This window comes from Providencia sp. PROV_01 (assembly GCF_053098325.1).
The window spans coordinates 3,437,054-3,494,724 of sequence record NZ_JBRFKD010000002.1 but is presented as its reverse complement, the minus strand read 5'-3'; the positions used below and the strand labels follow the sequence as shown (position 1 = coordinate 3,494,724).

48 protein-coding genes and 1 pseudogene (1 of these 49 cut by a window edge) are annotated in these 57,671 nt (G+C 40.7%); 24 read left to right on the top strand and 25 right to left on the bottom strand.

Translation table 11 applies throughout. The features are described 5' to 3' along the window. On the bottom strand, nt 1–522 hold the 5' portion of the coding sequence (gene ybjG, locus ACU696_RS17030) for an undecaprenyl-diphosphate phosphatase (protein WP_109911010.1). Its footprint begins 87 nt before the window's first position; only the first 522 of its 609 coding nucleotides appear in the window; its start codon is at nt 520–522; the stop codon falls past the left edge of the window. A gap of 200 nt (nt 523–722) precedes the next feature. Between ybjG and ACU696_RS17025 the strand changes: the two genes are divergently transcribed. Next, the gene (locus tag ACU696_RS17025; RefSeq protein WP_004909357.1) at nt 723–1,151 is read left to right on the top strand and encodes a secondary thiamine-phosphate synthase enzyme YjbQ; all 429 of its coding nucleotides are present in this window, start codon (nt 723–725) and stop codon (nt 1,149–1,151) included. Nucleotides 1,152–1,398: 247 nt separating this feature from the next. On the opposite strand, the gene ACU696_RS17020 is transcribed toward ACU696_RS17025, so the two are convergent. Then, nucleotides 1,399–1,662 carry a GrxA family glutaredoxin gene (locus tag ACU696_RS17020; protein ID WP_004909359.1) on the bottom strand — a complete coding sequence of 88 codons (264 nt, stop codon included), beginning with the start codon at nt 1,660–1,662 and terminating at the stop codon, nt 1,399–1,401. 160 nt (nt 1,663–1,822) lie between these two features. Here ACU696_RS17020 and ACU696_RS17015 point away from each other — a divergent pair, with 160 nt between their 5' ends. From ACU696_RS17015 to rlmC, 3 genes are all read left to right on the top strand, one after another. Then, on the top strand, nt 1,823–2,149 hold the full coding sequence (locus ACU696_RS17015) for a YbjC family protein (protein WP_109911012.1): 327 nt from the start codon (nt 1,823–1,825) through the stop codon (nt 2,147–2,149). Nucleotides 2,150–2,288: 139 nt separating this feature from the next. Continuing rightward, a complete protein-coding gene (locus ACU696_RS17010) occupies nt 2,289–2,804 on the top strand; it encodes a YbjN domain-containing protein (protein ID WP_109911013.1) in 516 nt (171 codons plus the stop codon). A 9-nt stretch (nt 2,805–2,813) separates the two neighbouring features. Then, complete coding sequence (rlmC, locus tag ACU696_RS17005; RefSeq protein WP_196723748.1) at nt 2,814–3,947, top strand: 23S rRNA (uracil(747)-C(5))-methyltransferase RlmC; 1,134 nt, start codon at nt 2,814–2,816, stop codon at nt 3,945–3,947. Between the two features lie 70 nt (nt 3,948–4,017). Here the strand turns inward: rlmC and ACU696_RS17000 are convergent, their stop codons facing one another. From ACU696_RS17000 to ACU696_RS16970, 7 genes are all read right to left on the bottom strand, one after another. Beyond that, a complete protein-coding gene (locus tag ACU696_RS17000) occupies nt 4,018–5,175 on the bottom strand; it encodes a hypothetical protein (protein WP_196719745.1) in 1,158 nt (385 codons plus the stop codon). Between the two features lie 142 nt (nt 5,176–5,317). Then, nucleotides 5,318–5,986, bottom strand: a complete 669-nt coding sequence (gene artM / locus ACU696_RS16995; protein ID WP_004909376.1) for an arginine ABC transporter permease ArtM — start codon at nt 5,984–5,986, stop codon at nt 5,318–5,320. Then, nucleotides 5,983–6,723: an arginine ABC transporter permease ArtQ gene (gene artQ / locus ACU696_RS16990; RefSeq protein ID WP_004909379.1), complete on the bottom strand. Its 741-nt coding sequence runs from the start codon at nt 6,721–6,723 to the stop codon at nt 5,983–5,985. The genes artM and artQ overlap by 4 nt, the downstream gene beginning before the upstream one ends. A gap of 12 nt (nt 6,724–6,735) precedes the next feature. Then, nucleotides 6,736–7,479, bottom strand: a complete 744-nt coding sequence (artJ, locus tag ACU696_RS16985) for an arginine ABC transporter substrate-binding protein (RefSeq protein WP_004256405.1) — start codon at nt 7,477–7,479, stop codon at nt 6,736–6,738. Between the two features lie 18 nt (nt 7,480–7,497). Beyond that, on the bottom strand, nt 7,498–8,226 hold the full coding sequence (artP, locus tag ACU696_RS16980) for an arginine ABC transporter ATP-binding protein ArtP (RefSeq protein ID WP_004256404.1): 729 nt from the start codon (nt 8,224–8,226) through the stop codon (nt 7,498–7,500). 98 nt (nt 8,227–8,324) lie between these two features. Then, nucleotides 8,325–9,806: a DUF2867 domain-containing protein gene (locus tag ACU696_RS16975; RefSeq protein WP_004909389.1), complete on the bottom strand. Its 1,482-nt coding sequence runs from the start codon at nt 9,804–9,806 to the stop codon at nt 8,325–8,327. A gap of 51 nt (nt 9,807–9,857) precedes the next feature. Continuing rightward, nucleotides 9,858–10,757 carry a lysine exporter LysO family protein gene (locus ACU696_RS16970; RefSeq protein ID WP_209101209.1) on the bottom strand — a complete coding sequence of 300 codons (900 nt, stop codon included), beginning with the start codon at nt 10,755–10,757 and terminating at the stop codon, nt 9,858–9,860. Nucleotides 10,758–11,159: 402 nt separating this feature from the next. Here ACU696_RS16970 and ACU696_RS16965 point away from each other — a divergent pair, with 402 nt between their 5' ends. From ACU696_RS16965 to ACU696_RS16935, 7 genes are all read left to right on the top strand, one after another. After that, nucleotides 11,160–12,824, top strand: a complete 1,665-nt coding sequence (locus tag ACU696_RS16965) for an ATP-dependent nuclease (protein ID WP_198635351.1) — start codon at nt 11,160–11,162, stop codon at nt 12,822–12,824. A gap of 210 nt (nt 12,825–13,034) precedes the next feature. Beyond that, complete coding sequence (macA, locus tag ACU696_RS16960) at nt 13,035–14,141, top strand: macrolide transporter subunit MacA (RefSeq protein WP_209101212.1); 1,107 nt, start codon at nt 13,035–13,037, stop codon at nt 14,139–14,141. A 2-nt stretch (nt 14,142–14,143) separates the two neighbouring features. Next, a complete protein-coding gene (gene macB, locus ACU696_RS16955) occupies nt 14,144–16,087 on the top strand; it encodes a macrolide ABC transporter ATP-binding protein/permease MacB (protein WP_109911020.1) in 1,944 nt (647 codons plus the stop codon). 423 nt (nt 16,088–16,510) lie between these two features. After that, the gene (locus tag ACU696_RS16950; protein ID WP_004909397.1) at nt 16,511–17,857 is read left to right on the top strand and encodes a purine-cytosine permease family protein; all 1,347 of its coding nucleotides are present in this window, start codon (nt 16,511–16,513) and stop codon (nt 17,855–17,857) included. Nucleotides 17,858–17,867: 10 nt separating this feature from the next. Then, nucleotides 17,868–18,701 carry a nitrilase-related carbon-nitrogen hydrolase gene (locus tag ACU696_RS16945; protein WP_109911021.1) on the top strand — a complete coding sequence of 278 codons (834 nt, stop codon included), beginning with the start codon at nt 17,868–17,870 and terminating at the stop codon, nt 18,699–18,701. After that, the gene (locus ACU696_RS16940; RefSeq protein ID WP_109911022.1) at nt 18,698–19,450 is read left to right on the top strand and encodes an IclR family transcriptional regulator; all 753 of its coding nucleotides are present in this window, start codon (nt 18,698–18,700) and stop codon (nt 19,448–19,450) included. Before ACU696_RS16945 ends, ACU696_RS16940 begins: the two co-directional genes overlap by 4 nt. A 237-nt stretch (nt 19,451–19,687) precedes the next feature. Beyond that, the gene (locus ACU696_RS16935) at nt 19,688–20,635 is read left to right on the top strand and encodes a DUF1177 domain-containing protein (RefSeq protein ID WP_004909405.1); all 948 of its coding nucleotides are present in this window, start codon (nt 19,688–19,690) and stop codon (nt 20,633–20,635) included. A 77-nt stretch (nt 20,636–20,712) separates the two neighbouring features. Here the strand turns inward: ACU696_RS16935 and cspD are convergent, their stop codons facing one another. Next, on the bottom strand, nt 20,713–20,958 hold the full coding sequence (gene cspD / locus ACU696_RS16930) for a cold shock domain-containing protein CspD (protein WP_004909408.1): 246 nt from the start codon (nt 20,956–20,958) through the stop codon (nt 20,713–20,715). A gap of 390 nt (nt 20,959–21,348) precedes the next feature. Here cspD and clpS point away from each other — a divergent pair, with 390 nt between their 5' ends. Both clpS and clpA read left to right on the top strand, forming a co-directional pair. After that, nucleotides 21,349–21,669 (top strand): ATP-dependent Clp protease adapter ClpS, encoded by a 321-nt coding sequence (gene clpS / locus ACU696_RS16925; RefSeq protein WP_004256357.1) that lies wholly within the window; start codon nt 21,349–21,351, stop codon nt 21,667–21,669. 31 nt (nt 21,670–21,700) lie between these two features. Next, nucleotides 21,701–23,983 (top strand): ATP-dependent Clp protease ATP-binding subunit ClpA, encoded by a 2,283-nt coding sequence (clpA, locus tag ACU696_RS16920; protein WP_123382122.1) that lies wholly within the window; start codon nt 21,701–21,703, stop codon nt 23,981–23,983. Nucleotides 23,984–24,043: 60 nt separating this feature from the next. Here the strand turns inward: clpA and infA are convergent, their stop codons facing one another. From infA to trxB, 6 genes are all read right to left on the bottom strand, one after another. Further along, complete coding sequence (gene infA / locus ACU696_RS16915) at nt 24,044–24,262, bottom strand: translation initiation factor IF-1 (protein WP_004244560.1); 219 nt, start codon at nt 24,260–24,262, stop codon at nt 24,044–24,046. Between the two features lie 141 nt (nt 24,263–24,403). Further along, entirely contained in the window at nt 24,404–25,105 is a 702-nt protein-coding gene (gene aat, locus ACU696_RS16910; protein WP_198635352.1) for a leucyl/phenylalanyl-tRNA--protein transferase, read from the bottom strand. 7 nt (nt 25,106–25,112) lie between these two features. Further along, nucleotides 25,113–26,855 carry a heme ABC transporter ATP-binding protein/permease CydC gene (cydC, locus tag ACU696_RS16905; protein WP_447343204.1) on the bottom strand — a complete coding sequence of 581 codons (1,743 nt, stop codon included), beginning with the start codon at nt 26,853–26,855 and terminating at the stop codon, nt 25,113–25,115. Nucleotides 26,856–26,857: 2 nt separating this feature from the next. Further along, a complete protein-coding gene (gene cydD / locus ACU696_RS16900) occupies nt 26,858–28,624 on the bottom strand; it encodes a heme ABC transporter permease/ATP-binding protein CydD (protein WP_004909443.1) in 1,767 nt (588 codons plus the stop codon). Nucleotides 28,625–29,038: 414 nt separating this feature from the next. Continuing rightward, the gene (locus ACU696_RS16895; protein WP_209101215.1) at nt 29,039–30,718 is read right to left on the bottom strand and encodes a DUF7057 domain-containing protein; all 1,680 of its coding nucleotides are present in this window, start codon (nt 30,716–30,718) and stop codon (nt 29,039–29,041) included. A gap of 181 nt (nt 30,719–30,899) precedes the next feature. Next, nucleotides 30,900–31,859 carry a thioredoxin-disulfide reductase gene (trxB, locus tag ACU696_RS16890; RefSeq protein WP_109911028.1) on the bottom strand — a complete coding sequence of 320 codons (960 nt, stop codon included), beginning with the start codon at nt 31,857–31,859 and terminating at the stop codon, nt 30,900–30,902. 535 nt (nt 31,860–32,394) lie between these two features. Here trxB and lrp point away from each other — a divergent pair. The 6 genes from lrp (at nt 32,395) to ACU696_RS16860 (ending at nt 41,426) form a co-directional block, all read left to right on the top strand. Next, a complete protein-coding gene (gene lrp, locus ACU696_RS16885; RefSeq protein ID WP_004256338.1) occupies nt 32,395–32,889 on the top strand; it encodes a leucine-responsive transcriptional regulator Lrp in 495 nt (164 codons plus the stop codon). Nucleotides 32,890–33,313: 424 nt separating this feature from the next. Further along, the gene (locus tag ACU696_RS16880; RefSeq protein ID WP_447343203.1) at nt 33,314–36,976 is read left to right on the top strand and encodes a DNA translocase FtsK 4TM domain-containing protein; all 3,663 of its coding nucleotides are present in this window, start codon (nt 33,314–33,316) and stop codon (nt 36,974–36,976) included. Nucleotides 36,977–37,064: 88 nt separating this feature from the next. Then, on the top strand, nt 37,065–37,685 hold the full coding sequence (lolA, locus tag ACU696_RS16875) for an outer membrane lipoprotein chaperone LolA (protein ID WP_004909466.1): 621 nt from the start codon (nt 37,065–37,067) through the stop codon (nt 37,683–37,685). Between the two features lie 86 nt (nt 37,686–37,771). Next, nucleotides 37,772–39,115, top strand: a complete 1,344-nt coding sequence (locus tag ACU696_RS16870; RefSeq protein WP_004909469.1) for a replication-associated recombination protein A — start codon at nt 37,772–37,774, stop codon at nt 39,113–39,115. Nucleotides 39,116–39,223: 108 nt separating this feature from the next. After that, nucleotides 39,224–40,516, top strand: coding sequence for a serine--tRNA ligase (serS, locus tag ACU696_RS16865; protein WP_004909472.1), 1,293 nt, complete (start codon nt 39,224–39,226; stop codon nt 40,514–40,516). A 181-nt stretch (nt 40,517–40,697) separates the two neighbouring features. Then, complete coding sequence (locus ACU696_RS16860; protein WP_004909475.1) at nt 40,698–41,426, top strand: sulfite exporter TauE/SafE family protein; 729 nt, start codon at nt 40,698–40,700, stop codon at nt 41,424–41,426. Here the strand turns inward: ACU696_RS16860 and ACU696_RS16855 are convergent. The 3 genes from ACU696_RS16855 to ACU696_RS16845 form a co-directional block, all read right to left on the bottom strand. Continuing rightward, the gene (locus ACU696_RS16855; RefSeq protein ID WP_109911030.1) at nt 41,412–42,305 is read right to left on the bottom strand and encodes a LysR substrate-binding domain-containing protein; all 894 of its coding nucleotides are present in this window, start codon (nt 42,303–42,305) and stop codon (nt 41,412–41,414) included. The genes ACU696_RS16860 and ACU696_RS16855 overlap by 15 nt on opposite strands. 151 nt (nt 42,306–42,456) lie before the next feature. Then, nucleotides 42,457–43,263, bottom strand: coding sequence for a BPSS1780 family membrane protein (locus ACU696_RS16850; protein ID WP_004909482.1), 807 nt, complete (start codon nt 43,261–43,263; stop codon nt 42,457–42,459). A gap of 364 nt (nt 43,264–43,627) precedes the next feature. Next, nucleotides 43,628–44,095, bottom strand: coding sequence for an Lrp/AsnC family transcriptional regulator (locus tag ACU696_RS16845; RefSeq protein ID WP_004909485.1), 468 nt, complete (start codon nt 44,093–44,095; stop codon nt 43,628–43,630). Nucleotides 44,096–44,250: 155 nt separating this feature from the next. Between ACU696_RS16845 and ACU696_RS16840 the strand changes: the two genes are divergently transcribed. Next, nucleotides 44,251–44,673, top strand: a complete 423-nt coding sequence (locus tag ACU696_RS16840; RefSeq protein ID WP_164529054.1) for a DUF2000 domain-containing protein — start codon at nt 44,251–44,253, stop codon at nt 44,671–44,673. Nucleotides 44,674–44,704: 31 nt separating this feature from the next. Here ACU696_RS16840 and pflA read toward each other — a convergent pair whose 3' ends face one another. The 4 genes from pflA to ACU696_RS16820 form a co-directional block, all read right to left on the bottom strand. Beyond that, a complete protein-coding gene (gene pflA, locus ACU696_RS16835; RefSeq protein WP_209101639.1) occupies nt 44,705–45,457 on the bottom strand; it encodes a pyruvate formate lyase 1-activating protein in 753 nt (250 codons plus the stop codon). Between the two features lie 167 nt (nt 45,458–45,624). Continuing rightward, nucleotides 45,625–47,907 carry a formate C-acetyltransferase gene (pflB, locus tag ACU696_RS16830; protein ID WP_109911031.1) on the bottom strand — a complete coding sequence of 761 codons (2,283 nt, stop codon included), beginning with the start codon at nt 47,905–47,907 and terminating at the stop codon, nt 45,625–45,627. Between the two features lie 70 nt (nt 47,908–47,977). Further along, nucleotides 47,978–48,835: a formate transporter FocA gene (gene focA, locus ACU696_RS16825; protein WP_109911032.1), complete on the bottom strand. Its 858-nt coding sequence runs from the start codon at nt 48,833–48,835 to the stop codon at nt 47,978–47,980. 462 nt (nt 48,836–49,297) lie between these two features. Beyond that, on the bottom strand, nt 49,298–50,071 hold the full coding sequence (locus ACU696_RS16820) for an IclR family transcriptional regulator (protein ID WP_004909501.1): 774 nt from the start codon (nt 50,069–50,071) through the stop codon (nt 49,298–49,300). A gap of 345 nt (nt 50,072–50,416) precedes the next feature. Between ACU696_RS16820 and ACU696_RS16815 the strand changes: the two genes are divergently transcribed. Genes ACU696_RS16815 through ACU696_RS16805 form a run of 3 tightly spaced genes read left to right on the top strand, consistent with a single transcriptional unit; the run spans nt 50,417 to nt 54,295 of the window. After that, complete coding sequence (locus ACU696_RS16815; RefSeq protein WP_117162152.1) at nt 50,417–51,310, top strand: dihydrodipicolinate synthase family protein; 894 nt, start codon at nt 50,417–50,419, stop codon at nt 51,308–51,310. 51 nt (nt 51,311–51,361) lie between these two features. Beyond that, nucleotides 51,362–52,675, top strand: coding sequence for an MFS transporter (locus tag ACU696_RS16810; protein ID WP_117162151.1), 1,314 nt, complete (start codon nt 51,362–51,364; stop codon nt 52,673–52,675). 24 nt (nt 52,676–52,699) lie between these two features. After that, nucleotides 52,700–54,295 (top strand): UxaA family hydrolase, encoded by a 1,596-nt coding sequence (locus ACU696_RS16805; RefSeq protein ID WP_209101230.1) that lies wholly within the window; start codon nt 52,700–52,702, stop codon nt 54,293–54,295. A gap of 67 nt (nt 54,296–54,362) precedes the next feature. Here the strand turns inward: ACU696_RS16805 and ycaO are convergent, their stop codons facing one another. Beyond that, a complete protein-coding gene (ycaO, locus tag ACU696_RS16800; protein ID WP_198634885.1) occupies nt 54,363–56,117 on the bottom strand; it encodes a 30S ribosomal protein S12 methylthiotransferase accessory factor YcaO in 1,755 nt (584 codons plus the stop codon). Between the two features lie 194 nt (nt 56,118–56,311). Between ycaO and ansB the strand changes: the two genes are divergently transcribed. Further along, nucleotides 56,312–57,355, top strand: coding sequence for an L-asparaginase 2 (ansB, locus tag ACU696_RS16795; RefSeq protein WP_109911037.1), 1,044 nt, complete (start codon nt 56,312–56,314; stop codon nt 57,353–57,355). A gap of 159 nt (nt 57,356–57,514) precedes the next feature. Here ansB and ACU696_RS16790 read toward each other — a convergent pair. Then, nucleotides 57,515–57,661: pseudogene (locus ACU696_RS16790) on the bottom strand (oxidoreductase); the annotation flags it as partial. Nucleotides 57,662–57,671 lie beyond the last annotated feature (10 nt).

Here is a 57,671-nt window from a genome sequence, read left to right as displayed (position 1 = left end):
AAGAGACCAGAGAATTTGAGCTAAGCCGCATGCCACCATTGCAAGTATGAAAGCACCAGCCATATCTAAAGGCCAATGAACACCGAGGTAAATTCGTGACCAGGCAATAACAATGGCAGGGATCATCATTACAAGCCCTACCCAAGTTCTTAGCCAGAAAAGAAATGCGAAAGCGAATGTAAACACAATTGTGCCATGATTACTCGGGAAGGAAGGTGTGGCTTTATGCTCAGAAAAATTGGTGCCAATCCCCATGACAAATGGGCGGTCATGTGGAGCAAAATAACCAATTAACCATGAGATAGTTAAACCAATGACGATAGCAATAGCGGCTTTACAGGCAAAGGCACGTTGGCGAGTCATATTTGGCTGGGCGCCCCAAAACCAACAGGCAACCGTAAAAAGTGGAAATAAGAGGATTAAGCGCTTAGCAATCACGTTAGCTACAGCAATGGTTCCACTTGCGGTCTCGGGTGTGGCATTGATCAAATTGAAAAGATCAAGATTCAGTTGTTCCAGCACAGTTCAGTACCTCGGGCAAATAGTGAGTAAGACAGGGTAGATACATAAAGAGAGGAGGTTAAAGTGTCTTACCTCGCAGGTAAAGTCCCTTTGTCTTATTATTGAAAGCTTTGTGCGACAAATTTACTTGCGGTTTAACTATTACTCAATAATTATTTAGTGCAGTAACAGACATAGAAAAGTAAAAGGAAGAAAAAGTGATGTGGTGGCAAAAAGAGATACAACTTAGCGCAAAAGCAAGAGGATTTCATTTAGTGACAGAAGAAATTTTCAAGCAACTTCCCGAACTTAGCTTAATCAATGTTGGTTTAGCCAATATTTTTATTCAACATACATCGGCATCTTTAACGATAAATGAAAATGCGGATTACACTGTCAGAGAAGACTTCGAAAGTTTTTTTAATCAGGCCGTTCCTGAAAATGAGCCTTATTATAAACATGATTATGAAGGAAGTGATGATATGCCAGCTCACCTAAAAAGCAGTTTATTGGGTGCAAGTTTGACTATTCCGATTACTAAAGGGCGTTTAAACTTGGGGACGTGGCAGGGGATTTATTTATGTGAGCACCGAAATTATGGTGGAAAACGTAGGTTAATCATTACATTACAGGGTGAACTCAGCCGTTAAAAACAAAAAACCCGATAGCAGGAAAACAAAAAGTTGGCTATCGGGCTCCTCAATATGGGGACATCAAAGAAAAGCAGTGGCATTAATTAAGACTCCGTCTAAAAAAGAAAGTTCTCACTTAGATGAAAAAAAGTGCAATATTTTTATTAAATTTGGCTTAAATAGCACAAAAAGAACAAGCAAAGTGTCAGCACCGATAAATAAGTGAACAACTTTGCTTGTTGAGATGAAAAACAGGTATGGCTAACTATTTGTAAAGATTTAAATTTTCTTTTGCGTAAGCTTCAAAATCTGTGTACCCACCAATGTGTTGCTCATCAATGAAAATTTGTGGAACGGTTTCAACAGGTTTGCCGACAGTTTTAGATAAATCTTCTTTAGAAATACCTTCTGCTTGAATATCAACATAGCGGTAGTCAAAATCTTCACGTTCATTTTTCAGTTTTTCAGCGAGTTCTTTTGCACGAACGCAGTATGGGCAGCCAGGACGACCAAAAATAACAGTATACATAGTATCTCCTTTTTATCTTGAACTCAGATTCTAATTACAATGCTCAATACTATGCCTACATAAATTATGAAATAAAAGTCGAATTTTCCTGTTATACCTATAGGTATGGCATATAATCCTCAGTTTGAGGAAGAGACACAATAATGAGAGGAGAAGAAGAATGAGTAATAAACCTCAGTCTAAAGGGACGATGCGTTCATTGGCGGATATGCCAAAGCCCATTATCGTGTTAGAAGGTGTCGGGATCATTCTGCTTATAATTGTGTTGTTGGCATTAAATGACTATATCACTCTGCCGGAGCCTTTAATGCAGTCAGGAGCGATCGTCAGCATTATTATGGTCGGTATTGGTTGTTTGGTGCCTGCAATGATCAATATTGTCTGGCGGGCAATTCATGGCCTGAGTTTTTTGGGGATAGATAATAAACAACCAGAAAAGAAAGCCTCTAAAAAGTCGGACTCTACAGATAATAAACCTGATGAATAAATAGATTAAACGCGGTTTTACTGGTGTTTCGGCCTACAATATGTGAGAATTATTCGTTTTTTCGTTAGGGGGAAGATGTGCCGAAACCCTAACAAATCGATATTGCACGACTATTTTGAGTTGAAGAAGGTTACTGCCCATGGATTCTATTTGTTACCCTGACATCACTAAGTTACGTGAATGGCTAGACCAACTCAAAACCTCTTATTTCGAGTGTGATTCCTGCTCTGCATTACATTTACCCCATATGCAAAATATTGATGGTATTTTTGATGCGAAGCTCGATATTTTAAATAATGTTTTGGTGTTGTCTGCATTAGCTGAGCTCAAACCGACAGCGATTGTGACGTTAGTGGCGAATATCAGCCAAATTAATGCCAGCTCATTAACGGCAAAAGTTTTCCTGGAAATAAATAATGAAAACTTGCCTAAATTGATTGTTAGCCAATCATTTTCATTAGCAGCAGGGATGACGTATCGTCAATTCGGCCATTTTTTACAGCAAGCAGAGGAACAAATTTCTGCCATTGTATTTGAAATCTTTAGCAATAACTTGCTCTATGCGAATCAAGATGATTTCGGTGAAGACGATGACAATTCTGATGAAGACTCAGAGCATTCTCTTGACGACAAACCCTCGATAATACTCCACTAAGTCTTTGTTATGCATTGTGAAAAGTATGCCACTGGGCAATGCCATTCATGCCAATGGCTGACACTAACTCCTGAACAGCAAATTATTGAAAAGCAGAGCCAACTACAGGCTCTTTTACCTGCTATTGATACCTCCCTATTTCAGCCTCCAGTTACAGGGCCGCAAACGGCTTTTCGCAATAAAGCTAAAATGGTCGTTAGTGGTAGTGTTGAGAAGCCAATTTTAGGTATTGTTGGGCGAGATGGGCAAGGTGTAGATTTAACGGACTGCCCGTTGTATCCAGATGCCTTTTCTGATGTGTTTAGTGCCATTATTCCTTTTATTGCAAGGGCAGGGCTGACGCCTTATAACATTGAACGCAAACGTGGTGAGTTAAAATACCTATTATTGACTCAAAGTCATCATACTGGGAAATTTATGCTGCGGTTTGTGTTGCGCTCAGAGAAAAAAATTGAGCAGTTAAAAAAGGCACTGCCATGGCTACAAGAACAGTTGCCACTGCTTGCGGTGATCACCGCCAATATTCAACCAGTGCATATGGCAATACTTGAAGGTGAGGATGAGATTTTCTTAACGGAGCAGCGCACACTTCGTGAAGAGTTTAATCAAGTCCCTTTATTTATTCGGCCACAAGGTTTTTTCCAAACGAATCCTATAGTGGCTGCAAAATTATACCAAACCGCGAGGGAATGGGTTAAAGCGTTAGATATCGATAGCTTGTGGGATCTGTTTTGTGGGGTGGGCGGCTTTGGGTTGCACTGTGCTGAAAAAGACACTCGCTTAACAGGGATAGAAATTAGTGCGCCAGCGATTGCCAGCGCACAGCAATCCGCGGATGAACTTGGATTAAAGCATGTTGAGTTTAAAGCCCTTGATTCAACGCGTTTTGCCACGGCGAATCAGGATATCCCTCAGCTTATTTTAGTTAATCCGCCACGTCGAGGGATCGGTAAGGAATTATGCGATTACCTTACGTATATGCAGCCTGAATATATTTTGTATTCTAGCTGTAATGCACAAACCATGGCGCAAGATTTACAACTGTTGGCTGGCTATCAAGTCTGTAAAGTCCAGTTATTCGACTTATTTCCTCATACAGCACACTTTGAAGTGCTGACGTTGTTAAAGCGTATTGCACAGTAAAAGCTATGTGATGGGCTTTACTGTACAAAACCGACAATACAATATTCGTTATATCATTTGGGTAATTAATTTAATTTTTTAGCAGGAATGAATCCATAGATAATACTCTAAACTTAAATTCATCTATGTGATTCGGTATAGGTTTATCACTATGATAGGAGAGCAAATATTTTAAGTTTTCAAAAAAATCATTTTCGTTATCATATTTTTTTATACCTCTGTTAGGGTCAAAAAACTTATATATATGATTGTTTTTATCGAATTTAATTGAAATTGCCATGCAATGACCATCATAAGAAATCAATGAATAGTAATCATTGTTAGATTTTAATTTATTCTCTATTTCAGCTTTTAGATTTTCAATAGTTGATTGGTTTTTATTTATTTGTAAGTTTGTATAGTCACAAATAGGTAGGCTTATATCATTGATTAACCCAAAATTTATATTTTTAGCAGTATTTTTATACATTTCTAGCTTAGATATAAACCCGAAAGCATTAGCTAGAAAAATTTTAATTTCTTCATCATCTAATGGCAAGTCAGATATTATTTTATTTTTTATTGTCTCATTCAATATTTCATGGCAATAGTAAATTTCTATTGAATCCTCTTTGTTTTTTCTAACTAAATTATAGTAAAAGGTAATCAAATCTATAATTTCATATTTATTATCTAAGTAACTTACATTTTTATTGACATGAGATATGTTTTTCTTTAGTAGATGGGTTATATCGTATAGATTTCTTATATTACGCCCCTTTTCCTTGTTTTCTAACGATATTAAGTTTTTATCAATTTTAATATCTGTATTTTTATTGATGAATGATGATTTATTCTTTTTTTTATCAATGAGTAATGAGTCTATTTTGTGTGCGATTTTATTGAAATCATATGCGCGTTCATAGCTAATCTGAATATTCAGGCCATTGACTATTTGTTTATTTAATAAACTTATTTCAACATCATTTTGTTTTTTATTTCTTAAACGATCACTTTGGGATTTTATAGATTTTAAAGCAGCTCCCATCGATTCAATTAATTTATCCCCTTCATTTTTGTTTTCATTAAGAAGGTATAGGTTTGATAGACCATGGCAAATCCCATTGCTAGCGTTAGAGGTGTTTCTGACTTGGGTGAGTTTTTTTCTTAGGGAGTCATTTTCTTTTTTATTAAAGTATGTAAGTAGTTTTTCTTGCTCAAAAGGAATATCAAATTGAATTTTTTTCATAATAAACTCATTAATCATATCTATTTAATTAGTTTAATTATTACATATTACAAATAAAGTACTCTTTAAAAATCCGATTGAGCGAATAAAAAAAGCTTGGCATAATACCAAGCTTTTTTTACTTGTCGGCGAGAAAGAAGGACTAGCCTCTGTGCTCAAATTCCAGCGCTTTGCGTTCAATTAAACGCATTAGAACGGTCAAAATTGCATTGACCACTAAATAAATAATTCCCGCAGCAACAAACGCCATCACATTCCAGCTTTGACCAAAGATCAGTTGGCTGTAACCCATAACATCTAGCATTGTAATCGTACTGGCAAGTGAAGTACTTTTGAAAATCAGGACAACTTCATTGGAATAAGACGATAACGAACGCTTAAAGGCATAAGGCAAAATAATACGCATGGTTTGCATTTTGCTCATCCCGAGGGCTTGGCACGATTGCCATTGGCCTGACGGAATAGCTTTAACTGCACCGTGGAATAACAAAGTAGAATACGCTGCACTATTTAGTGCCAATGCTATCATGGCGCATACCCAAGGGGTTGAGATAAACTCCCATAGCATTGGGTAATTCTGCAGTGATTTAAACTGGCTTGGACCATTATAAATTAAGAAGAACTGCACCAATAAAGGCGTACCAGTGAAAAGCGTGATATAGACTTTAACTGCTTGAGAAACCACGGGGGTTTTAAGTGAAAGAATTAAAGTAAATAATATCGCTAAGATAAAAGCTACAATAAGAGCACTAAATGTCAGTGATAAGCTGGTTGGTAGCCCGGGAAGAATATCTAAAATTAAATCCATCATTTTGATTCACCTCGCTCAAAGCGAGTCGTACGCAATTCAATACGTTTTAAAATAACTTGGCTGACTAACGTAATGGCAAGGTAAATCAACCCTACAATGGCGTACCATGTGAAAGGTTCGTGAGTTCTATTGACGATTGTTTTTGTTTGTAGCATTAAATCATTAACACTGATGAGTGAAACTAACGCAGTATCTTTTAATAATACAAGCCATTGGTTACCTAAGCCAGGAAGCGCATGGCGCCACATTTGCGGCATAATGAACCGAAAGAAAATAGTGCGTTTGTTTAAACCTAATGCAAAACCAGCTTCCCACTGACCATAAGGTACTGCTTTTAAAGCCCCTCTTAATGTTTGTGATGCATAAGATGCATACAACAAGGCGAGGGCAATGACACCACAGACAAATGGGGTGTAATCAAATTCACCGCTATCAGCAAAGAAAATGCTGGGGTCAATTTGGATAGTGGTTTGCCAAAAACCGAGGTTTATATCGAACCCATCACCAAACAAATTGATCAGTTGTAATGTACCGAAATAAACAAACAACACGACCAATAATTCAGGCAGACCGCGGATCAAAGTAACCCAGCAAGTCCCTAAAAAGGCAATAGGTTTAAAACGGACGGACTCCCACGCAGTAAATAACATGGCGAGGATCAGCCCCAAAACCAGTGCAGAAACAGCAAGGCCGACGGTGATACCGGCGGCACTTGTTAAAAATAGAAAGTTGCTCATTAATTATATCAATTACTGTTGAAACCATTTTTTGTGGATAGCATCATAAGTGCCGTCTGCTTTAACTTCAGCTAAGGCTTTATTCATTTTATCCAACAGCTCTTTATTTCCTTTACGCACTGCAATGCCTAAACCAATACCGAAATATTGTGGATCAGTCACTTTTTCACCTACAGCGGCTAAGTTTTCGTTACCTTTAGCTTTTAACCACTCGTCAGCAACTGCGGTATCACCGAAGACGGCATCGATACGGCCATTTTGCAGGTCTAAAATAGCAGATTGGTAGTTATCATAAGGAACGGTTGTCATACCTTTATGTTGTTCCATGATATATTTTTGGTGAGTGGTTCCGTTTTGAACACCAATTTTTTTATCTTTTAATTGGTCTACTGAGCTGATTTTTTCTTTCACAGCAATAAACTCTGCTGAGTTAGGGTAGTAAGTCTCAGTGAAATCCACTTGCTGTTGGCGCTCAGGGGTAATATCGATACCTGCCATTAATGCTTCAAAGCGACGGAATTTTAAGCTAGGGATTAAGCTGTCGAAAGATTGGTGAGTAAATGTGCAAGTTGCATTCATTTTTTCACACATGGCATTGGCTAAATCAACGTCAAAGCCAACGATTTGGTTATTCTTATCGAACATTTCAAAAGGTGCGTAAGTCGCTTCTGTTGCAAAACGGATGGTTTCTTTTTCCGCAGCAGTTGCAGATAGGGTTACAGCGCCCAGTAGTGCAGCTAATATAATTTTTTTCATTGCTTAATCCTATATCTATTAATGTGACAGATAATTTGCAAATGCTTCTGTTTGAGGTGCAGTGAAATGGCTTGCATCCCCTTGTTCTACTATATGGCCATTTTCCATATACACTACACGGCTAGCGGTTTTGCGAGCAATTTCCACTTCGTGAGTAACGATGACTTGCGTAATTCCAGTTGCAGATAGTTCTCGAATAATATCAACAACTTGCGCAGTAATTTCTGGGTCAAGTGCAGCGGTTGGTTCATCAAATAATAAAACTTTTGGTTCCATCATCAATGCTCTAGCAATCGCAACACGCTGTTGCTGGCCACCCGATAAATGTAAGGGGTAGCGATCAGCAAATTGAGACAACCGTAAGCGCTCTAATAACTTAGAGGCTTTTGCTTGCGCTTCTTGCTTGGACAATTTTAACACGCGACACGGTGCTTCAATTAAGTTGTCCATAACGCTCAAATGAGGCCATAGGTTATATTGTTGAAATACCATTCCCACATTTTGACGCAGCTCACGAATCGCTTTCGCATCTGGAGCAGAAGAAAAGTCAAATTGCTGACCCACAATATTTAAGTGGCCTGAACGTGGCATTTCTAATAAATTGAGGACACGCAACAACGAGCTTTTACCTGCTCCGCTTGGCCCGAGTAATACCATAGTCTCACCAGCAGAACACTCTAGATTGATATCAAAGAGTGCCTGATGGGAACCATAGAAACAGTTGATGTTTTTTAATTGAATGCTCATGTGTACCAATAATATCTTATTTCACTACCTGCGATATTAATCCTACGAGCATATTTATGCAATAATTTCTGCATAAAAATTTGGTTTTTACGCTAAATTTATTCTGATTTAACGGTCAGTTGCTCTGCTTGCTGTTGTTTAGCGAGTTGTTTATCCCGCTCATAAGCTAGCTCACTGATGCGTTTTGCCATGCCTTTAAAAATAAATAAATGTGCAGGCATCATGGCAAACCAATAGAGTAGACCGCAAAAGCCAGCAGGGTGCCACCATGCTCGAACATCGATTGAACGGCGGTTTCCGCTATCATGAATAGTAAAAGTTAGGCGGCCAAGTCCTGGTGCTTTCATACCAAATAACAAGCTAAGTTGTTTATTAGGCTCAAGATTAATCACGCGCCAGCCGTCAATCTCATCACCGAGTTGGAGCTGTTCACGATCGGGGCGGCCATATTTCACTTTATTCAACATCATATCATCCATGATGGCGCGGGTTTTCCACAGACCATTGGCATAGAAGTAGCCGTTTTTTCCGCCAATCTGTTGCACTGTATACCAGAGCGATTCAGAACTGGCCGTTGTTCCAAGGGTTGCTCCCGCTTGTTTTGGGTAATAGCCATAACCAGGACGCCAACGTTTTCTGACTTCTGGGTCATAACCCCAATCTGCGTTATCAACGGCATCGGCTTCTTCAGCTAAAGTGGTTCTAACAGCATCATCAAAAGAAATTAAGGTTTGTGGGATCAGTTCTCGTAACGCTTTATCATCTGCCGGGAGGTCGTGCTGCAAGCCTTGGATTAGCTCCTTAGCAATTGACGGTGGCACAGAGGTGATCAAACTGATGAAATGCACAGAGATCATACTGATGGGGATCGGAATGGGAATAAGTAAACGCCGTTTACCACTGACTTTAATAAAGCGTTTAAATAGTTCTTGGTAGCTAATAAACTCAGGGCCACCCGCATCGAAAATTCGGTTCTCGGTTGTTGGTATTTTTGCCAGTTGCGTTAAATAATACAAAATATTCGACAGAGCGATAGGTGACGACTTAGAGCGAACCCAGCGTGGTGGCGTTAAAATCGCTAAGTTGTAGACCATATCGCGCATAATTTCGAATGCGGCAGAACCAGAGCCAACGATAATTGATGAACGAATTTCAGTAACCGGGACTTGGCTTTCACGTAAAATATCACCGGTTAAACGCCGTGCTATTAGGTGTGGTGAATAGGTATGCCCGTGTTGTAATGCGCTGAGATAGATAACATGTTTAACGCTTGAGCCTTCAAGGGCTTGTTGCACATTGCGAGCGGCTGCGCGCTCACGTTCGACTAAATTGGCTTGGTCAGCCATGCTATGAACGAGGAAATAAACAATATCGATGCCTTCCATGACACCTTTTAATGTTTCGGGGTCGTGAAGATCCACATAAATGCATTGGGTATCTTGCCAGCCTTGAGATAGCATCCAATCAACACGGCGAGCACCTGCTGTTACGTCATATCCTTGCTCAATGAGTTTAGGGATCAAATTCTGACCAATATAGCCACTAGCGCCCAACACTAAAACACGTTGTTTATCTGTCATGTTAATTTCCTGTTTCACGCAAATTAACGGCTATTGTGACTGAAATTTTACCTATGTAAAGAAGGCCATAAGAATTGGCGTAATTAGACTAAGTACGAAGCCGTGAACTATGGCGGCAGGGACAATTGAAACTCCACCGCTGCGTTGTAAAACAGGTAATGTAAAATCCATTGATGTTGAACCGCAAATGCCAAGAGCCGTTGAGCGGTAACGGTTGATAATAATAGGAATGAGCATGATGGCAGCAAGTTCCCTTGCTAAGTCATTGAAAAAAGCCGCACTTCCCATGACCGGGCCATATGCATCGGTAAGTACGATGCCTGTTAATGAGTACCAGCCAAAGCCAGAAGCCAGCGCTAGCCCCATTTTCACCGGAAGATCGAGTAAAAATGCAGCTAACGCGCCACCAGCTAACGCACTGATTGCCATGACAAACGCGATGGTGGTACCACGGCGGTTGATTAAAATTTGCTTGATGCTCATGCCACTATTGCGTAGCTGGATACCGACAAGTAATAACAATAGCATTAACGCCAGTTGGCTGCCTTTGTCGGCATAGTGTAGAAAGTCAAAATGCGTCAAGCCAACGGCAAATCCGAGCAGTAGCACACCGCATAGCTGTAAAGATTCGAGAACCATTTTGATTCGTGAAGGTGGCTTTTCTTGTTTATGTTGCGGAATTCTCCATGGATCAAATCTATCGAGCAATAACAGTGAGATTACATTCAATGAAAATATGCAACAAAAAAAGGTAACTGCATAAATTAAAATAGAAAATAAGTGAACGCTTAAGTTTTCAAGCAGTGCGAGGGTAATTCCCATTAAAAATAAAATAACATATACCATTGAATTCAGGGATTGATGAACTCGATGGAGAATACGTTTATTTTTAATAGGAATAAGATAACCGAGTGTTAACGGTAGAAGAATAATTAAGAGTCCTGAATACATGGCCGTTTCCTTAAAGGTTATCCCATCGACTAGGTTAATGTAAACAAAGGGTTATGCTTATCTTTTTTATTTAGGTTATCGAAGCATAAACCTGATTTAGCGCCCTGTGCTAAAAGAACTTATTGTTATAAAATTTTTTTATTGGCTAAAGAAAGAAAAATAGGTCAAAAACACTAAAAATGAAAGTTTTACTATTTTATAACACTGTAATTAGATGCTCAACACAGTTCGCTGTTTTGTTATAAGTATTTTTATTTTGCTTACATATTTATAGTAATAAAGGCGCTTAATCGGTAAGCTCTAAATAGTGTCTTTTAGTCTGTTTCATTGACGGAATCACCCGGTATGTAATGAAAACTAATAATATTGAGGGTGAATTAAAAATCTTCCAAGGAGAGTAATATGTACCTGGAACGTGTGGAAATATACGGATTTAGAGGAATTAACCGGCTTTCTTTAGAACTGAATAATAGTACGGTTTTAGTCGGTGAGAATTCTTGGGGAAAATCAAGTTTACTGGACGCACTTGACCTTCTTCTTTCCCCTGAGCATACAGATTACCAATTCAGCCTTCATGACTTTCATCACCCAGCAGGGAACGATGAATCGCGTTACCGCTCATTACAGATTGTTCTAAAATTTTGTGAACGCCGAAAAGGACGTCATCAATCATATCGTTTTCATAATCTTAACTCTGTTTGGGTCGATAACGGAGATGGCCTTAAACATATTTTCTATCGTGTTAGTGCAGAGCTGAGAGATGATGACACGATTGTTGTAGATAAAAACTTTTTGAACTCAGGTGGTAATAAACTTTCTTTGGATAATGTAGGTAAATACATTAAAGAAATTATTAGATTGTATCCGGTTATTCGCCTGCGAGATGCCCGCTTTTTGCATACACTTAACACTGAAACTATTGTTACAGGCCAAAAAGATTTACGTGATTTGCTCAACGTCCGCATTAAAGAATTAACCCATGCATTGGTTAATAATCCTGAATGTTTAAGTGATGAGGACCTTGGTGATGGTATTGATGCAATGCAACAGCTGCTCAGTCATTATTTTTCAGGGCAGAGCGCACATCTTATAAAACTGGATAACTCAATTGTCAATATAGAACCGCGCAAGCGCGGGTGGAAAGCACTTGATAATATTAGCCGTTTAATCGCAAAACCAAACCAACGCAATATTCGTTTAATCATCTTAGGAATGTTTTCTTCGTTATTACAATCAAAAGGTAATATTCAGTTAGATAAACATGCAAGGCCATTGATTATCGTTGAAGATCCAGAAACGCGCTTACACCCGATTATGCTCTCCATCGCATGGGGGTTATTTAGCCTATTTTCTCTACAGCGGATTACCACGACGAACTCAGGGGAGTTGCTTTCATTAGCACCTCTGGAAGATTTGTGTCGTTTGGTGCGCAATACCAATAAAGTTTCAGCTTATCGATTGAGTGAAAATGATTTAAGTGCTGAAGAATTACGTAAAATTTCTTTCCATATTCGCTTTAATCGTCCATCAGCGCTGTTTGCTCGCTGCTGGTTATTAGTGGAAGGGGAAACGGAAATTTGGTTGATGAATGAATTTTCGCGCCAGTGTAACTATTACTTTGAAACTGAAGGAATAAAAGTTATTGCATTTGCACAAAGTGGTTTGAAACCATTGCTGAAGTTTGCCAATAAAATGGGTATTGAATGGCATGTTTTAACCGATGGTGATGAGGCGGGGCGCAAGTATGCAGCAACAGCGACTCATTATGCCAACAAAATTAACTCTTCAGATAGAGATAGGTTAACGATGCTCCCCGCACCAGATATGGAACATTTCCTATATCGTGAAGGGTTTAGAAGCCTTTATCATGAAATTGCGGATATTCCAGATAATGCGAAGGTTTCAACCAGACGTGTAATTATTAAGGCGATTTCTCGTACATCGAAACCAGATTTAGCGCTAGCTACTGTAAATAGAGCCGCAGAATTAGGGCCAGACAGCATTCCGCTGCAATTGAAAAGTATGTTTTCTCGCGTGGCATGGTTGGCAAGGGGGAAAGCAAATTAATCGTGATATCGAGAAATATTACTTGTTGTTGATTGATTATTAAGAAATGGTTCTTTCAGGTTTATCACATGTTGAATCAATTGATAACTTAAGTGATATATAATTTGATCATTAGTTTTTAGCTGACAACTAATTGGAACCTCCTTTTTACACGTTGTCAGCGATCTTAGAGGGCAAAGCCCTCTTTTTGTTCATAGGAAGCAAGTAAACATGAAGGCAAAGCCTAAGAAAAAGTGGCCGATTTATTTGGCAATCATTATTGTTGCCCTAATCACCGCTGGGTTTCTTTTTAATCGAGAGGAAGCCGAGGTTTTTCAAACCGTAGATGTCACTCGAGGCAATTTAGATAAACAAGTACTGGCAACGGGGAAACTTGATGCCGTACGTAAAGTCGATGTGGGCGCTCAGGTGAGTGGGCAGCTGCAAACGCTGTATGTCAAAGAGGGTGATTATGTTAAAAAAGGTGACTTATTAGCGGTTATTGACCCGAAAAAAGCTCAAAATGATGTTATTGAGTCTGAGGCAACAACACGTGAGCTCGAAGCCAATTTATCATTAGCTCAAGCCGAGCTGCGTCTTGCCCAAGTGACTTATCAGCGTCATTTAAGCCTAGCAAAACAGCAAGCAGTTTCTCAACAAGAACTTGATAAAGCTAAAACCGATGTGGAAGTAAAAAAAGCGCAAGTCGCCACTTATCAAGCTCAAATTAAGCGTAACCAAGCCACTCTAGATTCGGCAAAAACAAATCTAAAATATACGCAAATTACGGCACCAATGGATGGTATTGTCACCTTTATTAAAACACTACAGGGACAGACGGTTATTGCTGCCCAAGAAGCACCAACAATTTTAACGCTTGCGGATTTGGACACGATGCTAGTGAAAGCCGAAGTTTCTGAAGCCGACGTAATTTATTTGGAACCCGGTCAAGATGCTTCTTTCACTGTTCTAGGGGCTCCAGATAAAAAATTTGCTGGGCAATTAAAGGATATTTTGCCAACTCCTGAAAAAATTAATGATGCCATTTTCTATTATGCGCGTTTTGAGGTGCCTAACCCGCAACATTTGTTGAAATTACAAATGACCGCTCAGGTTATGATTGAATTAGATTCACGTAAGAATGTGCTATTGCTACCACTATCTGCATTAGGTAATGAAATTTCACCACAAACCTATGAAGTGGATATTCTGCAAGGCAATAAAGTCGAGAAAAAACAAGTTGAAATTGGTGGTCGAAACGATGTGTATGTGGAAATTACCAAAGGCCTAAATGAAGGTGACAAAGTGGTCATTGGGCACAACGAGGCGGAATACTAACTATGGCTGCGTTAATTGATCTTCAAGGGATCACTCGCCGCTATGGGGAAGGTGAAAACCAAGTTACGGTCTTAAAAAATGTCTCACTGCAAATTAATGCAGGTGAGATGGTAGCGATTATAGGTGCTTCTGGTTCAGGTAAATCCACACTCATGAATATTATTGGGTGCTTAGATAAACCAACAGAAGGGAATTACTGTATTGATGGCCAAAGTGTTGCAACATTAGATAACGACCAATTGGCAGAATTGCGTCGAGAACATTTCGGTTTTATTTTTCAACGCTACCATTTATTAAGCCATTTAAGTGCGGAGCAAAATGTTGAGGTACCTGCGGTATATGCAGGAGCGGGTAAAAACCAACGTCGTGAACGAGCCGCCCAACTATTACAGCGTTTAGGGCTTGGAGAGCGAATTGAATATCGTCCAAGTCAGTTGTCTGGCGGGCAACAACAGCGCGTGAGTATTGCTCGCGCCCTAATGAATGGCGGGCAGATAATTCTTGCGGATGAGCCAACAGGAGCGCTGGATAGCCATTCGGGGGAAGAGGTCATGAGTATTTTAAAAGGCCTTTGTGCCCAAGGGCATACAGTGATTATTGTTACTCATGATCCCGAAATTGCTCAGCAAGCGGAACGTATCGTAGAAATTAAAGATGGCGAAATTTTGAAAGATTCGGGGAGTAAAGCCTCGATACGTGCAAATTCATTACCAAAAGCCCCCGCAAGGAAACTCACATTAAATCAAATGTATGGCCGATTTAGTGAGGCATTACTGATGGCTTGGCGTGCCATGGTTGTCAATAAAATGCGCACGCTGCTAACGATGCTTGGGATTATTATTGGTATTGCCTCTGTGGTTTCAATTATGGTGATTGGCGATGCGGCGCAGGGCATGGTACTCAATGATATTAAATCGATCGGAACCAATACCATTTCTATCTATCCCGGGAAAGATTTCGGGAGTGACGATGCAGAAAATAGGCAATCATTAAAATCTTTGGATATTGACGCGATTGCTAAGCAGCCTTATGTCCACGCTGTCTCTGGAGAGTTGAACAGCTCAACTCGGTTAAGGAAAGGCAATTTAGATGCATCAGCTCAACTTTCAGGTGTTGGGCGTGATTATTTTAATGTTTATGCTTGGAAGTTCTCAGAAGGAATGGGGTTTACTCAAGATATGGCGGACAGACGAGCTCAAGTGGTGGTCATTGATGCTAACACCAAGCGCCGCTTTTTTCCTAAGCAAGAGCATGTTATTGGCGAAACTTTACTTATTGGTAATATGCCAGCAACGGTCATCGGTGTACTTGAAGAAAAAAAATCGGCTTTTGGTTCGAATAAGTCATTATCCATTTGGTTACCAGACACCACGGTAAATAGTAAAGTGCTTAACCGGCCATACTACGACAGTATCACTGTGCGGGTTAAAGAGGGCTATGATGCTAAAACAGCGGAGCAGCAACTAATCCGCTTATTGACATTGCGTCATGGTAAGAAAGATATTTTTACCTATAACCTAGATACCTTTATTAAAACGGCTGAGAAAACAACCCAAACTATGCAGTTATTCCTCACACTAGTGGCTGTCATTTCATTAGTAGTCGGGGGTATTGGTGTGATGAATATTATGCTGGTTTCTGTGACAGAAAGGACACGAGAAATTGGTATTCGTATGGCGGTAGGGGCTAGAACCAGCGATGTGATGCAGCAATTTCTCATCGAAGCCGTACTGGTATGTTTAATGGGCGGCCTGATGGGAATCGGCTTATCGTATGGAATTAGTTTATTGGCTCAAATGGCGCTACCGGGCTGGACTTTTTCTTTTGATCCTGTGGCGTTAATCAGTGCCTTTGTTTGTTCAACAGCCATTGGTATTATTTTTGGCTTTTTACCTGCGCGAAATGCGGCTCGCTTAAACCCAATTGACGCATTAGCGAGGGAATAGTTTATAGCTTAATCATTTATAACCTAATCATTTATAACCTAAATAATTACTGTATATCTTCTGCATCACAGGGTTTGGTGCAGAAGATATATAGAAGGCATTAAATGCTAACGTGAAAGAGATATCTGCTCAAGAATAGTCTCATTTATTGGAACCGAGTTCCTCAAATAAATTCTGCTAATTAAATGCGTTATTTTTAACTCCTTCATTTCCTGATAATATTTTTTTCAATCTATATATTCCCTCGTTTCTCAAAATATTTCATAATAAAAAACTATCTGAAAAGATAAATTCTGCTTGCGAATTGGTATCGATCATGGCTATCATTTGCCTTGTAGAATAAATGAAACCTAGTTCCATATAATGGAACTTATAATAAAGCCAGTAAAAACTAAGCAAAGACAACCACACAGCAGGTGCGATATGGCGAATAAAGCAGGTGAAGATTATTCTTTGGCTCGAGTACCCCAAAGTGCTCGTAGACCGTTCTATGAAGTGTTAATTCTACGAATTGGTGCGCTAGCTTGTGTTTCACAAGTGATGTTAGGTGCAGCTCTTGGGTATGGGTTAACTTTTTGGCAGGCGTTTTGGGCAACAATGCTTGGCTCTGTAATTTTACAGGTTGTCAGCTGGGGGCTTGGAGCGGCTGCGTGCCGTGAAGGAATGTCGATCAGCCTACTGTCTCGGTGGGCGGGTTTTGGTAAGTTAGGCTCAGCTCTCATTGGTGGCGCGATTGCTATCTCCTTAATGGGCTGGTTTGGCGTCCAAAATGGTTTCTTTGCGGATGGAATGTATAAAGCGACTAATGTGCTAACACCAGGGACTTGGTCACTTATTACAGGTATTGCGGTGACGGTTATAACAGTATATGGGTATCGATTTTTATCTATTACTGCCAATATCTCAACGCCGCTATTTTTATTCGCGTTAGGCTGGGCGACATATAATTTATTATCAGGTCAAGATATTGGTACACTTATCAATGACACTGAACCCGCCGGGCCATTAATGACTATGCCTGCGGCCATCACAATGGTTGCTGGTGGTTTTATTATTGCAGCAGTAACAACACCCGATATCAGCCGCTTTATGAAAGGGCCTAAAGATGTGTTTTGGATGACTCTCATCGGCACATTTTTTGGTGAGCTACTGGTCAATATGATAGCGGTACTAATGGCATTATCATTACGTACAAGCCAAGTATTTGATTTAATGATGGCACTGACTGGCCTATTAGGTGCATCGATTGTTATCTTCTCGACAATAAAAATGAATGACATCAATCTGTATTCGTCATCTTTAGGTTTTTCAACACTGCTAAATGCCATCTTCAATAAGCGCTTTGACCGCCGCTATTTAACGTGGGTGATTGGTATCTTCGGCACAATTGCTTCAATGTTAGGGATCTTAGATAACTTTATTGGTTTCTTAATTTACTTAGGAATAGCCATCCCGCCTGTCGCAGGGATTATGGTTGTTGACTATTATTTATTGAAGCGTGATCGCAAAGAATTAGATATCACTCGAGAGCAAGGCATATTACCACCAAGCTGTGAAGCATATAACCCTGTTACCTTAGTTGTGTGGGTGATTGCCGTAGCTGTTGGATGGGGAACTTCGGAATTAGGTCCATTGCACGCTGACTATGGTATCCCTGCGCTTAACTCTTTGATTACTGGTGCAGTAGCCTATTGGATAGGCATGCGCTGGCAGGCGAAAGCGAAAGGTGTTGAAACGGTACACTTTCGCAAAGTCTCTCATTTAGATTAAGGATTAAACAATGTCAGGTACAAAAGTTAAAGTTGCTCTGGCTCAGTTTGATTCAGAACTAGGCAATAAAACCAATAACTTGCAACGAATGGCACAGTTGTGCCAACAAGCCGCGGATTCAGGAGCAAAATTGATCTGTTTTCCTGAACTGGCGACAACAGGTTACCGTGGCGACTTACTGACCACTAAGTTGTGGGATTTAAGTGATTCTATCGGAAGTGAAACTTATACGCTATTTAGCGAGCTTGCTACTCGTCTAAATATCACTATTGTGAGCGGTTTTGTTGAGCGCGGTGAATATTTAGGCGATATATATAACTCTGTCGGTGTTTGGAACCCTGGATGCGAGGGTATCAGTGGTGTTTTCCGTAAAGTTCATGCTTTTGGACTAGAAAAACAGTGGTTTGGACGCGGTGATAGTTTCCCTGTGTTTGAAACACCGATTGGTAAAATCGGTATCATGATTTGTTATGACATGGGCTTTCCCGAAGTCGCACGAATTTTAACATTACAAGGTGCCGAATTGTTATTAGCTCCTTCAGCTTGGTGTGTTCAAGACCGAGATGTTTGGGATATTAACAGTGCATGTCGTGCATTAGAAAATGGAACTCACTTACTTGCAGTGAACCGTTGGGGTCATGAAGAAGATTTGCATTTATTTGGTGGTAGTAAGGTTTTAGGTCCTCGCGGCCAAGTACTTTGTGAAGCCAGCTGTGAAGGTGAGGCGCTATTAATTGGTGAGGTTGATTTTTTAAACCAAGCCCATACCCGCTTAAAAGTGCCTTATCTGAGAGATAGAAAGCCACAAAGCTACAGTGTATTAACCCAAGGTTTAGGGTCATGAGTATTTTATCTAGCGTTGTTGACGTTTACCAACTGTTCCTGCGTTCTGGAAATGAGCTGACTGTGACAACGTTGGTTAATGAATTAGGTATGCCTAAAAGCTCGGCTTCCCGCCTTTTAAAGCAAATGGCAGAGCTTGGGTTGCTAGAAAAGAAAAACAATGCACCGATATATCGGCCAGGTTTGCTGATTATGGAATTAGCGCATCGAGCTAGGGGAATGAATCCGTTAATCGATATGATGCTTGAAGCGCTTGATGAACTTGCGAAAGATAGCGGTTTTACCAGTTATGTGTCAGCACTTGACGATGATATGGTTCGTGTCGTTCATGCACGCTTTGGCAATAGCATGTTGCAAGTGATTACTCAACCGGGGACACGTTTACCTATACTGGGAACGTCAACGGGGCGTGCATTATTAGCAAGGTTACCGCTAAATGAGCGGTCAAAAATTATTGACCGTGAACCCAAAGAAGAGCGCGGTAAATTAGTTGAGCGTTTGGATTTAGTGGCTGAGCGCGGCTGGGAATTTTCGATGGATGAATCCGTTGCTGGAGTCGCTTCCATATCTAGCACGGTGTTCGACCCAGCGCAAAATACGTTATATGCCTTGTGTTTAAGTTTGCCTGCGACGCAAATGAATGATGAGGTTATGGCGCTGTTATCCAAGAGTCTTTGCCATAAAGCCGCTTATCTTGGTTGTATGGTGGGTGACCCATATTGGTTGCAAAAAAGCATAAATAAGTCATGAACTTATTTCGTGTCATAAAAGCAATCAGTAGTAAGAAGTAGGTAGTAGAAGTAATCAGTAAATTATAAATATTTATATTGTTAGTATTTTAAGTGCGTGAATACGCCTTCATCAGGAAAAGTGGAACCTCAATTACGTGAGGCTCCATCTAGAGCGAAATGAGGTTAACTCGCTATTTTATGCAAGTTAACCTCAAAGTAGCTCTTCACTCCCATAAAAAAAATTAAAGGAAGTACAATGAGTCTAAAACAAACTCTTTGCCTATATGAGCTAATCGATTGCGCTAGTGTTAAAGGTGAAGACATTGTTGCATTGTTCCAAGATTTCCCACACATTGAAGTCATGTCTAAAACGGTTAAGGATAACAAAGGGCAAAGCGATTTTGTTCGTATTCTTATTCCAGGAACACAAGGTAAATCACACCATAAAGATGCGCCAACGCTGGGGATCATCGGGCGGTTAGGCGGAATTGGTGCTAGGCCTTCTCGAATTGGTGTTGTCTCTGATGCAGACGGTGCGATTGCCGCACTTGCAGCAGCGCTTAAACTGGCACAAATGCATGAAAAGGGCGATCGGCTACTCGGCGATGTCGTGATCACGACACATATTTGCCCCAATGCGCCAACACGTCCGCATACACCTGTTGATTTCATGGACTCCCCCCTTGAAGATGCCACGATGAATCAACATGAAGCTATCCCTGAAGCGGATGCTATTTTGTCTGTAGATACCACAAAGGGAAATCGTTTACTCAATCATAAAGGGTATGCGCTGTCTCCAACGGTAAAAAATGGCTATATTTTACCTGTATCAGAGGATTTAATCCGTTTGATGGAGTGGAGCAGTGGCCAAAAAGCGGTGACATTCCCGTTGTCAATTCAAGATATCACGCCATATGGTAATGGCCTGCATCATATCAACAGTATATTACAACCTGCAGTATCTACATCTGCGCCTGTGGTTGGCGTCGCTATCTGCTCAGAAACGGTGGTGCCTGGTTGTTCTACAGGGGCTAGCCATGAGGTTGACATTGCAGCGACAGTGAAATTTATGATAGAAGTGGCTAAAGCATTCACAGGAAAGCAATGTGCGTTTTATGATGTTGAACAGTATGATTTATTAACGTCACTATATGGTGATATGTCGCACCTGCAAACCGCGGGCAATGGTGCAGTAAAGAAGTGATTAATTGATAAATAGTCACAGTTAATTATTAGTGTTGTCAGTATTACTAAAATAATTAACTGTGCTCTATTGCTGAGCTATTGATTTAATTCGGTAATGTTGTCTGGGACATCCTCAGTGTTAATAGGAACAATGAGGTCTGCATGATTACCTTTTGGGCCAATAGTCACACTAAATTGAACTTTCTGGCCAGCTTTTAGTGTCCTGTAACCGTCCATTTGAATACAGGAATAATGAGCAAAAATATCTTCTCCGCCATCAGCCGGGCAAATAAAACCAAAGCCTTTTGCGTTATTGAACCACTTAACGATACCCGTCTCCATATTTCATCCTTCAGATTTACCAATATTTGCGTTTAAAGTAATGTATAAAAAACACACAAAATAAGTATAAGTACGATGTTATTTGTTCGTAAAATATACTGTAATAAATTGCCTTCTAAGGTCAAGAGGCGAGGTACAGGAATTAGTGGAAAGTGTTAAGAATTCGCTAATCAATAGCGCTCATTTTCTATAATATTTGATGTGGCTCACAGATTGCTAACCATGGAAGCAAAGGTGATTCCCATGGTACACTGTGACTTGAAGCAATATAAACAAAAACAGCATGGTTACGAAATGGTATAGTTTTGTGGTGTTATCAATATGATTGATAGAAATCGTTGATAATAAAGACTATGCTTAAATTGAAGTTAAACACTGAGCAAGAAAGTAATGAGTGATTTTCTGGGCACATTTAAAACTGATGTCATTTTTAAAGATGAAATAGAACAAACCTTACAGCCACCTTCGATGTATAAGGTGCTATTAAATAATGACGATTACACTCCGATGGATTTTGTTGTCGAAGTGTTACAAAAATACTTTTCTTTTGATGAAGAACGCGCTACACAGATAATGTTAGATGTCCATATTCAAGGAAAGGGAGTTTGTGGAATTTTTACTGCAGAGGTTGCTGAAACAAAAGCGGCACAAGTCAATACTTTTGCTCGTGAACATGAGTACCCTTTGCTTTGCACTATAGAGAAAGTCTAATTTGGCTTAATATCAATTTTGGGAGGTGCTTATGCTCAATCAAGAACTGGAGCTTAGTTTAAACGTAGCTTTTACGAAAGCGAAAGACAGCCGCCATGAGTTTATGACTGTAGAGCACCTATTGCTAGCGCTACTGAGTAATATCTCTGCTCGCGAAGCTTTAGATGCTTGTAAGGTTGATCTTGTTGCATTACGTCAAGAACTTGAACACTTCATCGCGCAAACGACACCTTTGTTACCCGAAAATGATAGCAGAGACACCCAGCCTACGTTGAGTTTTCAGCGTGTATTACAGCGCGCCGTTTTTCATGTGCAATCATCTGGGCGTAACGAAGTTAGCGGCGCAAATGTATTAGTCGCAATTTTTAGTGAGCAAGAATCCCAAGCTGCGTACTTATTACGTAAACATGATGTTAGCCGTTTAGATGTGGTTAATTATATATCCCATGGCACGATAAAAGGCGAAGAGTCGCCATCAGAACAAGATATCCCCTCTAGTAGCATGCAAAATGAAGAGCAGCCGGTCCCAGAAGACCATATGGACAACTTTACGACCAACTTGAACCAGCAGGCCAAGAAAGGGAATATCGACCCTCTAGTTGGACGTCAGGCTGAATTAGAGCGTACCATTCAAGTACTGTGTCGCCGTCGTAAAAATAACCCACTATTAGTTGGCGAGTCAGGTGTCGGTAAAACCGCGATTGCCGAAGGGCTAGCATGGCGTATTGAGCAAGATGATGTTCCTGACGTAATGAAAGGCTGCACAATTTATTCATTAGATATTGGCTCATTACTGGCGGGAACTAAATACCGTGGTGACTTTGAGAAACGCTTCAAAGCATTATTAAAAATGCTGGAAAAAGATCCGAAGAGTATTTTATTTATCGATGAAATACACACTATCATCGGTGCAGGGGCGGCCTCTGGTGGGCAAGTTGACGCGGCAAATTTAATTAAACCGTTGCTATCCAGTGGCCGAATTCGTGTTATTGGTTCTACAACATATCAAGAATTTGGCAGTATTTTTGAGAAAGACAGAGCATTGGCGCGTCGTTTCCAGAAAATTGATATTGTGGAACCAACTCCAGAAGAAACAATTCGCATCATCAATGGGTTAAAGCCTAAATATGAAGCGCATCATGATGTTCGGTATACCGCAAAGGCAATTCAAGCCGCGGTGGATTTATCTATTAAATATATCACTGATAGACATTTGCCTGATAAAGCCATTGATGTGATCGATGAAGCTGGTGCGCGAACGCGATTGGTTGCACCAAGTAAGCGTAAAAAAACCATTGGTGTACCCGAAATTGAAACTGTTGTGGCGCGTATCGCCCGCATTCCTGAAAAAACCGTTTCTTCAAGTGATAAAGACAAACTCAAGACACTCGACTCTCGTTTGAAAATGTTAGTGTTTGGGCAAGACAAAGCGATAGATTCGTTGTCTGAGGCAATTAAAATGAATCGGGCAGGTTTAGGGTTAGAAAATAAACCGGTGGGTTCTTTCTTGTTTGCAGGTCCGACGGGGGTGGGTAAAACGGAGGTCACTGTTCAGTTAGCCAAAGCGCTGGATATTAAATTATTACGTTTTGATATGTCCGAGTATATGGAGCGTCATACTGTTAGTCGTTTAATTGGGGCTCCTCCTGGCTATGTCGGCTTTGATCAAGGCGGTTTACTGACTGATGCAGTTATTAAACATCCTCACTCAGTGGTGCTGTTAGATGAAATCGAAAAAGCCCATCCTGATGTGTTTAATATCCTCTTACAGGTAATGGACCACGGTACTTTAACGGATAACAACGGCCGTAAAGCAGATTTTCGAAATGTTGTTGTGGTAATGACAACCAACGCAGGGGTACAAGAAACTCAGCGTCGTTCTATTGGTTTTGCTGAGCAAGATAATAGTACTGATGCGATGTCAGAAATCAAAAAGGCATTCTCACCAGAGTTTCGCAACCGCCTTGATGGTATCATTTGGTTTAACTCATTAACTCCGGAAATTATTACGCAAGTTGTTGATAAGTTCATTGTGGAATTACAAGTTCAACTTGATGAGAAAGGCGTATCAATTGAAGTTAGCGCGGCGGCTCGCCGTTGGTTATGTGAAAAAGGTTATGATAAAGCGATGGGTGCCCGACCTATGGCTCGCACCATTCAGGATAACCTGAAAAAACCATTAGCAAACGAGTTGCTATTTGGTTCACTAACGAATGGTGGCTCTGTAAGTATCGGGCTTGATGAAAAAAGTAACACACTGACATACAGCTTCAGTAGCGTGCACAAGGCCTCTCCGGAGGATGCGGTATTCTGACGAATAGACCACAGGTGTATCAATGCACCTGTGGTTGTCAGGCCTTGCCTGAAGCGAATATCAACGGCTACGGAAAATGATTCGGCCTTTGCTCAGGTCATAAGGTGTTAACTCTACAGTTACCTTGTCGCCTGTCAGGATGCGGATATAGTTTTTACGCATTTTTCCAGAAATATGAGCAGTCACCACGTGACCGTTTTCCAGTTCAACACGGAACATTGTGTTTGGCAGGGTATCTAAAACTGTGCCCTGCATTTCAATATTGTCTTCTTTGGCCATCTAATCCTCTAAGTTTAATAACCGTGATTTTTAACGGGCAAGATAATGCCCAAAAACCCGCACTAAGTAAAGAAGTGTCGCATTTTAACGCGATCTTTATTTTTAAGTGAAGGAATAAAATTAATGTAAAACCAAAATTCATTAATCGAAAATTGGCGGTATTTCAATCGATTGCGGTATCCAGCAGGCGGAGTCAATCGCTTTGTCACGCCACCGATAAAGAATATGTAAAAAATCCCTACGGGATATCTCTTTTGCGCCCATTGAGGCGGTATGGTGGTTAAGTACCTGACAATCAAAAAGTTGCCCATTATAGCGCAAAAAATGAAAATAGAACGTAATAAAAGCAAATTTGGATGCATCATTCATTCTACTGAACATAGATTCCCCACAAAATAGGTGCCCCATGTTCACACCATACAGGCCTCCAACGAGTTTATCGCCATACCAAGCTTCAATGGAATGAGCCATTCCTGCTTGGTGTAATGCCAAATACCCAGCTTGAACTTCGGGTAAAATCCATGTGCCTTCTTGGCGTACAGAACAAGCTTCAATAACTTGCTTGAATGCATGGTTAACGGTAATGCGATAAGTCTGCTTTTTTAATACTTTTTTCATTGACCGGCTAATATGAAGCTCACCAACCATGAGTACTGCTCTAGGGTCCGGAGACCACCATAAAGGCATCTCTCCAGGATTAAACCAAGGAAAGATACCATCATAATAAGCGGCTTGCAGCCTTTTTGATGAAAGATCTCCGCCAATCGCTAATAAACCATTGGGCTCCCGCATGGCTTCAGACACGGGAGGGAATAAATAGGAGTCGTCATCTAATTGATACATATACGCCTCAGAGCGGTTGCTGTGCCCAGTGGCGCTGGCGGAACTGATAATACTGGCCTTGCATGCCTAACAGCGCTTGATGAGTACCTTGTTCGATGATTTTACCATTATCCATCACACAAATGTTATCCATTTCCTCTAAGCCCTGCATGCGGTGAGTAATGACAATTAATGTTTTATCAGCGCATTTTTCTTTGAGTAGTGCTAAAATCTGTTGTTCTGTATGCGCATCAAGCCCTTCCGTTGGCTCATCCATTAGAATTAATGGGGTATTATGTAACAAAGCACGGGCAATGCCTAAGCGGCGCTGTTCCCCACCTGAAAGCTGTCGACCGCCTTCTCCCATCCATGCATTAAGCTTTAATTCGTTTTCTAATAAATTGCCCAAGCCAACTTGTTGCAATACTTCATTTAATTCGATATCAGTCGCTTGTTCATTGGCGAGTAATAGATTATTGCGTAATGTATCACTAAAGACATGAACCCGTTGTGGCACAACAGACATCATATTGCGTAACGATTTTTCGCTAAATTCGTTAATAGGCGTGCCATTTAAGTAGATGGTTCCGCTATCAACATCCCAAGCACGAGTTAATAATTGAAGGAGCGTTGATTTACCGCAGCCAGTTTTACCTAATAAAGCAAGGTGTTGGCCTTTATTTAACGTTAAAGATACATTGTGAAGAACGGCAAATGGCTGCTCTGGATAGGTAAATGAAATATTGTCGACAGTCAGGCTTTCCAATGTTGCGATTGAAGGGCTTTCACTTGGGAAAGTTACCTCCGGTTTCGCGGTCATTAATTGGGAAACGCGAGTAGCAGACGCAATCACCTGCCCCATATGTTGAAAAGCTACCGCAACTGGTCCTAGTGCTTCGAAAGCAGCCAGCGCACAGAAAACAAACAAAACAATGAGAGCCCCCGGTTTAGTATCCCCTCCCACATGGTCGGCAGCCATCCAAAGAAGTAGTGTCGCAGTCACACCAGAGGCAAATAAAATAATGGCTTGAGATAGCCCAGTAAGTGCCGCTTGCTGTTGTTGGCGTATTTGCCATTTGTTTTCAATATTAAGCAAGTTTTGACGAAAACGGTCAGTGGCGCCAAACAATGTTAGCTCAGCTTGCCCTTGCAGTGCAGAGGTTAAAATAGTGCGATAACTTCCACGTAATTCGGTTAGTTCACGGCCGATGGGTTTGCCAGCACGATAAAATATAAATGGCATGGTAAACAGTAAAAACAGCATGATGCCACCCAGTGTCCACGCAAGACGAGGGTCGAGATAACTTAAACCAAAAATAAGGACAAAGGTAACAAAAAATGCAGTAATGATCGGTGATAAAACGCGTAAATAGAGATGATCTAGGGTTTCTACGTCAGCGACGAGGCGATTGAGTAACTCCCCTTGACGGAAACGGCTGATACCTCCCGGTGAAAGGGGTAATACTTTACTAAAAGCAAAAACCCGTAAATGGGCAAGTACCTTAAAGGTGGCATCGTGGCTAACTAGGCGTTCTCCATAACGGCCAGCGGTACGAAAAATAGCGGCGCCACGGACACCTGCTGCGGGTAACATGTAATTAAAATAGTAAAGACCCGGAAAACCAGCAATTGCGGTTCCGGCTAAAAACCAACCGGAAAGGGTAAGTAAACCAATACTCGCCAGTAAGGTCACAATCGCTAAGATGATACCTAATGTAATTAAAAACCAATGGCGGCGGTAAAGGGCTAAGAAAGGTAATAAAATTTTCATTATCAAAGCTCCTCACTGCGATGGGCAAGTAACTGGGCAAAAGCGCCTTCTGATTGACTTAGTTGTGTGTAATTACCTTGCTGAATGATTTGACCATTAGCCATTACCCAAATTTGGTCATAATCAAGGGTTTCTTCCAGCAAATGGGTGACTAAAAGGGTTGTTTGCTGACTTGATAGCTGGTTAAGTGTTTGCATAACACGTTGCTCACTGTGGGAGTCTAAGCTCGCAGCGGGCTCATCTAGAAGTAGCATACGAGAAGGTTTCAACAGGGTTCGTGCAACGGCAACACGCTGAGCCTGCCCGACCGAAAGGCGGGCGGCATAGTCACCTAATTTGGTATTTAGACCGTCAGGCAAATGGGCTAAGAATTCGGAAACATATGCATTATCAATAGCCTGTTGAATTTCTGCCTCTGTAGCATTTGGCTTGCCTAAACAGATGTTTTCAACCAGTGTTTGCTCTGGAAGGTGAGGGTTTTGCCCAACCCAGCCAAGTAATTCACGCCATTTATCAGGACATAATTCACGAAGTTCAACACCATTTACGGTGATGGAGCCGCGATAAGGCAAAAAGCCTAACAATAAATTGAGTAATGAGCTTTTCCCTGCGCCACTTTGACCAACAATCGCAATACGTTGTTGTGGTTCAATATTGAAATCTAATGGCCCAGCAAGGCGCACTCCATCATGGGATAAAATTTCTAATTGTTTAGCCTGAATATAGATAGCATCATCGCTTAGTGTTTGGGTTCCTTGTTGAGTGTTTTGTTCCCCATCACTGTTTAACAATGTTTCGAGTGTTTCAGCGGCACCAACAGCTTGTGCTTTGGCGTGGTAGTATGTGCCAAGATCTCGTAGTGGTTGGAAAAACTCTGGAGACAGTATCAAGGCAAGAAAACCTGCAAATAGCGTGACAGGTAAACCGTAGCTACCAAAATTCATTTCACCTAGGTAAGAAAAACCAAAATAGACGGCAACAACAGCAATAGAAATCGATGCAAAAAACTCAAGTACACCGGAAGACAAAAATGCCATTCTTAGTACTTCCATCGTTCTGGAACGAAAATCCTCTGTTGATTCGCGAATTTGCTTAATTTCTGCCTTTTCACGAAAAAATAACCGTAAGGTATCAAGGCCTCGTAATCTATCGAGAAAACTACCGCTTAAACGACCTAATGCAATAAAATTACGGCGGTTAGCGTCCGCAGCACCTAAGCCGACTAATGCCATAAAAATAGGAATTAGCGGGGCAGTGACGAATAAAATAAGTGCAGCAGCCCAGTTAAATGGGAAAATAGCAATCAGGATCATAATGGGGATGATCCCCGCTAAATACATTTGTGGAAGATAGCGTGAATAGTAGTCTTGCATGTCTTCAATTTGTTCAAGAATAATCGTGGCCCAGCTACCCGCAGGCTTACCTTTAACCCATACAGGGCCGAGCTCTTGAAGTTTATCGAGTACCATGGTGCGTATTTCTTGGCGCACCACTTGGCCACAACGAAAGCCAACACGTTCTCGTATATAGGTGACAATTGCACGTAAGATGAAAACGCAAATCAGAAGAATAAAGGGAGTTAATAGCTGTTCTCGAGGAACGTTATCCATAATCAATGCTTGTAAGATAACAGCTAAGAACCAGGCTTGAGCAATAATCAGTAATCCGCTCAAAATACCTAGTAACATAGAGATCCGCAACCAGCGCTTGGCAGGGGCACTGTGTTGTTTTAACCAACGTACCAATTCAGTCTGTCTTGATTTATCCATAATGATTTAGTTAGCAGGTGTAGTTTTAATGTCATTGAGTATAGTTAGGAAATACCAACCTAACGTTGCTTTTACCATGCGCTATATTACAGTTGGACTATTTTATACCGCATGAGAACGATAATTTTTTGATCTGGTAACGCAATTGGTGGTTATAAGAAAATCTGCGTTTTTGATCTTACCCATAAATTCGGGTACTAGGGTACATCATAACAGCTTCACCACGATATGTTACATAATAAAAGTGGGTTATTTACGGTGAGTTGTATTTTGTTATTAAATTGTTTTATAAAGGTAAGTTTAATATTTCAGTAAAGTTTGGGATGTAATAATCTTGAGATGTTACTGTATTTTTACGTAATGAAAAGGTGGCTTAACAAAGAAATGTTAAGTCACCTGCATTTTTAATTAGTATTAAGAAGTGGGGTCTATCATTAACCATTCTTTGGGTTTTAATTTAAAATTTCCTTTTAATAAATTATCCCAAGCCTGAGCTTTTTCTTGCATGGTATTAAATGTGCGAGTTTGCGTATCCATTAACTCCCAGCTCTGTTCCGTTTGTTGCCATATATTGCAATCAATACTCGAACTACTTGGGTAGGAATAGCACATAACCACATCATTTTGGTTGTTTTGGTTTACATCGGCCATAAAGCCTACACATGGGTATGGGTCGTATTGTGAAGTGCAATACCACGCACTGCTAAGGTTTTCTCCGAGATCGAACCATTTGTCTGGTATTGTAGGGCTATTTTTAGCTTGAATTAATACTGATTTCAGCGGCTTACGCTGTTCTTCTTCATAAGGGCTAGTTTGGAATAGTTTTTGATATTCAGGGTTGTTATTGAGTTGCTCAAAAGCCTGTAGCCCTTTTTCACCTAATTGTTTTAAGTCATAAGCAAGCGAACTATTGACTTTAATTTTGCCATTTTCAACGCCAGCAAGAATACTGTTTAGTGTGATGCGTTTAAAATCAGCAATAGGGCTGTTAATGACCAATATAATGGCAATTAGAGACAAAATTCCCGCTTTATTGATAAACCCTAAATAGGACATCCAAGCTGATCTTTTATAAATAATGGCAATACTGTAAGCAAAAACCAATACAAATAGAAATAAGGCAATAGTAAATGCATACAGGCGTTCAACGCTCCAACTATACTGGTTTACTCGTACCAGAATGCCATAGAGGGAAAGCACTGAAAATGCATTGAGTAGAATAATGCTAACTAAGACAAAACCATTTAGACCTGTACGGTATTGATATTGGCTAGTGCCATCGCCATACACAAAATTGATGAAAATGAGGTTTAAAATTAAAAACCATAGCATCACCGCGGAGCCTAAATTCGTGGAGCTTAAACCTGAAAAGTAGGAAACAACAAAACCACCTAAGAAAATAACGGCAACAATATTTAAGAGGGGTAAGAAAAAACGAGCAATAAAGCTAGCAAAATTACTGAGCTGTACATTTAGTGTTGCCCGTAAAAAAACTAAACTCACGTTGAAGCCAAGTGCAAAGCTCACCCAGTAGATAACGTCGTTATCAAGAGCTTCACTCAAAAAATTAAGGTTAACAATATCAAATAGGAAACTGGCTATTTTTATGATTAGAGTTAGCAACCCACCGATAGCAGCAGCTAGAACACCTAAAAAGGTATTTTTAATATATAGCCCCATTAAGCAACCGTAATCGATTTTCCATGTTCTTGTTACTTGCCACAGTTGCATCCAAGGAAGCATAAAAAAGAACAGGACGGTTAGGGTGATAAAGGAGAAGAATGGGTCTGTATCTGCAGGATTTTTAAAGTCTTGGGCATGCCAGTAATTGAGCCAGAAAATTAACCCAATAATAACGACGATGTTGAGATAAAAAATACCGGATCTTGCATTGGTAATTAGGAAACTTATTGCTGAAGGAACAAAAATAGCGAGCAAAATAGGCAGATATAGAGTGGTCGCGCTTAATTGGCTTTCTATACGGATGGCGTAATCAGTGGTGGCAGTGATGACGATGCCTTGCATCACGGCAAGTATGACAATAATAAAATAAGAATAACCGCGAATGGCATCACGTTCTAATTGTTGCCCCATACCTACACCTATATTCGTAAATGTTATGTAAAAACAGTATAGGGAGTATTCGAGAAGTACAATATAAACTTGCTCTTAAAAATATATGTAAAACCAATAGTTAAGATGGGTAATATCAGTAACAAAAAAGGCTTCAATTGAATAAACATTGAAGCCTATTTAAATCACAATAATTTATTGATTATTTAGATGCTAAGCCATCAAGATAACGCTCTGCATCTAAGGCGGCCATACAGCCTGTGCCCGCAGAGGTAATGGCTTGACGGTAGATGTGGTCCATGACATCACCGGCAGCGAACACACCTTCAACAGAGGTTTGGGTCGCATTACCTTGGGTGCCTGATTGCACTTTAATATAACCGTTGTCTAAATCGAGTTGACCTTCAAAAATGCCCGTATTTGGACTGTGGCCGATGGCAATAAATGCGCCCATAACAGGGATATCTTCTGTTGCGTGTGTTTTAGTACACTCTAAGCGCACACCTGTAACCCCCATGTCATCACCTAAGACTTCATTTAATGTACGGTCGGTATGCAGGATAATATTACCGTTTTCAACTTTATCCATTAAACGGTTAATAAGGATTTTTTCTGCACGGAAGCTATCACGGCGATGAATTAAATGGACTTCTGATGCAATATTAGAAAGGTACAGCGCTTCTTCTACCGCGGTGTTTCCACCACCAACGACAGCCACTTTTTGATTACGATAGAAGAAACCATCACAGGTTGCACAAGCTGAAACGCCACGGCCTTTGAACGCTTCTTCTGAAGGCAGACCGATATAACGTGCGGAAGCGCCTGTCGCAATAATTAAAGCGTCACAGGTATATTCATTTTCATCGCCAATTAAACGGAAAGGACGTTGTTTTAAGTCCACTTTTTGGATATGGTCAGAAATGATTTCAGTATCAAATTTTGACGCGTGCTCATGCATGCGTTCCATAAGCCCTGGGCCAGTTAAACCTTCTGGGTCACCAGGCCAGTTTTCAACTTCAGTTGTGGTGGTCAATTGACCGCCTTTTTCCACCCCAGTAATCAATGCTGGGTTTAAGTTTGCACGTGCAGCATAGACAGCCGCAGTATAGCCAGCTGGGCCAGAACCAAGAATGATTAACTTGCGATGTGTTGTTGTGCTCATGAATTCCTCTTTAATCTAAAAAGCATTTATCAGATTGTAGGAGAAATAAGAGGCTAACAAAAGTGGTTTAAGTGCGACTTAGTTTCATTTGGCTTATTTCATTAATAGGTAAAACCGACAAAATGTAAAAAAGTGTGACAAAAAGTTGCTTGTGTCACGCATCACAATTTTTAGGAATTATCTTGAATTAAGGCTGCGAAACGTTTTACTGGAAAAAAAAGCGAAATCTTGTACTGATTTTTATTCATTTGCTTTGACAATCGGCTGCGCATTTGCGAAAACATCAGTGTAAGAGTTAATTATCTAGCGGATCAATGGAAATGGCGCATTTTTGTTCTCACTGGAAAATTAACTTTACACTACTTACAAATTTAAAATACAAGTAAAAATTGTGGGTGATAATTACATTCACACTAACTTCAGCATTACGAACAAAATTTGCTCCTGAACACGAATTCCTAAATAAAAAAGGTGGTGGCTAAGGTGCTTATTTTTAGATGTAGAAAATAACAATTAGAGAAAGAGAGATAAAGAGATGATTGACAATAAAAAGCGTCCAGGCAAAGACCTTGACCGTATCGACAGGAATATATTAAACGAGCTACAAAAAGACGGGCGAATTTCTAACGTAGAATTATCTAAACGAGTTGGTTTATCCCCAACACCTTGTTTAGAGCGTGTGCGTCGTCTTGAGAGACAAGGATTTATCTCTGGCTATACGGCGTTATTAAACCCACACTACTTAGATGCATCTTTACTCGTGTTTGTTGAAATTACACTCAACCGCGGTGCAGCTGATGTGTTTGAGCAATTCAATACTGCAGTTCAAAAATTGGAAGAAATTCAGGAATGTCACTTGGTTTCTGGTGACTTTGACTACCTGTTGAAAACGCGTGTGCCAGATATGTCCGCATATCGTAAACTGTTAGGTGAAACTCTGTTACGTTTACCAGGTGTAAACGACACTCGCACCTATGTAGTTATGGAAGAAGTTAAACAAAGCAATCGCTTAGTGATCAAAACTCGCTAATCATAGCTTTTTAACCTCGCTTCAGCACAGCATTTCAGCTTTGTTGCCGCACTGCAGTTTCAACGCTGAGTTTACTCAGCGTTGTTCCGTTTTTCTCACCTCATTTGCTGCTAGATAAAAACGTAATGTCTCGTCTTTAAAAGGCATTGTCTGACCGCAATCCCAGTCTTTCTGTGTTATCTTGCAAAAATTACTTAGCAATTGATAAATTTTATTTTCAATTTATTGATTCTAAAGCTATAAATATTTAGGACTTTTGATGAGAAATAGAAATTGAATCGTCATACATTAGATGGAATACTGCACCTTAGCGTTTTCATAATGCCCTGATTTACCTTAGATGTTGTAAAGCAGGCAGAGTCAGTCGTTTAATGGTAGAATAAACCTAGGTTAGTCAAGAACATCAGTTAGCAAAGAAACAATAATGAGCCAAGAATATACAGAAGATAAACACATCAAATTTAAAAAACTAAGTAGCGGAAGGCGGCTATTAGAGGTTATTTTGCTCGCAATATGCTTGAGCGCACTCTTCTTAATGGTGGCTTTATTGAGCTTCAGCCCTTCAGATCCAAGCTGGTCACAGACAACTTGGAATGCCCCAGTGAAGAATTTAGGGGGAAGTGTTGGTTCATGGAGCGCTGACATCCTTTTCTCGGCTTTTGGTATTCTTGCATTTGCTATTCCCCCCTTATTACTTCTAGGGTGCTGGGCGATTTTTCAATACGAAAGTCAGCGCCGATATATTGACTTTTTCTCTTTATCATTAAGATTAATCGGTGGTTTAGCACTTATTTTATCCTCTTGTGGACTCGCGGCTCTCAATTTTGACGACTTACCTAACTTCGCCTCTGGTGGAGTGATTGGCAGTGTATTTAGCAGTGCCATTATGCCGTGGTTCAATTCATTAGGCGCTACGTTAGCATTGCTATTTTTATGGGCAATAAGCTTTACCCTGTTTACTGGGTGGTCATGGCTTACAATCGCAGAAAAAATTGGTGCGGCTGTGCTTCTCCCAATTACGTTGCTGACAAATCGAGCAAGGGGAGATGATTTAGATAACTATGATTATGACGTTGAAGAGACTGAAGGGGCTTTACAGCGTGCGCAAGAAGCTGAGCACAGGGCCAATGACGATCTAGAAAATATTGATGCGGATGATATTTTATTTTCTGCTCCCACAGTGGCTGAATTAGTCACTGAAATCGCTCCAACAACGGAAAAAACGACGAATGAAGCGATGACAGCGACAGAAAACGCAATCCCATTGGTGAATCAAAGCGTGTCTGAGCAAGTTCCAGTAACGGCCTTCTCTGCAGTGGATGAGCCGAGCACATATCATTTTGAAGTACCTGAAGATTACCAGCCTAAGCTTGGTGCTGGTTTTGATACAACTTCAGATACCGTTAATGAGCCGTTAGCTCAAGCGTCGCCATATGTTGCACCAGAAGAACAGTTGTTTAGTGTTCAGCATAATCAACAATCAGAATCACAAAAACAAGGTAATACCGCTTACCAAGAGTATTCGGATAAACAAGAAACGCCCGTTCAGCAAGCGGCTTTTGAATCACAAACTCACTCAGTTCCATCATTTGACACTACCAATATAACGCAAAGTGTTATTCCTTCATCAGTCACTGAAAGGGTCTCTAACCCTGCGGCATTAGCAGCTGCGGGTATTTCAGTGGCTGCGCTGGAACGTCATGCTCAGGTTAAACAAAATATGGAACCAGAGCTTCCGCGGCCAAACCCTGTTCGCTTACCGACTCGTCGTGAGTTATATGGTATTCGCATTCCATCGTTACGTGATGCAGAACTACAGCGGCGTGAAGAAGAAGCTTCTAAACGTGAGCAGATATATCAGCAGTGGTCTGCGAGTGAGTCTGAGCAACTTGAAACTGATGATGAAGCACAACAAGGTGAATTACTACGAGCGCAGTTTTTAGAGCAGCAACGCGAACGTTATGGTGAAGTTGATGAAACGGATTATGAAGCGCCATTAAATAGCGTACATTCAGATGAAGAACCATTACAAAATGAGCCAATGACAGAAAATAAAATCAGCTCATTTACGCAGCCAGAAATTGAACACCGTTGGGCGTCGGCTTCACAACAGTCCAATAATACGCATACAATTCCAGAGCCTGAGGAAGTTGCGCCAGTCGTTGATAATGGCTATCAACCTCAGTTCACGCAAGAGTATTCTTCGCAAGTACAAGAGGACTTTGAGCCTAGAATTGATTTAAGAAAAGAGTTCTCTGTACTGGATAGTTTTACCCCTGTTGATGATTTGGTTGACAACGAGCCTGCTGACCCATTATTTATGCCGTCATTTAGTACGTCTTCTGTTCTACCTACGGCTCCGCAAAATAATATTGATAATATTGCTGAAGGGCTTGGCAACTCACCATCAGTAACACAAACTTTTGCGCAGCCACAGCAGCCACAGCAGCCACAGCAGCCACAGCAGCCACAGCAGCCACAGCAGCCACAGCAGCCACAGCAGCCACAGCAGCCACAGCAGCCACAGCAGCCACAGCAGCCACAGCAAGATAGCTTATTCCACCCGTTCTTAGTGCGTAATGACCAACCATTACCGAAACCAACAACGCCAATGCCATCTCTTGATTTGCTGGCAAGCCCGCCAGCGCAAGAAGAGCCAGTGGACATGTTCAAACTAGAACAAACAGCGAGGTTGATTGAAGCGAGGCTCAATGATTATCGTGTTAAAGCCGAAGTAGTTGGGTTCTCTCCAGGCCCTGTCATTACTCGGTTTGAGCTTGATCTAGCGCCGGGAGTAAAAGCAGCAAGGATATCTACATTGTCACGTGACCTTGCTCGTTCGTTGTCAACCGTAGCCGTACGTGTTGTAGAAGTGATACCGGGCAAACCTTATGTAGGCCTAGAGCTCCCTAATGAGAAACGGCAAACTGTTTACTTGAGTGAGGTATTAGATTGCGATGACTTCCGCAAAAATCCATCTCCTCTCACTATTGTCTTAGGGAAAGATATTGAAGGCGATCCTGTCGTTGCTGATTTAGCAAAAATGCCACATTTACTCGTTGCGGGGACAACCGGCTCTGGTAAATCTGTAGGGGTCAATGCAATGATCCTCAGCATTTTGTATAAAGCGAAACCAGAAGATGTTCGCTTTATCATGATTGACCCGAAAATGCTCGAATTATCCATTTATGAAGGTATCCCGCATCTATTGACAGAAGTGGTTACTGACATGAAAGATGCGGCAAATGCCTTGCGCTGGTGCGTGAATGAAATGGAACGTCGTTATAAACTCATGTCTGCATTAGGGGTACGTAACCTAGCGGGTTATAACGACCGCATCAAAGCGGCAGAAGAAATGGGCCGGCCAATTCCTGATCCGCATTGGAAACCTGGTGATAGTATGGATACAGAGCATCCAATGCTGAAAAAAGAACCTTACATTGTTGTCATGGTTGATGAGTTTGCTGACTTAATGATGACGGCAGGTAAAAAAGTGGAAGAGCTAATTGCACGATTGGCGCAAAAGGCACGTGCAGCGGGTATCCATTTGGTATTGGCAACCCAACGACCATCGGTTGATATTATTACAGGGTTAATCAAAGCAAATATTCCAACGCGGATTGCATTTACGGTATCCAGTAAAATTGACTCGCGCACGATCCTTGACCAAGGCGGTGCGGAGTCTTTACTCGGTATGGGGGATATGCTGTATTTACCGCCAAACTCTTCAATTCCAGTGCGGGTGCACGGCGCCTTTGTCCGTGACCAAGAGGTTCATGCCGTTGTGAATGATTGGAAAGCTCGCGGTAAACCACAATATATTGATAGCATTACAACCTGTAGTGATGATAGCGAAGGCGGTGGTTATGATAGTGGTGGCGAAGAGCTCGATCCACTGTTTGACCAAGCTGTTGAGTTTGTTGTTGAGAAACAACGAGTTTCCATTTCTGGGGTTCAACGCCAATTCAGGATCGGTTATAACCGTGCTGCAAGGATTGTTGAGCAAATGGAGGTCCAAGGCATTGTCAGTGAGCAAGGGCACAATGGTAACCGTGAAGTTCTTGCTCCTCCGTCAATGGGACATTAATAATTTAGTGTGCTGATTGCTGGTTTAATTTAAGGGGTGTATAAAGACGGGACGCCTCTTAAGGTAATAATTTTAAGGTCTTTCATCGATGAAAAAAATGATGTTATTGGGTGCGTTAGCCCTGAGTTTACATATTGGCCAAGTATTGGCAGACGCAAGCGAAGACCTTCAAGAACGTTTGAATAAGGTCAATAGCTTCCAAGCTAGCTTCTCGCAAAAAGTGACAAGTCCTGAAGGGGATTTGATTCAAGAAGGTGTTGGAGATTTATGGCTTGAGCGCCCAAATTTATTTAATTGGAACATGACATCACCGGATGAAAGTGTACTGGTGTCAGATGGAAAAAATTTGTGGTTTTATAATCCGTTTGTAGAACAAGTGACCGTAACTAATTTAGCGGATGCTACGCAGGATACGCCATTTCTACTAATTACACGTAACGACCCGAAAGATTGGAAACAGTACTCAATCATCCAACAAGGAAATACGTTTGATTTAAAACCAAAACAAACTAATGGAACTTTAAAACGTTTTTCCATTACAGTTTCTCCCCAAGGGACGATTGAGCAGTTTTCAGCGGTTGAACAAGATGGCCAAACCAGTGCTTATCAATTAAAAGAGCAAAAAAATGGTCGCGTTGATGCAAGTAAATTCAAGTTTACTGTGCCAAAAGGTGTCACTTTAGATGACCAGCGCTCAAACGCAAAATAAGCTTGATTAGAAAAAATATTAACCAGCAACATGAGTATTTGCTGGTTAATATATAAGGTATTTTAAGAGGTAAAAAAGAGGATATAGTGGGTAACCTGTCTCTTGATTTTTCGCAGAATGAATTTCAACCTTTAGCAGCAAGAATGCGGCCTGAAACCCTTGAACAATATATTGGCCAAAAGCATTTATTGGCAGAGGGCAAACCGTTACCGCGTGCGATTAAAGCGGGTCATCTGCACTCCATGATTTTATGGGGGCCCCCAGGAACAGGCAAAACAACCCTTGCTGAAATTATTGGCAATTATGCACAAGCCGATATTGAACGCATCTCAGCGGTTACCTCTGGTATTAAGGAAATCCGAGAATCCATTGAAAAGGCTCGGCAAAATCGTAGTGCAGGGCGAAGAACCATTTTATTTGTGGATGAAGTTCATCGTTTTAATAAAAGCCAGCAAGATGCATTTTTACCGCACATAGAAGATGGCACGATTACATTTATTGGTGCGACAACAGAAAACCCATCATTTGAATTAAACTCTGCGTTGTTATCACGTGCTAGGGTGTATTTGCTTAAATCTCTTGAAGAGAATGATATTGAACAAGTATTGCTGCAAGCGCTGGCAGACTCATCTCGTGGCCTTGGTGGGCAAAATATTGTTCTACCTGACAGCACGCGCAAAATGGTTGCTCAGTTGGTTAATGGGGATGCTAGGCGTTCATTAAATCTGCTGGAAATGATGGCGGATATGGCCGAAGCGGATGGCCAAGGGCAGCGTATTTTAACCGCTGATTTATTAAAAGAAGTCAGTGGTGAACGAACCGCAAGGTTTGATAACAAAGGCGACCGTTATTACGACTTAATTTCTGCGCTGCATAAGTCTATCAGAGGATCAGCACCGGATGCCGCACTATATTGGTTTGCAAGGATCATCACTGCGGGTGGTGACCCTTTGTATGTTGCTCGTCGGTTACTTGCAATTGCATCAGAAGATGTGGGTAATGCGGATCCTCGTGCGATGCAAGTAGCCATTTCAGCTTGGGATTGCTTTACTCGAGTGGGGCCTGCCGAAGGTGAGCGTGCAATTGCCCAAGCCATTGTTTATTTAGCTTGTGCACCAAAAAGTAACGCGGTTTATACCGCCTATAAAGCTGCGATTAAAGATGCACAAATGCAACCGGATTACGATGTGCCAGAACATCTTCGAAATGCCCCAACTAAACTATTAAAAGAAATGGGAGCTGGGAAGGAGTATCGTTATGCGCATGATGAACCTAACGCTTATGCGGCAGGGGAAAACTATTTTCCTGAACCTATGCAAACAACACGTTATTACTACCCTACGAAACGGGGTCAAGAAAGCAAGTTTGCTGAAAAACTAGACTGGTTAGCCCAACAGGATCAAATTAGCACCACAAAACGCTATCGCTAAACTGGGCAATGCGGTAAGGTTATATAGCGAAATACTTTACTTTATTTGTTGTGCTGGAATGCACCTCAAAAAGTATCATTAATTACTAACAATAATCACAGGATAAGCATGCTCGATCCCAATTTACTGCGTACGGAGCTAGACGCGGTTGCTGAAAAACTGGCTCGCAGGGGTTTTACCCTTGATGTGGAAAAGCTGCGTGAATTAGAAGAACGCCGCAAAGTTTTACAAGTTGAAACTGAAACCCTGCAAGCAGACCGTAACTCGCGATCGAAAACTATTGGTGCGGCAAAAGCACGTGGTGAAGATATCGAACCATTACGTCTAGAAGTTAACCAATTAGGCGAAAAATTGGATTCTGCAAAAGCGGAGCTTGAAAAGCTGCAACAAGAAATCCGTGATATTGCCTTGAGTATCCCGAATATCCCTGATGACCAAGTACCTGACGGTAAAGATGATTCTGACAACGTTGAAGTGGCTCGTTGGGGGGAGCCTCGCCAGTATGATTTCGAAGTTAAAGACCATGTTAGCCTTGGTGAGCTATCTGGCGGCTTAGACTTTCCAGCTGCGGTAAAACTGACGGGTGCACGTTTTGTTGTCATGAAAGGGCAAATTGCTCGTATGCACCGTGCATTGGCACAATTCATGCTTGATTTACATACTGAACAACATGGCTACCAAGAATTGTATGTTCCGTATTTAGTCAACCATGACACGCTTTACGGAACTGGCCAATTACCAAAGTTTGGTGAAGACTTATTTCATACTAAACCACTGGAAGAAGAAGCAGACAGCAGCACTTATGCTTTGATTCCAACAGCTGAAGTACCTGTGACTAACTTGGTTCGTGATGAAATTTTAGATGAAGACTCACTTCCTCTGAAAATGACAGCACACACACCTTGTTTCCGTTCTGAAGCGGGATCTTATGGCCGTGATACACGTGGTTTGATCCGTATGCACCAATTTGACAAAGTTGAGTTAGTGCAAATCGTACATCCAGAAAAATCTATGGATGCATTGGAAGAGCTGACTGGCCATGCAGAGAAAGTATTACAATTACTGAACTTACCTTATCGTAAAGTGATTTTATGCACCGGTGATATTGGTTTTGGTTCACGTAAAACTTATGACTTAGAAGTATGGCTACCAGCGCAAAATACTTATCGTGAAATTTCATCTTGTTCAAACATGTGGGATTTCCAAGCGCGTCGTATGCAAGCTCGCTTCCGCGGTAAGAGTGATAAGAAAACACAACTTGTTCATACTCTGAATGGTTCTGGTTTAGCGGTTGGTCGTACATTGGTGGCGATTTTAGAAAACTACCAATTAGCAGATGGCCGTATTGAAGTTCCAGAAGTATTACGCCCATATATGAAAGGGTTAGAGTACATCGGTTAATTTCCGTTACTTCTTCAAAAGTAAAACGCGACTCATAGTAGTCGCGTTTTTTTTGCAAATTTAAAGCATTTTGAAAACGTATCCTCAGGCTAAACCTGATCCCCCCTCAATATTTTCCAAATAGCACTATTCAATGTAGGACATTACTCTACGGTAAAGTAAATTTATCGGAGCGAAATAAATGGGTGTAATTATTGGTGTTTTCTTACTAGCAGGCCTTGTAAAAGGGGTGATTGGGTTAGGGTTACCGACAATCGCAATGGGGTTATTAAGCACGTCAATGGAGCCTGCTGCCGCTGCTAGCTTGTTAATTATTCCCTCGTTAATCACGAATATATGGCAATTATTGATTGGCCCACAATTTATGGCACTAATCAAACGGCTCAGTGGTTTTATTATTGGGGTGGTACTTGGCACCATATTCAGTTTTTTACCTTCTTTAACCTCAGCATCTGGTTGGACACTACCTGCACTTGGTTTCGTGCTTATTATCTATGGAATATGGGGGTTAATCGCAAAAAAAATGCCATCATCCAAGAAACATGAAATATGGCTTTCACCAACAGTGGGGTATATCACAGGTGTGATTACGGCTGCTACGGGTGTATTTGTTATTCCAGCAGTCCCTTATTTGCAAACCTTAAAATTAAATAAAAATGAGCTTATTCAGGCTCTAGGGTTAGCATTTACCGCATCAACAGTTGCATTAGCAATCAAGTTATCCATTGACCAGCAACAATATGATATTAATTGGAGTTTATCTGCCTTTGCCTTAATACCAGCTATTGGTGGAATGTACCTTGGTCAATATTTTCGCAAGATTATTAGCGAGAAATTATTCCGTCGTTGCTTTTTTATTGGTTTGATCGGATTAGGAATTTACATGGCGACAAAATTAGCCTTCAGATGACCAATTAATTAAGAAATTAACAAACTCATTAGTGTAATCAGGTAATTGGTTGAAATCTCGTGCACAGATAACTAATTTTCGGCATGCCCAAATTTCAGTCAATTGCACTATTTTACTCGCAGAGAGCTGGCTACGCTGTGCCGCTTGTTTGGGAATAATGGCTATGCCAATGCCATCATTAACTCCTTGCATTACAGCATCTAATGTTGGCATACGTACCCGGTAATTTAGCCGCCTGCCTTGTTGTTTGGCGTTATTATCAATATGTTTTTGTAATGGGTTATCTTCCATTAAACCAATAAATTCAGCATCAATAATGTCAGAAAATGGAACATTTTCTCGGTTTGCCCAAAGGCTATCTTTATGGACAAAAACAACTAATTCATCTGAGCTGAATGGCCGGATATCCAGCCCGGTGAGATCAGTAGAATCTGCGATAACACCGATATCAGCGATTTTATTTCTGATTGCAGTGACGATATTAGTACTTGGCATTTCCTTCACTGACACAGACATCGCAGGGTGCTGGCGTAAATAAGCACTAACACGGGCAGGTAAAAACTCCATTTGAGCAGAGGTATTACAAAGAATATTAATATGCCCACGCAGGTGTCGACTATATTGCTGCAGTTCATCTTGCATTACTTCAATTTGCTGCAAAATTGTTTTCGCATGCTCAATAAATGTATGACCTGCATTTGATAATGAAACCCCTTTCACTGAGCGAACAAAAATATCTACGTTTAATTCATTTTCTAACCCACGTATCCGTTCACTTGCAGATTGCAGTGTAAGATAAGTTAGTTTCGCTCCATGGGTGATGCTCCCTGCATTAGCGACATTAACACACAGTTTTAAATCAGTAATATCGAAATACATGGAAAACAGCTCCAATTTATGAAAGGAAAGAGGGAGATTACTATTTAAAGGAATATATGTGAATTTGTATGGGATAGCAAAAAGGAAAGCAATTGCTTTCCTTTTTTAGATTTAATGATTTAGCAAAGTCGTTAAACCATCACACTTTGGTTTATTTTACTTGTGAGAAAAACAGGCTGCGGTAGCTGCTGTAATAGCAAACATACATAATTGGCATAGAAACTAATAAACCTAAACCTAAAGGAATTACTGAAATTATCATTAAGATTGATAAAACGATAAAGAACAGGAGACCTGGCAGGATATTTTTCTTAACAGCTTGTAAGCTTGCAGAAATTGCAGCGCCAACAGTGAAGTCGTGGTTCATAACCAATGCTGGAGCAAACCATGTCAAGGCAGTACCTACTAACGCAGCAACGGCCATGATAATAATTGCAAAGAAGAATGTACCTGAAGATGCAAGGATAGCCGCGTCAGATGGTGAACCATATTGGTTGCTTTCCATCAATAAACCAAACATAGCAGAACCACCGATAATAAATGCGATGATCATGCCTACTAAGTTAGCCGCAAAGTTGATGGCACCAACGGCAAATAGGGTACCGAATTTATTTTGGAAACCAGCAAATAATAACCCAATTTCTGCTTGGCCAGTTTTACGTTGATTTTCACTGATAGCAATAATACCACCAATAAAAATAGGCGTAATAAAAGTAATCAGTAAGTTCAAGAATGGGATCATTGAAATGATAAAGATCACCGCAAACAGAACGATGTTAATTAGGATCCACATTCCCAGCTTTTCTTTAACAAGAGACCATGATTGGCTGATCCAGTTAACACCTTCACCTGCATCTACTGTGCGAGGTTCTGCGTGAAAAACGAATGTATCGGCTTGAGTTTGTGCGTTAATTGTAGGTGCAGGGTTGTTATCTGCACTGAAGTTTTCATTATTCATGATAAGAAAGGAACCTGTTAGTCGTAGTGAATTAGCAATATATTATTATTAATAAGTTTTCTGAGTTTATACTCATTCTTGTAACTTATCGGCAGTAGTATGCAGATAAGTTAACTTATTATAAAGCAGACTATTCTGGTAAGGTATTTTTGATTAACATTTTCTTGTATAAGATATTTTTTATTGTAATAAGACCATTATCTATACCTTAATGTATTGAATAGAGTATGAGTATTTAGTAGTACAGTGAAAACGGCTGTTTTTTTTATTCTATACAGTAAGACCAAACCCTAATTTAATAGTGAATAGTAAATTAAATAATCATTATTATTAATACGTAAGCAAAATGCCATTTACCCAGCGGTTAAATGAGCGATATGGGGTAAGCATCCAATGGCTTAATCTCTTTTAGTACAAACATACTTTGCATTTCTTTGATACCCGGTAACCGGCGAATAACCGTCATCGCGAAATCGGCGTAGGAGTCTAAATCATGAGATACAACCTGCAATAAAAAGTCGGTATCACCACCAATACTGTAGCAAGCGACAACATTTTCGAGCTCAGTCACTTCTTGTTCAAATTTTTGAGCTTCAGCCTCGCTATCGCTATCAATAATAACGCGAACAAATACCATCACACCTAAGCCAATTTTTTTACGATTGAGAATAGCGCGATATCCTTCAATAACATGTTCTTCTTCTAGCTTTTTAACTCTTCGCCAACAGGGAGAGGCTGACATGCCTACTTTTTCAGCAAGAACTTGATTCGTTATTCGAGCGTCATCTTGTAGTAATTTCAATATTTTTATTTCTGTCTTATCTATTGCCATAAATGAAAGCCTTTACCTTAAAATCGCATAAAATAGGATAAAATTGCCTAAATTTTAGCGTGTAATGACTGAGTTAGAAAGCCTATTTCTTTCTTTAAATGCAATAATAATGAGGTGTTTTAGAACAATAACAAACAGTAAAAGGGAAAAGAGAGATGATTTTTAATCCAACAGAACACCGTTGTGCCATCGTGGTAAACCAAAACTTATCGAATGGTTTAGCGATGAATGCAGCGAGTGTAATTGGTGTGAGTTTAGGAAATAAAGTCAATAATATGGTAGGGAATGATCTTAATAGTTTGGATAATATGAATTACCCAGGGGTGATTTATGCACCATTACCGATATTAAAATCCGCAGAGCAATATATGAAAGAGATTGAAGTGGTCGCTTACCAGAAGGATGATATTTATATCATTCCTTTTAGTTTGCTCGCTCAATCTTGCCGTACTTATGATGAATATCAGCAGAAATTATCTGAACAGCAATATAAAGATATTCAATTGGCAGGGATAGGCTTGGTGGGAAATAAAAAAGCAGTTACTCAGTTAATTGGCCATTTACCGCTTTTCAAATAAATAAGAGGCTCTGCAAAGAGCCTCTATAATTTTAGTACATCACTTTGTGACCATAACTTTCAAGAATACTTTTGACTCGTTCCATCACTTCTTTTGATGGTGGTCTAGCGCCATCTAGCTTGTATTCTTCACCCATAGTTTCCCATTTGTGTTTACCAAGCTCATGGTAAGGTAATAATTCGATTTTCTCGATATTGTTCATATCTTTGGTAAATTCGCCCAGTAAATGTACTGAATGGTCGTCATCGCTCCAACCCGGCACGACAACATAGCGTACCCAGGTTTTTTGGTTGCGTTTGGCAAGGTAACGGGCAAATTCCAAAGTACGGTGATTAGAAACACCCACTAATTTTTGATGAATTGCATCATCGATTTGTTTTAAATCAAGCATCACTAAGTCAGTGACATCCATCAGTTCATCAATCACTGGGTCGTAGCGGCGTACAAAGCCATTGGTATCAAGGCAAGTATGAATATTTTCTTTTTTACATGCGCGGAACCAGTCACGAACAAATTCGGCTTGTAAGATAGCTTCACCACCAGAGGCGGTAACGCCGCCGCCTGTCGCATTCATAAAGTGGCGATAGGTCACGGCTTCTTTCATTAATTCGTCAACAGTGACGATATTGCCACCATGGGTGTCCCAAGTATCGCGGTTATGGCAATACAGGCAGCGCATTAAGCAGCCTTGGAAAAAGACAATAAAACGGATCCCTGGACCATCGACCGTTCCGCATGATTCAAATGAATGAATGCGGCCGAGTGTGGTTGGGGTTTCTGTCATATTAGTTATCGCTATTGTTTTGGTTTTTGTATCATCGATAGACATAGCAGGCACTCCAAAATATCTGTCATACCGCAAACTTTAGAGAAAAAATATCGTTGCTGGTATAGATAAAAAGACCCCATAAAGCGGGGTCTTTAATTTACTTTATTTTAATAAGCTAATTATTACATTGTGCTTGTGAAAGTACGAGTAATAACGTCTTGCTGTTGTTCTTTAGTCAGTGAATTGAAACGTACAGCATATCCCGATACACGGATAGTCAGCTGTGGATATTTCTCTGGGTTTTCCATTGCATCTAACAGCATTTCACGATTCATAACGTTAACGTTTAAGTGCTGGCCGCCTTCGATAGACGCTTCGTGGTGGAAGTAACCATCCATCAGACCGGCTAAGTTAGTTTTACGAACGTCATCATCTTTACCTAACGCATTTGGTACGATAGAGAAAGTATAAGAAATACCATCTTTCGCGTAAGCAAATGGCAGTTTAGCAACAGAAGTCAGTGAAGCTACCGCACCTTTTTGGTCACGACCGTGCATTGGGTTTGCACCTGGTCCAAATGGTGCACCTGCACGACGACCATCTGGTGTGTTACCTGTTTTCTTACCATACACAACGTTAGATGTGATGGTCAGGATTGACTGAGTTGGTACCGCGTTACGGTAAGTAGGCAGTTTCTGAATTTTCTTCATGAAACGTTCAACTAAGTCACACGCGATATCATCTACACGAGAGTCGTTGTTACCAAATTGTGGATATTCACCTTCGATTTCGAAGTCGATAGCAATGCCGTCTTCGTCACGAATTGGTTTAACTTTCGCATATTTGATTGCAGACAGTGAGTCAGCAGCAACAGATAGACCTGCGATACCACAAGCCATGGTACGATAAACATCACGGTCATGTAGCGCCATCAGTGAAGCTTCATAGCTGTATTTATCATGCATGAAGTGGATGCAGTTCAGTGCTGTGACGTACTGAGTTGCTAACCAATCCATGAAGTGGTCCATTTGGTTCATCACAGTATCGAAATCTAAGACTTCGTCCATGATTGGTGTATGTTTAGGACCTACTTGCATTTTCAGTTTTTCATCAACACCACCATTGATGGTATACAGCATGGTTTTCGCTAAGTTTGCGCGAGCACCGAAGAACTGCATTTGTTTACCAACAATCATTGGGCTGACGCAACATGCGATTGCGTAGTCATCGTTATTGAAGTCTGGACGCATCAGGTCATCATTTTCATACTGAACTGATGAGGTATCGATAGACACTTTTGCTGCGAATTTTTTGAAATTCATTGGCAGTTTTTCTGACCACAGGATAGTCATGTTTGGCTCAGGAGATGGGCCCATGGTATACAGTGTGTTCAGGAAACGGAATGTGCTTTTCGTTACCAGAGTACGACCATCAAGGCCCATACCTGCTAATGATTCAGTTGCCCAGATTGGGTCACCAGAGAACAACTCATCGTATTCAGGAGTACGTAAGAAACGTACCATACGCAGTTTCATGACTAAGTGGTCAATTAATTCTTGCGCTTGTTGTTCGGTGATTTTACCTGCTTCTAAGTCACGTTGGATATACACGTCTAAGAAGGTAGAAACACGACCAAATGACATTGCAGCACCGTTTTGTGATTTAACAGCGGCTAAGTAACCGAAGTAAGTCCACTGTACTGCTTCTTGTGCGTTTGTTGCTGGTGCAGAAATATCGTAACCGTATTTTGCAGCCATTTCTTTCATTTGACCCAATGCACGGTGCTGTTCAGCAATTTCTTCGCGCAGTTGGATAGTCATTTGTAAGTCTTCACCTTTTTCTAATCTTTCTTGCAAAGAGGTGAATTGGTTAAATTTGTCTTTCATCAGGAAATCAATACCGTACAGTGCAACACGACGGTAGTCACCGATGATACGACCACGACCATATGCATCAGGTAGACCCGTTAAGATACCTGATTTACGGCATTTTAAGATGTCTGGCGTGTAAACGTCGAAAACACCTTGGTTGTGAGTTTTACGGTATTCAGTGAAGATTTTTTTGATTTCAGGGTCTAAAGTACGGTCGTAAGCTTTGCATGAACCTTCAACCATTTTGATACCACCGAACGGGATAAGACCACGTTTCAGAGGTGCATCAGTTTGTAAACCAACAATTTTTTCTAATTCTTTAGTAATGTAACCTGCATCATGGGAAGTGATGGTTGAAGCGACATCTGTGTCAAAATCAACTGGCGCATGAGTGCGGTTTTCGATTTTGATCCCTTCCATGACTTTATCCCACAACGTGTCAGTTGCTGGAGTAGAGCCTGCTAAGAAAGATTCATCACCTTCATATGGAGTGTAGTTTTTCTGGATGAAATCACGTACGTTGACGTTATTCTGCCAGTCACCTTGGTTAAAACCTTGCCATGCTAAAGCGAATTTTTCATTTAACTCGGACATGATACTTTTACCTTTTAACAATGGATCTTTTAGGGATCTTAATAAATCTTTTCGTGTGTGTCAGTGGCTATTAATGTTTTTGGCCACTACGTAAATGCATAAACCAATAAATGAGGCCGACTAAAATCGCGCCGCCAATAATATTTCCGATAGTAACTGGAATTAAGTTATCTGTAATAAAGTTACCGACTGTTAGGTGTGAAAATTGATCAGGAGACATATTTATTTGAGACCAATATTCAGCAGGTGCAAACTCTTTAATCATAATACCTAATGGGATCATGAACATGTTTGCAATACTATGCTCAAAACCACTCGCCACAAACATCGCGACAGGTAACACTAGAACGACCAGTTTATCAGTTAAACTACGGCCGGAGTAACTCATCCAAACGGCAAGGCAAACCATTAAGTTTGCTAAAATTCCTAATGCAACCGCTTCAATAAAGGTATGGTGCAATTTATGGCTGGTGGTTTGTAATACATTTAATCCCCATTGGCCATTGGCTGCGGTGTATTGTCCTGCAAACCAAATCAGTGCAACAAAGAACAGCGCGCCAATTAAGTTACCAATATAGACATTAAACCAGTTGAGGAACATTTGCCCCCAAGTGATTCTACCTGTGGCTTTTGAGACGATAGTGAGTACGGTGGAGGTGAAAAGGTCTGCACCACATACAACCACTAACATCAGGCCTAAGGAGAAACAAATCCCGCCAATAAGTTTAGTGAAACCATAAGGCGCTTCAGCTGCCCCGGTTGTTGCCGTGATATAGAATACAAATGCGATAGAGATAAAAATACCGGCAGTGAATGCTGACAAGTAAGTAATTGCAGGATGTTTATTTGCCTTATAAACAGAGGCATCATCTGCGACTTGCGCCATTACAGCTGGTGGCAATAAATTAAAAGGGTTGTCAGCTTTCATACCAACACTCTCTTACAAAGTTGATTAATTATAGCACGCAATAATAGTAACAAAGGGGAGAATTGATAAATTTGATATGGATCATGAACTCTCTAGAGAGAGTGGTGAAAACGGTTAATTTAATGTTAAATTACAACTTATCCATTTGATAAATAAGGTTTAAATATTTTTTAAAATTTATATAAAATTTTTATAAAGTCAGTTTTGGCCAGCAAAATAAGTAAAAATATACGCGTAAATGTTAACTATTTAAGATGAATATGATCTCTTTGGCATATAATTTAACTTATGTTTGCATAATGCCCTAGTTAATTAGGGGAGATTCCGATATATATTCCTTAGCCAAACCATTTTTTTGCAATATTTATCTAACAATTATGCAAATAATAAAAGATTAATATAAATTAATCGATAAATTAAAGTGATATATCTTAATAAAACAATCCGTTTTTAACGTTGTAACTAGGTATAAAATTCAATATTGTCAAGAGTGTTTAGTTCTTGCTCAATACGTTCTCGACTAGTTAAGAGCGTTTTGATGACTTGGTTCACTTTGGGTTCATCGATGCGGAAGGTTGGGATAGACACACTGATTGCCGCAATGATGTTATTGCGTTGTCGTAATGAGACAGCATAACAAATGGTTTCTTCATCAATTTCTTTATTATCAACGGCATAACTATTTTCGCGAACCGCGTTAAGCTGTAGGCGCAGTTCAGCCAAAGTTTGCACGCTGTATTGGGTTAACGGAGTAAAACCCGAAGGATAAAGTTCGGAAATTTGCTGGTCACTGTAGTTAAAAATCATAGCCTTACCCAGTGCCGAGTAAATCGCAGGCAAACGAGTTCCAATATTAGAGATTAATTGGACCTTTTGCGCCGATTGAACTTTATCAATGTATAACACATTAGCACCGTCTAAAATCCCCATTTGGCACACTTCATTGCATTCATCAACGATATGCACCATTTCCCGATGAACCATTTTTAGCCAATAGGATTTTTCGAAAAATGAGCGGGAAAGAAGCGAGCAGGCGATACCTAAATAATATAGCTGGCTATTATCATCGTAATTAATATACCGATGTTCAACCAATGTTTTTAAGATAGGATAAATCGTCCCTTTTAATATTTGTGTTTTATCAGAAAGTTGCGTCAAAGAAAGCCCAGTATTTTCAGCCGATAAAACTTGCAGTATTTCTAATACCCGAATTGTCGGCATGTGCCCCGTAGACATTAAACCACCTCCCTGATTAATTTTGTCGCTATTCTAGGTTTAAAATACCACTATGTAAATCATCTCAGGAATACGTTTAATCTCAAATTGGTCACTCTTAATAATGGGTAAAGTCATCCAAAAGGCGTGACTTTGCTCAAAATTTAGCAATAAAAAAATTATTCTTTAGTTAGCTTTATGACCACTTAATCCCTTCAAATATCTTTTTAATCAGATTATTACATAAAATTTTCATATGAGTTGTATGAATTTGACTCAATCAATGATTCATGATTTCTTGTTTATGGTTTTTATTTATGAATGTGGTTTGTATATATGAACATCGGTAACAAGGAGATTATCAGTATGGAAAGTCGTTATATCACTCCAGTAGTGACCATCTTTGATGACAAAGGTCGAGTGGATATAGAACAAAATATACGTGTTTATGACTCATTGAAGGGCAAAGTCTCCGGTTTTGTCACTATGGGAAGCACGGGGGAGTTTTTTGCGCTCAATATGCAGAGCTCAAAAAAACTCATCGACCTATGTGGTCGTTATCCCAAGGAGGAAATGCGTGTTTATGCAGGGGCAAGCCGCCTTGATGTGGAAGAGTCGATTGAATTGGCTAACTATGCATATGAAAAAGGAATCGATGGGGTGATGATTATTAGCCCATATTATTTCCCGCTAGATGATGAAGGTATTTTTCGTTTTTACAGTGCGATAGCAGCAAAAACATCTGCTAACATTTTCATTTATAACTTTCCTGAACGAACAGGTTATTCTGTCTCCCCTGATGTTTGCCTACGTTTAGCGGATAAATATCCCAATATCATCGGATTGAAAGATACCATTCCTGACACGACTCATACCGCCCAAGTGATTGAAACGGTGAAATCACGCTTGCCTCATTTTGAGGTATACGCAGGTTACGATAATAACTTTGCTCATGTGGTGTTATCGGGGGGAAATGGGTGCATTGGTGGGCTTTCAAATATTGTGCCGCAATTTTTTGCATCATGGATGCAGGCGTTTACCCAAGGTGATTTAGCGTTAGTGGCAAAACACCAGCAACGAGTAGACCAATTGATGGCTATATATGGCGTCAATGCGCCATTCATCCCAACCTTTAAGAAAGCGTTGCAGCTAAAAGGTGTGGTTAATTCAGATTATTGTACAGCACCATTTATTGGGTTGAACAATATACAGATTGAGCAACTTCAGCAGTTGTTAACCCTTGCTGATTCACCGCTCTGACCTTTCCTGAATCAAACACAATAGAACATCTTACCAACAGGGAAAAATATCATGGCGACAACTAAAGCTTATAACAATCCTGTTTTAAATTCTGCGATAGCCAAATCGTGGAAACGTTTAGTACCCCTGATGTTTATTTTGTATTTTGTTGCATTTATTGACCGAGTCAACGTAGGTTTTGCGAAAGATGCAATGCAAGTCGACATTGGTTTATCTGATTCAGCGTTTGCTTTTGGTGCCGGTATTTTCTTTGCGGCATATGCGCTATTTGGCATTCCCGCTAACTTAATTTTAAACAAAATTGGTGCGCAAAAGTGGCTGAGTATTACCACGGTAATCTGGGGCGTTCTGTCGGCAATGACAGGTTTTATCACCAATGAAACGCAATTTATAGTTTTGCGTTTCTTGTTGGGACTTGGGGAAGCTGGCTTTTATCCAGGCATTCTATTATTAGCCTCAATTTATTTCCCCAATAATGTACGTGGGTCTGTAATTGGGATCTTTGTTCTAGGTGTACCTTTGGCATTGACACTGGGTTCGCCATTATCAGGCGCGTTACTGGAATTGCATGGCTGGTTAGGCCGGCCAGGTTGGTTCTGGATGTTTGTCATTGAAGGACTTCCTGCCGTTGTGATTGGTATTTTTGCTTTCTTTTATTTGGATGATAGCCCTGAAAAAGCCCGTTTTTTAACCGAAGAAGAGAAAAAAGCGCTAACTGAACAATTAGCCAAAGAAAATGCAAAAACTGAAACCACATCGGTATTATCTGCACTAAAAAATATCAAAGTTTGGCACCTTGCACTGATTTACGGCACGATACAAATTTCAGTATACGGTTTGATGTTCTTTCTGCCTTCCCAAGTTGCGTCCTTAATGGGGGAAAGTTTAGGCTTTAAACAATCCTTAGTTGCTGCCATACCTTGGGCTTGTTCTGCATTCGGGGTGTATTACATTCCTCGTTTTGCTGACCGCCATCCAACTCGTCGCATCGAAATCTCAGTGCTGTGTATGTTAGCCGCAGCATTAGGTTTGGCATTGTCAGCATTTGCAAGCCCTGTTTTTGCTATTGCAGCATTATGTTTAAGCGCTGTTGGTTTTTTATCCGTTCAACCAGTATTTTGGACGTTTCCTCCTCAGTTATTAAGCGGCCCTGCATTAGCAGCAGGAATTGGTTTCTGTACCACCATGGGGGCATTTTGTTCATTCCTCGCGCCAATCATTCGCGTGGAAGTCGATAAAATGATGAATAGCAATACCGCAGGTATCGTGACATTAGCGGTGATCACCGTAGGTTGTGCCGTCTTAATCGCATTACTTAAAAAAAATACGCATAACAAGAATCTCAACGCATTGTCATCTAACTAATGACAATTTTTAGGAAGGTGTGACATGCAAAAAATTCTCAAAATTGATGAGAGCGACAACCTAATTGTTGCCTTAAAGGACTTGCAAGCAGGGGATATTTATCACTGGGGAAGTGAAGATGTGATCCTCGTGACTGATGTTAAAGCAAAGCATAAATTTGCCATGGAAGCGATACCCGTTGATGGCATTGTTTCTATGTATGGCACAGCAGTAGGAAAAGCAACAAAGCCAATTGCAAAAGGTGAAGTTATCACAGTCGATAATATTCGCCACTATGCAGCCCCAGTTTCTTTAGAACAAGATGCACCGTACGAGTGGAATGCACCTGATGTATCTGCATATCAAGGACGCACATTTAAAGGCTATGTACGTGAGGATGGGCGAGTAGGAACCGCAAACTACTGGTTAATTTTTCCATTGGTATTTTGTGAAAACCGCAATGTAACAAAACTTACAGACGCCTTAAATGAAGCATTAGGTTATACCAATAATAGTTTGAAAAATTTTGCGTTGGATTTAACAGCTGGTGAGCAAGGGGGAACGGCAAAACCTAAATTATTCCCACATATAGAAGGTGTACGATGTATTACGGTCACGAGTGGTTGTGGTGGAGCGACCTCTGACAGTAAAACGATGTGTGATGTGCTTGCTGCTTATGCGGACCACCCTAATGTCATCGGTATTACGGTATTCAGTTTAGGCTGTGAAAAAGCACAGCGTAAAATGTTTAAAGAGTCACTTGTTGCTCGTAACCCTAATTTTGCTAAACCTGCACTTTACTTTCGCCAGCAAGAGTGGAGTAGCGAAGAAGAAATGATGCAAACAGCATTGAAGCAAACCTATGAGTGCATGAAGGCCGTCATACCGCAATCTCGTGTGGACGTTCCGTTGTCTCATTTAAAACTCGGTGTGAAATGTGGCGCTTCTGACGGTTTTTCTGGGATCTCGGGTAACCCTGCGATGGGGCTAGTTTCTGATTGGCTAGTGACTTTGGGGGGCGCATCAGGGTTAGCTGAATTTCCGGAATTATGTGGTGCAGAAGGGGATATGGTGAAACGGTGCGTTTCTTTTGAAGATAAGAAAAAATTCTTAGATTTGATGGAACGTTATGAAAAAACAGCGAATTTCTTTAATACTACCATTGCCGATAACCCAAGTCCCGGCAATATTGCGGACGGGCTAATAACCGATGCGATTAAATCGACCGGAGCGGCTAAAAAAGGCGGAACATCGCCGATTAGTGCGGTGTGTGACTATGCGGAGCCGATGCCTGACAGTGGGTTATCATTAGTCTGTACGCCAGGTAATGATGTTAATGCAGTCACAGGACTTGTTGCTGCAGGGTGTAATGTGGTTATTTTCTCAACAGGGCTTGGCACTCCCACAGGGAACCCGATTGTACCTGTTTTAAAAATATCGACGAATAGTGCCATTGCAGAGCGCCTATCGGACATAATTGATTATGATTGCGGGCCAATTATTGATGGGGTTCCATTACCGACAATAAGTAAAGGGCTATTTGAACGGGTAATTGATACGGCAAGCGGTGACTATCAGGTCCAAGCGGATCGCCTAGAACAGTTTGATTTCTTATTATGGAAACGTTCATTGGATTTATAATTAATATAAACCAATAAAATGTAAAAATGTTGACGGGGCAAGTTCCCCGTCAACGATTTAATTCACATTATGCATTATCACGCTTTGCTTTTTGCAGCTTTTCATAAGCAGCCAGCAAAGCTTGATGCGCAGGAAGTGCTTTAAGTTCTTCGTCAATAGACCACAAGCCATAGAAGCATGATTCCCCAGCGATAGCGGCTGATGCAGCATCTACTGCCTCTTGACCATACATACGCACAAAGGCGTTGTAGTATTGCGCAGGGTCACGTTCTTCTTCTTGAGATAACAACAACAGGGTTTGCAAGCAACGATAATAATTTGCGCGCTCGGCAGTAAATACTGAGCTATTGAAGTCTTGTGTCCATTCAACCCAAGCAAGTGCTTGTTCAAGGTCTCCACCCGCTAGTGCCAACATGGATTTTAGTTCACCAATACGCAGGTTACTCCACCCATTGTCTTTACCTACTGCCAAACCAAGTAATTCACGAACACGGGTAAAATCATCTAAACCGTCGTCATCTAATTGCTCGATAAGGGCAAGATAGTCTTGTTTTTCCCATTGGCTATCAGGTAGGTTGATAATGGTGTCGCGTAAATAAGCGCCCATCGCGTTATTGGCGATATGTAAGTCTTCAACTGGGTAAATATCAGACATACCTGGGACTAAGATTCGGCAAGCGTAGACACCCAAGTGGTTATAATCTGCAATATAGACTTCAGCATCTAATGTATTGAAAATACTGATAAGTGTTGCAAACTCTTCTTGAGTTGTGCCTTTAAAGCTCCAATCTGCAAAGGCATAATCGGCATCATCTTTAAACAGCTCCCAGCTAATTAAACCGCTTGAATCAATAAAGTGAGTTTCAAGATTCGTGTGCTCAGCCACTTCTTCGTCATCAAAGGTCGGTGCATTAAACACATCGAGGTCTTTTAAGCCACGGCCTTGCAGTAATTCCGTGACGGTACGCTCAAGGGCAACACCAAAGTCGGGGTGAGCACCAAATGAGGCAAAACAAGTCCCATTTTGTGGGTTAAATAACACCACACAAATCACAGGGTACTGGCCACCGAGTGATGCGTCATAACAGAAAATTGGAAAACCTTCTTTTTCTAAGGTTTCAACCGCTTCAACTACCGCAGGGTAGCGTGCCATGACGTCTGCTGGGATAGCCGGTAGGCTAATACTTTCAGCAATGATTTTATTTTTTACAAAGCGTTCAAAGACTTCGGAAAGCCCTTGTACACGAGCTTCGTTGGCTGTATTGCCCGCAGACATCCCGTTAGAAACATAGAGATTGCCAACAATATTCATTGGAATATATACAGTTTGGTTGTCTGATTGACGGGTAAATGGCAGGGCACAAATACCGCGTTCTTCATTGCCGGATTGTAAGTCAATTAATTGGCTGGCGGCTAAGGCGTTGTCGGGGTCATAAAACTTAATCAAACGATTGTCTAATAACCCTTCAGGTAAGCTATCATCTTCGGTTAATGGGAACCATTTTTCATTAGGGTAGTGGACAAAATCCCCTTCAGCAATAGATTTACCTAGGTAGAAATCCGCAAAGAAGTAATTCGTTGATAAACGCTCAAAATACTCACCAAGCGCTGAGGCTAATGCAGCTTTCTTGCTCGCCCCTTTACCATTAGTAAAGCAAAGTGGGCACGCTTTATCGCGGATATGTACAGACCAAACGTTAGGTACAGGGTTTAACCAAGAGGCTTCTTCAATATCAAACCCTAATTTCTTTAATTTGGTTTGAAATGCATCAATGGAATCTTCAAGAGCGGCATCTTTGCCGGGAATAAAAGTTTGGCTCATTGTCAGTCACTTGTGAATAGAGTGTTTCAAACGGGCTATGATACGGATTTTTGCTGCAAGCCTCACGCTTTTTATTCATTCATAGATAAATCATCTTAAAATTCATTATTTATCCTAAAATAATTGTATAGGTCACATAAAATTCAGCACAATTCCACATAATAACCGAAGTTTATTAATGAAAGGAAAATAGGATGAAAAACAGAAATAAAGCGCTTTTGGCGACATTGGTTTCACTGTTTGCCGTATCCGCTATCGCTCAACCGAATATTACGGTATTGGCGACAGGGGGAACGATAGCAGGTGGTGGTGATTCAGCCACATCCTCCAGTTACCAAGCGGGTAAAGTAGGGATTGATGCTTTAATTAATGCGGTGCCAGAAACCAAAAAAATCGCTAATTTAAGCGGTGAGCAATTGGTGAATATTGGTTCGCAAGATATGAATGACCAAGTTTGGCTGGCACTGGCGAAAAAAATTAACCAAGATTGCGATAAAACAGATGGTTTTGTAATCACTCACGGGACTGATACTTTAGAAGAAACGGCATTCTTCCTTGATTTAACCACGCAATGTAAAAAGCCCATTGTCTTGGTTGGTGCAATGCGACCGTCAACGGCTTTAGGCGCTGACGGTCCTTTGAACCTGTATAATGCAGTCGTTTTAGCGACGGATAAGTCTGCTGGAGAGCGCGGTGTTTTGATGGCAATGAACGATAAAGTCGTGCAAGGCCGTAATGTGATGAAAATGAGCACCACTGAAGTACAAGCGTTTGATGCCGTTAATAGTGGGGCAGAAGGCTTTATTCATGATGGTAAAGTTACTTATTTCCAAGCGGCGCAACCTCGTAGTGACAAAGCGGCATTCGACGTCAGTAAGCTCGAAAAGCTCCCTGCGGTAGGTATCGTTTATAACTATGCCAATGCATCAGCAGCTCCTGTGAAAGCCTTGAGAGAAGAAGGGGTTGAAGGAATTGTAAGCGCGGGTGTGGGTAACGGTAATATGTATAAGACTGTCTTTGACGCTTTAGCAAAAGCAGCGAAAGAAGACGTGGTTGTCGTTCGCTCAAGCCGTGTACCAACAGGGTATACGACAAGAAATGCCGAAGTGGATGATAACTTATATGGTTTTGTTGCTTCAGAAAGGTTAAATCCGCAAAAAGCGCGCGTATTGCTGCAATTAGCCTTAACTCAGACTAAAGATCCTCAGCAAATTCAGGCATTATTCGAAAAATATTAATTATCAAAACGAGTATTTATTTCATACAGCGGGGTGCAGTAGCCTGTACCCCGTTAGTTTTGCTGTGACAATAAGGCAATATTATTGAATGCTCGAATTACACAATGTCATCGATAACGCCACCATCAACACGTAAGGCTGCACCGGAAGTCGCTGCAGAGAAACGGCATCATTAACACGTATATTGTTACGGCCATTAATCAAAACTTCTGCGCCACAATTAGCGAGGCCTTTAGCAATTGCATAACCAATTCCAGCTGTTGATGCACTGACTAATGCGCGTTTGCCTGTTAAGTCTATTTTCATTTACGAACTC

What these genes read in the sequence shown, in the direction of transcription:
- ACU696_RS17025 (WP_004909357.1), top strand. Translation starts at nt 723, where the DNA reads ATGTGGTGGCAAAAAGAGATACAACTTAGCGCAAAAGCAAGAGGATTT.
- ACU696_RS17020 (WP_004909359.1), bottom strand. Translation starts at nt 1,662, where the DNA reads ATGTATACTGTTATTTTTGGTCGTCCTGGCTGCCCATACTGCGTTCGT.
- ACU696_RS17015 (WP_109911012.1), top strand. Translation starts at nt 1,823, where the DNA reads ATGAGTAATAAACCTCAGTCTAAAGGGACGATGCGTTCATTGGCGGAT.
- ACU696_RS17010 (WP_109911013.1), top strand. Translation starts at nt 2,289, where the DNA reads ATGGATTCTATTTGTTACCCTGACATCACTAAGTTACGTGAATGGCTA.
- rlmC (WP_196723748.1), top strand. Translation starts at nt 2,814, where the DNA reads ATGCATTGTGAAAAGTATGCCACTGGGCAATGCCATTCATGCCAATGG.
- ACU696_RS17000 (WP_196719745.1), bottom strand. Translation starts at nt 5,175, where the DNA reads ATGAAAAAAATTCAATTTGATATTCCTTTTGAGCAAGAAAAACTACTT.
- artM (WP_004909376.1), bottom strand. Translation starts at nt 5,986, where the DNA reads ATGATGGATTTAATTTTAGATATTCTTCCCGGGCTACCAACCAGCTTA.
- artQ (WP_004909379.1), bottom strand. Translation starts at nt 6,723, where the DNA reads ATGAGCAACTTTCTATTTTTAACAAGTGCCGCCGGTATCACCGTCGGC.
- artJ (WP_004256405.1), bottom strand. Translation starts at nt 7,479, where the DNA reads ATGAAAAAAATTATATTAGCTGCACTACTGGGCGCTGTAACCCTATCT.
- artP (WP_004256404.1), bottom strand. Translation starts at nt 8,226, where the DNA reads ATGAGCATTCAATTAAAAAACATCAACTGTTTCTATGGTTCCCATCAG.
- ACU696_RS16975 (WP_004909389.1), bottom strand. Translation starts at nt 9,806, where the DNA reads ATGACAGATAAACAACGTGTTTTAGTGTTGGGCGCTAGTGGCTATATT.
- ACU696_RS16970 (WP_209101209.1), bottom strand. Translation starts at nt 10,757, where the DNA reads ATGTATTCAGGACTCTTAATTATTCTTCTACCGTTAACACTCGGTTAT.
- ACU696_RS16965 (WP_198635351.1), top strand. Translation starts at nt 11,160, where the DNA reads ATGTACCTGGAACGTGTGGAAATATACGGATTTAGAGGAATTAACCGG.
- macA (WP_209101212.1), top strand. Translation starts at nt 13,035, where the DNA reads ATGAAGGCAAAGCCTAAGAAAAAGTGGCCGATTTATTTGGCAATCATT.
- macB (WP_109911020.1), top strand. Translation starts at nt 14,144, where the DNA reads ATGGCTGCGTTAATTGATCTTCAAGGGATCACTCGCCGCTATGGGGAA.
- ACU696_RS16950 (WP_004909397.1), top strand. Translation starts at nt 16,511, where the DNA reads ATGGCGAATAAAGCAGGTGAAGATTATTCTTTGGCTCGAGTACCCCAA.
- ACU696_RS16945 (WP_109911021.1), top strand. Translation starts at nt 17,868, where the DNA reads ATGTCAGGTACAAAAGTTAAAGTTGCTCTGGCTCAGTTTGATTCAGAA.
- ACU696_RS16940 (WP_109911022.1), top strand. Translation starts at nt 18,698, where the DNA reads ATGAGTATTTTATCTAGCGTTGTTGACGTTTACCAACTGTTCCTGCGT.
- ACU696_RS16935 (WP_004909405.1), top strand. Translation starts at nt 19,688, where the DNA reads ATGAGTCTAAAACAAACTCTTTGCCTATATGAGCTAATCGATTGCGCT.
- cspD (WP_004909408.1), bottom strand. Translation starts at nt 20,958, where the DNA reads ATGGAGACGGGTATCGTTAAGTGGTTCAATAACGCAAAAGGCTTTGGT.
- clpS (WP_004256357.1), top strand. Translation starts at nt 21,349, where the DNA reads ATGAGTGATTTTCTGGGCACATTTAAAACTGATGTCATTTTTAAAGAT.
- clpA (WP_123382122.1), top strand. Translation starts at nt 21,701, where the DNA reads ATGCTCAATCAAGAACTGGAGCTTAGTTTAAACGTAGCTTTTACGAAA.
- infA (WP_004244560.1), bottom strand. Translation starts at nt 24,262, where the DNA reads ATGGCCAAAGAAGACAATATTGAAATGCAGGGCACAGTTTTAGATACC.
- aat (WP_198635352.1), bottom strand. Translation starts at nt 25,105, where the DNA reads ATGTATCAATTAGATGACGACTCCTATTTATTCCCTCCCGTGTCTGAA.
- cydC (WP_447343204.1), bottom strand. Translation starts at nt 26,855, where the DNA reads ATGAAAATTTTATTACCTTTCTTAGCCCTTTACCGCCGCCATTGGTTT.
- cydD (WP_004909443.1), bottom strand. Translation starts at nt 28,624, where the DNA reads ATGGATAAATCAAGACAGACTGAATTGGTACGTTGGTTAAAACAACAC.
- ACU696_RS16895 (WP_209101215.1), bottom strand. Translation starts at nt 30,718, where the DNA reads ATGGGGCAACAATTAGAACGTGATGCCATTCGCGGTTATTCTTATTTT.
- trxB (WP_109911028.1), bottom strand. Translation starts at nt 31,859, where the DNA reads ATGAGCACAACAACACATCGCAAGTTAATCATTCTTGGTTCTGGCCCA.
- lrp (WP_004256338.1), top strand. Translation starts at nt 32,395, where the DNA reads ATGATTGACAATAAAAAGCGTCCAGGCAAAGACCTTGACCGTATCGAC.
- ACU696_RS16880 (WP_447343203.1), top strand. Translation starts at nt 33,314, where the DNA reads ATGAGCCAAGAATATACAGAAGATAAACACATCAAATTTAAAAAACTA.
- lolA (WP_004909466.1), top strand. Translation starts at nt 37,065, where the DNA reads ATGAAAAAAATGATGTTATTGGGTGCGTTAGCCCTGAGTTTACATATT.
- serS (WP_004909472.1), top strand. Translation starts at nt 39,224, where the DNA reads ATGCTCGATCCCAATTTACTGCGTACGGAGCTAGACGCGGTTGCTGAA.
- ACU696_RS16860 (WP_004909475.1), top strand. Translation starts at nt 40,698, where the DNA reads ATGGGTGTAATTATTGGTGTTTTCTTACTAGCAGGCCTTGTAAAAGGG.
- ACU696_RS16855 (WP_109911030.1), bottom strand. Translation starts at nt 42,305, where the DNA reads ATGTATTTCGATATTACTGATTTAAAACTGTGTGTTAATGTCGCTAAT.
- ACU696_RS16850 (WP_004909482.1), bottom strand. Translation starts at nt 43,263, where the DNA reads ATGAATAATGAAAACTTCAGTGCAGATAACAACCCTGCACCTACAATT.
- ACU696_RS16845 (WP_004909485.1), bottom strand. Translation starts at nt 44,095, where the DNA reads ATGGCAATAGATAAGACAGAAATAAAAATATTGAAATTACTACAAGAT.
- ACU696_RS16840 (WP_164529054.1), top strand. Translation starts at nt 44,251, where the DNA reads ATGATTTTTAATCCAACAGAACACCGTTGTGCCATCGTGGTAAACCAA.
- pflA (WP_209101639.1), bottom strand. Translation starts at nt 45,457, where the DNA reads ATGACAGAAACCCCAACCACACTCGGCCGCATTCATTCATTTGAATCA.
- pflB (WP_109911031.1), bottom strand. Translation starts at nt 47,907, where the DNA reads ATGTCCGAGTTAAATGAAAAATTCGCTTTAGCATGGCAAGGTTTTAAC.
- focA (WP_109911032.1), bottom strand. Translation starts at nt 48,835, where the DNA reads ATGAAAGCTGACAACCCTTTTAATTTATTGCCACCAGCTGTAATGGCG.
- ACU696_RS16820 (WP_004909501.1), bottom strand. Translation starts at nt 50,071, where the DNA reads ATGTCTACGGGGCACATGCCGACAATTCGGGTATTAGAAATACTGCAA.
- ACU696_RS16815 (WP_117162152.1), top strand. Translation starts at nt 50,417, where the DNA reads ATGGAAAGTCGTTATATCACTCCAGTAGTGACCATCTTTGATGACAAA.
- ACU696_RS16810 (WP_117162151.1), top strand. Translation starts at nt 51,362, where the DNA reads ATGGCGACAACTAAAGCTTATAACAATCCTGTTTTAAATTCTGCGATA.
- ACU696_RS16805 (WP_209101230.1), top strand. Translation starts at nt 52,700, where the DNA reads ATGCAAAAAATTCTCAAAATTGATGAGAGCGACAACCTAATTGTTGCC.
- ycaO (WP_198634885.1), bottom strand. Translation starts at nt 56,117, where the DNA reads ATGAGCCAAACTTTTATTCCCGGCAAAGATGCCGCTCTTGAAGATTCC.
- ansB (WP_109911037.1), top strand. Translation starts at nt 56,312, where the DNA reads ATGAAAAACAGAAATAAAGCGCTTTTGGCGACATTGGTTTCACTGTTT.